56 protein-coding genes (1 of these 56 only partly in view) are annotated in these 56,395 nt (G+C 68.0%); 23 read left to right on the forward strand and 33 right to left on the reverse strand.

Going from position 1 to position 56,395, the window contains the following annotated elements; genetic code table 11:
- Positions 1 to 41: 41 nt before the first annotated feature.
- Positions 42 to 1,229: an MFS transporter gene (locus tag H7J86_RS05055; protein ID WP_267289686.1), complete on the forward strand. Its 1,188-nt coding sequence runs from the start codon at positions 42 to 44 to the stop codon at positions 1,227 to 1,229.
- A 19-nt stretch (positions 1,230 to 1,248) separates the two neighbouring features.
- Here H7J86_RS05055 and H7J86_RS05060 read toward each other — a convergent pair whose 3' ends face one another.
- The 3 genes from H7J86_RS05060 to H7J86_RS05070 form a co-directional block, all read right to left on the reverse strand.
- Entirely contained in the window at positions 1,249 to 1,536 is a 288-nt protein-coding gene (locus H7J86_RS05060) for a hypothetical protein (RefSeq protein WP_267289688.1), read from the reverse strand.
- Between the two features lie 60 nt (positions 1,537 to 1,596).
- Positions 1,597 to 1,911, reverse strand: coding sequence for a hypothetical protein (locus tag H7J86_RS05065; protein ID WP_187098919.1), 315 nt, complete (start codon positions 1,909 to 1,911; stop codon positions 1,597 to 1,599).
- Between the two features lie 424 nt (positions 1,912 to 2,335).
- Positions 2,336 to 2,953 (reverse strand): dihydrofolate reductase family protein, encoded by a 618-nt coding sequence (locus tag H7J86_RS05070; protein ID WP_267290591.1) that lies wholly within the window; start codon positions 2,951 to 2,953, stop codon positions 2,336 to 2,338.
- A gap of 185 nt (positions 2,954 to 3,138) precedes the next feature.
- On the opposite strand from H7J86_RS05070, the gene H7J86_RS05075 reads away from it, so the two are divergent.
- Together H7J86_RS05075 and ahpD are read left to right on the forward strand one after the other, a co-directional pair.
- The gene (locus tag H7J86_RS05075) at positions 3,139 to 3,726 is read left to right on the forward strand and encodes a peroxiredoxin (RefSeq protein WP_090357303.1); all 588 of its coding nucleotides are present in this window, start codon (positions 3,139 to 3,141) and stop codon (positions 3,724 to 3,726) included.
- A gap of 2 nt (positions 3,727 to 3,728) precedes the next feature.
- Positions 3,729 to 4,262, forward strand: a complete 534-nt coding sequence (ahpD, locus tag H7J86_RS05080; RefSeq protein ID WP_187098918.1) for an alkyl hydroperoxide reductase AhpD — start codon at positions 3,729 to 3,731, stop codon at positions 4,260 to 4,262.
- On the opposite strand, the gene H7J86_RS05085 is transcribed toward ahpD, so the two are convergent.
- Genes H7J86_RS05085 through serA form a run of 3 tightly spaced genes read right to left on the reverse strand, consistent with a single transcriptional unit; the run spans position 4,207 to position 7,463 of the window.
- Complete coding sequence (locus H7J86_RS05085) at positions 4,207 to 4,830, reverse strand: hypothetical protein (protein WP_187098917.1); 624 nt, start codon at positions 4,828 to 4,830, stop codon at positions 4,207 to 4,209. The genes ahpD and H7J86_RS05085 overlap by 56 nt on opposite strands.
- Positions 4,831 to 4,869: 39 nt before the next feature.
- Positions 4,870 to 5,880, reverse strand: coding sequence for a 3-isopropylmalate dehydrogenase (locus H7J86_RS05090; RefSeq protein WP_090356977.1), 1,011 nt, complete (start codon positions 5,878 to 5,880; stop codon positions 4,870 to 4,872).
- Complete coding sequence (gene serA / locus H7J86_RS05095; RefSeq protein WP_090356979.1) at positions 5,877 to 7,463, reverse strand: phosphoglycerate dehydrogenase; 1,587 nt, start codon at positions 7,461 to 7,463, stop codon at positions 5,877 to 5,879. The genes H7J86_RS05090 and serA overlap by 4 nt, the downstream gene beginning before the upstream one ends.
- 53 nt (positions 7,464 to 7,516) lie before the next feature.
- On the opposite strand from serA, the gene H7J86_RS05100 reads away from it, so the two are divergent.
- Both H7J86_RS05100 and H7J86_RS05105 read left to right on the forward strand, forming a co-directional pair.
- On the forward strand, positions 7,517 to 8,944 hold the full coding sequence (locus H7J86_RS05100; RefSeq protein WP_267289690.1) for a phytoene desaturase family protein: 1,428 nt from the start codon (positions 7,517 to 7,519) through the stop codon (positions 8,942 to 8,944).
- A gap of 31 nt (positions 8,945 to 8,975) precedes the next feature.
- Positions 8,976 to 9,401: a hypothetical protein gene (locus H7J86_RS05105; protein ID WP_267289692.1), complete on the forward strand. Its 426-nt coding sequence runs from the start codon at positions 8,976 to 8,978 to the stop codon at positions 9,399 to 9,401.
- Between the two features lie 72 nt (positions 9,402 to 9,473).
- Here H7J86_RS05105 and ilvC read toward each other — a convergent pair whose 3' ends face one another.
- From ilvC to H7J86_RS05120, 3 genes are all read right to left on the reverse strand, one after another.
- Positions 9,474 to 10,475 carry a ketol-acid reductoisomerase gene (ilvC, locus tag H7J86_RS05110; protein ID WP_267290593.1) on the reverse strand — a complete coding sequence of 334 codons (1,002 nt, stop codon included), beginning with the start codon at positions 10,473 to 10,475 and terminating at the stop codon, positions 9,474 to 9,476.
- Between the two features lie 63 nt (positions 10,476 to 10,538).
- The gene (gene ilvN / locus H7J86_RS05115) at positions 10,539 to 11,045 is read right to left on the reverse strand and encodes an acetolactate synthase small subunit (protein WP_090356986.1); all 507 of its coding nucleotides are present in this window, start codon (positions 11,043 to 11,045) and stop codon (positions 10,539 to 10,541) included.
- Positions 11,046 to 11,076: 31 nt separating this feature from the next.
- On the reverse strand, positions 11,077 to 12,927 hold the full coding sequence (locus H7J86_RS05120; RefSeq protein ID WP_090356987.1) for an acetolactate synthase large subunit: 1,851 nt from the start codon (positions 12,925 to 12,927) through the stop codon (positions 11,077 to 11,079).
- Positions 12,928 to 13,255: 328 nt separating this feature from the next.
- Between H7J86_RS05120 and H7J86_RS05125 the strand changes: the two genes are divergently transcribed.
- A complete protein-coding gene (locus H7J86_RS05125; protein ID WP_187099324.1) occupies positions 13,256 to 13,597 on the forward strand; it encodes a PH domain-containing protein in 342 nt (113 codons plus the stop codon).
- 65 nt (positions 13,598 to 13,662) lie between these two features.
- Here the strand turns inward: H7J86_RS05125 and H7J86_RS05130 are convergent, their stop codons facing one another.
- Positions 13,663 to 14,484 (reverse strand): DoxX family protein, encoded by an 822-nt coding sequence (locus H7J86_RS05130; protein WP_372517220.1) that lies wholly within the window; start codon positions 14,482 to 14,484, stop codon positions 13,663 to 13,665.
- A gap of 209 nt (positions 14,485 to 14,693) precedes the next feature.
- Here H7J86_RS05130 and H7J86_RS05135 point away from each other — a divergent pair, with 209 nt between their 5' ends.
- Positions 14,694 to 15,764: a PQQ-dependent sugar dehydrogenase gene (locus H7J86_RS05135; RefSeq protein WP_372517237.1), complete on the forward strand. Its 1,071-nt coding sequence runs from the start codon at positions 14,694 to 14,696 to the stop codon at positions 15,762 to 15,764.
- Positions 15,765 to 15,779: 15 nt separating this feature from the next.
- Here the strand turns inward: H7J86_RS05135 and gatB are convergent, their stop codons facing one another.
- The 4 genes from gatB to gatC are packed head-to-tail and all read right to left on the reverse strand — an operon-like array spanning position 15,780 to position 20,164.
- The gene (gene gatB / locus H7J86_RS05140) at positions 15,780 to 17,282 is read right to left on the reverse strand and encodes an Asp-tRNA(Asn)/Glu-tRNA(Gln) amidotransferase subunit GatB (RefSeq protein WP_090356993.1); all 1,503 of its coding nucleotides are present in this window, start codon (positions 17,280 to 17,282) and stop codon (positions 15,780 to 15,782) included.
- A gap of 24 nt (positions 17,283 to 17,306) precedes the next feature.
- Positions 17,307 to 18,338: an ATP-dependent 6-phosphofructokinase gene (locus H7J86_RS05145; protein WP_187098910.1), complete on the reverse strand. Its 1,032-nt coding sequence runs from the start codon at positions 18,336 to 18,338 to the stop codon at positions 17,307 to 17,309.
- Positions 18,339 to 18,356: 18 nt separating this feature from the next.
- On the reverse strand, positions 18,357 to 19,838 hold the full coding sequence (gatA, locus tag H7J86_RS05150) for an Asp-tRNA(Asn)/Glu-tRNA(Gln) amidotransferase subunit GatA (RefSeq protein WP_267289696.1): 1,482 nt from the start codon (positions 19,836 to 19,838) through the stop codon (positions 18,357 to 18,359).
- On the reverse strand, positions 19,835 to 20,164 hold the full coding sequence (gatC, locus tag H7J86_RS05155; protein ID WP_090356998.1) for an Asp-tRNA(Asn)/Glu-tRNA(Gln) amidotransferase subunit GatC: 330 nt from the start codon (positions 20,162 to 20,164) through the stop codon (positions 19,835 to 19,837). The genes gatA and gatC overlap by 4 nt, the downstream gene beginning before the upstream one ends.
- 117 nt (positions 20,165 to 20,281) lie before the next feature.
- Here gatC and H7J86_RS05160 point away from each other — a divergent pair, with 117 nt between their 5' ends.
- Positions 20,282 to 20,932 carry an ACT domain-containing protein gene (locus tag H7J86_RS05160; protein ID WP_090357000.1) on the forward strand — a complete coding sequence of 217 codons (651 nt, stop codon included), beginning with the start codon at positions 20,282 to 20,284 and terminating at the stop codon, positions 20,930 to 20,932.
- Here the strand turns inward: H7J86_RS05160 and ligA are convergent.
- Both ligA and H7J86_RS05170 read right to left on the reverse strand, forming a co-directional pair.
- On the reverse strand, positions 20,929 to 22,995 hold the full coding sequence (gene ligA / locus H7J86_RS05165) for an NAD-dependent DNA ligase LigA (protein WP_267289698.1): 2,067 nt from the start codon (positions 22,993 to 22,995) through the stop codon (positions 20,929 to 20,931). The genes H7J86_RS05160 and ligA overlap by 4 nt on opposite strands.
- Positions 22,996 to 23,031: 36 nt before the next feature.
- On the reverse strand, positions 23,032 to 23,637 hold the full coding sequence (locus H7J86_RS05170; protein WP_090357003.1) for a class I SAM-dependent methyltransferase: 606 nt from the start codon (positions 23,635 to 23,637) through the stop codon (positions 23,032 to 23,034).
- A 67-nt stretch (positions 23,638 to 23,704) separates the two neighbouring features.
- Here H7J86_RS05170 and H7J86_RS05175 point away from each other — a divergent pair, with 67 nt between their 5' ends.
- On the forward strand, positions 23,705 to 24,103 hold the full coding sequence (locus H7J86_RS05175; protein WP_267289700.1) for an MmcQ/YjbR family DNA-binding protein: 399 nt from the start codon (positions 23,705 to 23,707) through the stop codon (positions 24,101 to 24,103).
- A 13-nt stretch (positions 24,104 to 24,116) separates the two neighbouring features.
- Here the strand turns inward: H7J86_RS05175 and H7J86_RS05180 are convergent, their stop codons facing one another.
- The 9 genes from H7J86_RS05180 to H7J86_RS05220 all read right to left on the reverse strand — a co-directional run bounded on the left by H7J86_RS05180 (position 24,117) and on the right by H7J86_RS05220 (position 32,936).
- Entirely contained in the window at positions 24,117 to 25,028 is a 912-nt protein-coding gene (locus tag H7J86_RS05180; protein ID WP_090357006.1) for an alpha/beta fold hydrolase, read from the reverse strand.
- 62 nt (positions 25,029 to 25,090) lie between these two features.
- Positions 25,091 to 25,840 carry a hypothetical protein gene (locus H7J86_RS05185; RefSeq protein ID WP_267289702.1) on the reverse strand — a complete coding sequence of 250 codons (750 nt, stop codon included), beginning with the start codon at positions 25,838 to 25,840 and terminating at the stop codon, positions 25,091 to 25,093.
- 50 nt (positions 25,841 to 25,890) lie between these two features.
- Entirely contained in the window at positions 25,891 to 26,904 is a 1,014-nt protein-coding gene (locus H7J86_RS05190) for a uroporphyrinogen decarboxylase/cobalamine-independent methonine synthase family protein (protein ID WP_267289703.1), read from the reverse strand.
- A gap of 54 nt (positions 26,905 to 26,958) precedes the next feature.
- Positions 26,959 to 28,026 (reverse strand): tRNA 2-thiouridine(34) synthase MnmA, encoded by a 1,068-nt coding sequence (gene mnmA / locus H7J86_RS05195; protein WP_187098903.1) that lies wholly within the window; start codon positions 28,024 to 28,026, stop codon positions 26,959 to 26,961.
- The gene (locus H7J86_RS05200) at positions 28,026 to 29,210 is read right to left on the reverse strand and encodes a cysteine desulfurase family protein (RefSeq protein WP_187098902.1); all 1,185 of its coding nucleotides are present in this window, start codon (positions 29,208 to 29,210) and stop codon (positions 28,026 to 28,028) included. Before H7J86_RS05200 ends, mnmA begins: the two co-directional genes overlap by 1 nt.
- Positions 29,211 to 29,257: 47 nt before the next feature.
- Entirely contained in the window at positions 29,258 to 30,148 is an 891-nt protein-coding gene (locus H7J86_RS05205) for a lysophospholipid acyltransferase family protein (protein WP_187098901.1), read from the reverse strand.
- The gene (locus H7J86_RS05210; RefSeq protein WP_267289704.1) at positions 30,145 to 31,011 is read right to left on the reverse strand and encodes a GNAT family N-acetyltransferase; all 867 of its coding nucleotides are present in this window, start codon (positions 31,009 to 31,011) and stop codon (positions 30,145 to 30,147) included. Before H7J86_RS05210 ends, H7J86_RS05205 begins: the two co-directional genes overlap by 4 nt.
- A gap of 139 nt (positions 31,012 to 31,150) precedes the next feature.
- Complete coding sequence (locus tag H7J86_RS05215; protein ID WP_090357018.1) at positions 31,151 to 32,107, reverse strand: electron transfer flavoprotein subunit alpha/FixB family protein; 957 nt, start codon at positions 32,105 to 32,107, stop codon at positions 31,151 to 31,153.
- A gap of 37 nt (positions 32,108 to 32,144) precedes the next feature.
- Entirely contained in the window at positions 32,145 to 32,936 is a 792-nt protein-coding gene (locus H7J86_RS05220) for an electron transfer flavoprotein subunit beta/FixA family protein (RefSeq protein WP_090357020.1), read from the reverse strand.
- Positions 32,937 to 33,132: 196 nt separating this feature from the next.
- Here H7J86_RS05220 and H7J86_RS05225 point away from each other — a divergent pair, with 196 nt between their 5' ends.
- The 3 genes from H7J86_RS05225 to H7J86_RS05235 all read left to right on the forward strand — a co-directional run bounded on the left by H7J86_RS05225 (position 33,133) and on the right by H7J86_RS05235 (position 36,798).
- The gene (locus H7J86_RS05225) at positions 33,133 to 33,912 is read left to right on the forward strand and encodes a class I SAM-dependent methyltransferase (RefSeq protein ID WP_267289705.1); all 780 of its coding nucleotides are present in this window, start codon (positions 33,133 to 33,135) and stop codon (positions 33,910 to 33,912) included.
- On the forward strand, positions 33,909 to 35,453 hold the full coding sequence (locus tag H7J86_RS05230) for a 1,4-alpha-glucan branching protein domain-containing protein (RefSeq protein WP_090357024.1): 1,545 nt from the start codon (positions 33,909 to 33,911) through the stop codon (positions 35,451 to 35,453). Before H7J86_RS05225 ends, H7J86_RS05230 begins: the two co-directional genes overlap by 4 nt.
- 103 nt (positions 35,454 to 35,556) lie before the next feature.
- Positions 35,557 to 36,798: a glycosyltransferase family 4 protein gene (locus H7J86_RS05235; protein ID WP_267289706.1), complete on the forward strand. Its 1,242-nt coding sequence runs from the start codon at positions 35,557 to 35,559 to the stop codon at positions 36,796 to 36,798.
- Here H7J86_RS05235 and H7J86_RS05240 read toward each other — a convergent pair.
- The gene (locus H7J86_RS05240) at positions 36,795 to 37,625 is read right to left on the reverse strand and encodes a GntR family transcriptional regulator (protein WP_267289708.1); all 831 of its coding nucleotides are present in this window, start codon (positions 37,623 to 37,625) and stop codon (positions 36,795 to 36,797) included. The genes H7J86_RS05235 and H7J86_RS05240 overlap by 4 nt on opposite strands.
- Positions 37,626 to 37,859: 234 nt before the next feature.
- On the opposite strand from H7J86_RS05240, the gene H7J86_RS05245 reads away from it, so the two are divergent.
- The 10 genes from H7J86_RS05245 to lysA are packed head-to-tail and all read left to right on the forward strand — an operon-like array spanning position 37,860 to position 49,421.
- On the forward strand, positions 37,860 to 39,491 hold the full coding sequence (locus H7J86_RS05245) for an ABC transporter substrate-binding protein (protein WP_267289710.1): 1,632 nt from the start codon (positions 37,860 to 37,862) through the stop codon (positions 39,489 to 39,491).
- Positions 39,492 to 39,506: 15 nt separating this feature from the next.
- Positions 39,507 to 40,475, forward strand: coding sequence for an ABC transporter permease (locus H7J86_RS05250; protein ID WP_267289712.1), 969 nt, complete (start codon positions 39,507 to 39,509; stop codon positions 40,473 to 40,475).
- Positions 40,472 to 41,356, forward strand: coding sequence for an ABC transporter permease (locus H7J86_RS05255; protein ID WP_267289714.1), 885 nt, complete (start codon positions 40,472 to 40,474; stop codon positions 41,354 to 41,356). Before H7J86_RS05250 ends, H7J86_RS05255 begins: the two co-directional genes overlap by 4 nt.
- The gene (locus H7J86_RS05260; RefSeq protein ID WP_267289716.1) at positions 41,353 to 42,363 is read left to right on the forward strand and encodes an ABC transporter ATP-binding protein; all 1,011 of its coding nucleotides are present in this window, start codon (positions 41,353 to 41,355) and stop codon (positions 42,361 to 42,363) included. The genes H7J86_RS05255 and H7J86_RS05260 overlap by 4 nt, the downstream gene beginning before the upstream one ends.
- Entirely contained in the window at positions 42,360 to 43,388 is a 1,029-nt protein-coding gene (locus tag H7J86_RS05265) for an ABC transporter ATP-binding protein (RefSeq protein WP_267289718.1), read from the forward strand. Before H7J86_RS05260 ends, H7J86_RS05265 begins: the two co-directional genes overlap by 4 nt.
- On the forward strand, positions 43,372 to 44,562 hold the full coding sequence (locus H7J86_RS05270) for a M20 family metallopeptidase (protein WP_267289719.1): 1,191 nt from the start codon (positions 43,372 to 43,374) through the stop codon (positions 44,560 to 44,562). Before H7J86_RS05265 ends, H7J86_RS05270 begins: the two co-directional genes overlap by 17 nt.
- A gap of 41 nt (positions 44,563 to 44,603) precedes the next feature.
- Positions 44,604 to 45,968 (forward strand): aspartate aminotransferase family protein, encoded by a 1,365-nt coding sequence (locus H7J86_RS05275; RefSeq protein ID WP_267289721.1) that lies wholly within the window; start codon positions 44,604 to 44,606, stop codon positions 45,966 to 45,968.
- Positions 45,965 to 47,401, forward strand: a complete 1,437-nt coding sequence (locus H7J86_RS33350; protein WP_267289723.1) for a xylulokinase — start codon at positions 45,965 to 45,967, stop codon at positions 47,399 to 47,401. Before H7J86_RS05275 ends, H7J86_RS33350 begins: the two co-directional genes overlap by 4 nt.
- A gap of 2 nt (positions 47,402 to 47,403) precedes the next feature.
- Complete coding sequence (locus tag H7J86_RS05285; RefSeq protein WP_267289725.1) at positions 47,404 to 48,156, forward strand: glucosamine-6-phosphate deaminase; 753 nt, start codon at positions 47,404 to 47,406, stop codon at positions 48,154 to 48,156.
- Positions 48,153 to 49,421, forward strand: a complete 1,269-nt coding sequence (lysA, locus tag H7J86_RS05290) for a diaminopimelate decarboxylase (RefSeq protein WP_267289727.1) — start codon at positions 48,153 to 48,155, stop codon at positions 49,419 to 49,421. Before H7J86_RS05285 ends, lysA begins: the two co-directional genes overlap by 4 nt.
- Positions 49,422 to 49,440: 19 nt before the next feature.
- On the opposite strand, the gene H7J86_RS05295 is transcribed toward lysA, so the two are convergent.
- Entirely contained in the window at positions 49,441 to 50,178 is a 738-nt protein-coding gene (locus H7J86_RS05295; RefSeq protein ID WP_090357030.1) for an acyltransferase, read from the reverse strand.
- A 68-nt stretch (positions 50,179 to 50,246) separates the two neighbouring features.
- Here H7J86_RS05295 and H7J86_RS05300 point away from each other — a divergent pair, with 68 nt between their 5' ends.
- Positions 50,247 to 51,515, forward strand: coding sequence for an outer membrane protein assembly factor BamB family protein (locus tag H7J86_RS05300; protein ID WP_267290595.1), 1,269 nt, complete (start codon positions 50,247 to 50,249; stop codon positions 51,513 to 51,515).
- Between the two features lies 1 nt (position 51,516).
- On the opposite strand, the gene H7J86_RS05305 is transcribed toward H7J86_RS05300, so the two are convergent.
- The 6 genes from H7J86_RS05305 to H7J86_RS05330 all read right to left on the reverse strand — a co-directional run.
- A complete protein-coding gene (locus tag H7J86_RS05305) occupies positions 51,517 to 52,203 on the reverse strand; it encodes an esterase (RefSeq protein ID WP_090357034.1) in 687 nt (228 codons plus the stop codon).
- 61 nt (positions 52,204 to 52,264) lie between these two features.
- Positions 52,265 to 53,461, reverse strand: coding sequence for a THUMP-like domain-containing protein (locus H7J86_RS05310; RefSeq protein ID WP_267290597.1), 1,197 nt, complete (start codon positions 53,459 to 53,461; stop codon positions 52,265 to 52,267).
- Positions 53,419 to 54,450, reverse strand: coding sequence for a class I SAM-dependent methyltransferase (locus H7J86_RS05315; RefSeq protein WP_090357035.1), 1,032 nt, complete (start codon positions 54,448 to 54,450; stop codon positions 53,419 to 53,421). The genes H7J86_RS05310 and H7J86_RS05315 overlap by 43 nt, the downstream gene beginning before the upstream one ends.
- Before the next feature lie 9 nt (positions 54,451 to 54,459).
- Positions 54,460 to 55,173, reverse strand: coding sequence for an enoyl-CoA hydratase (locus H7J86_RS05320; RefSeq protein WP_267289729.1), 714 nt, complete (start codon positions 55,171 to 55,173; stop codon positions 54,460 to 54,462).
- Positions 55,170 to 56,000, reverse strand: coding sequence for an NUDIX hydrolase (locus H7J86_RS05325; protein WP_267289731.1), 831 nt, complete (start codon positions 55,998 to 56,000; stop codon positions 55,170 to 55,172). The genes H7J86_RS05320 and H7J86_RS05325 overlap by 4 nt, the downstream gene beginning before the upstream one ends.
- Positions 55,997 to 56,395: the end of an ABC transporter ATP-binding protein gene (locus tag H7J86_RS05330; protein WP_090357040.1), read on the reverse strand. Its footprint extends 441 nt past the window's final position; 399 of the gene's 840 nt are visible here — the last part of the coding sequence; its start codon lies beyond the right edge, outside the window; its stop codon occupies positions 55,997 to 55,999. Before H7J86_RS05330 ends, H7J86_RS05325 begins: the two co-directional genes overlap by 4 nt.

The raw sequence follows: 56,395 nt of genomic DNA on the forward strand, positions 1-56,395 counted from the left end.
ACTTGTTCAATATTTTGGGAAGCACATGGCACCATGGCCGCATGCCCACCACGACGATAGGCACCGTCCGTCGCTGGTCCATGTTGGTGATCGCGCTCACCGCAACCACATGCGCCAACGTCTTCATCAACGGTGCCGCGTTCCTCATCCCGACACTGCACGCCGAACGCGGTCTCGATCTCGCCCGGGCGGGCACGCTGTCGGCGATGCCCAGCCTGGGCATGGTGACGACGTTGATCCTGTGGGGGTATGTCGTCGACCGGTTCGGCGAACGACTGGTGTTGAGCCTGGGCTCGGCCCTGACCGCACTGGCGGCTTTCGCCGCGGCCTCGGTGCAGTCACTCGTCGCCGTCGGCGCGTTTCTGTTGATCGGCGGAATGGCCGCGGCCAGTAGCAATTCGGCAAGTGGCCGGCTGGTGGTCGGCTGGTTTCCGCCCGAACAACGCGGCCTGGTGATGGGCATCCGGCAGACCGCCACCCCGCTCGGCGTCGGACTGGGGGCACTGGTGATCCCGCGACTGGCCGAATCACACGGCGTAGCAACGGCATTGCTGTTCCCGGCCGTGGTGTGCGCGTTGGCGGCCGGCATGTGTCTGGTGGGGGTCATCGACCCACCCCGGCCGCCCCGCGCCGAGGCCCCCGACGAGCATCTGGCCAATCCCTATCGCGGATCGTCGATGCTCTGGCGCATCCACGCCGTGTCCGTACTCCTGGTGGTGCCGCAGTCGGTGGTCTGGACATTCACCCTGGTGTGGCTGATGACCACGCGCGGCTGGTCGGCGGCCTCGGCCGGTCTGCTGGTGACATCGGCTCAGGTGCTCGGCGCCGCGGGCCGGATCGCCGCGGGCCGGTGGTCGGATGTGGCCGGGTCGCGGCTGAAACCCATCCGCACCATCGCCGCCGGCGCGGCGGCGTCCATGGCGCTGCTCGCGGTCACCGACTGGCTGCACTCCCCTGTCAGCGTCGCACTGGTGGTGATCGCCTCGGTGATCACGGTGTCCGACAACGGGTTGGCGTTCACGGCGATCGCAGAGATCGCCGGCCCGTTCTGGAGTGGCCGCGCCCTGGGCACCCAGAACACCAGCCAGCACTTGGCATCCGCCACCGCCGCACCGTTGTTCGGCGCACTGATCGGCGTGTTCGGCTATCCGGCGGCCTTCGCCGTCTGCGCGTTGTTCCCGGTCGCGGCCATCCCGCTGGTGCCCGCTGATCCCGTAGCAATGACGTAGATCGGCTTCCCAATTCTCGTCAACCGCGAGCACCCACGAAGAAAAATATGACCAACACCGTCACGAGCCCGAACACGGCCGCCAACAGCGCGCCGCAGGCCGCGTCGGCAAACCGTGGACGGGCCAGACTCACCAGCACGCACGTACCGGCGGCCAACACGGCACCTACCGGCGCCAGAAGCCAGTAATAGACCAGTGGAGCCGGCGACATCGCCGCCAACCCCAGCACGTAACCGCCTAACAAGAACCTTGGATCAACTCGCCGAATACGCTTCGGCTCGAGTCGATTCTCACGTTCGAAGGACATAACCACCCCTTGACGTAGCCGACCTGCAAGCACTCGGTACGGCAACCCCGACTTCCGTCTTCATCTCAGCACCAGTGATTGCAAATATTGCAGGCCCAGAAACAGCCAGCCACTGACCGGGGCGACTGCCAACGCAACCGCCGGTGTGCACAAGTGCCGTATCCGGGCAAGGAATCCGGAGATCGCCAGGCAGGTCAATGAAATACCGGCCGCGACAGTGAGATACCGGCCGAACACCGCGTTCAGATGGGACTGATCACCCCGCGCCCCTACGGTCAGCGCGGCAAACAAGCCCCATCCGATCCCCCCGAGGATGGCACCGGCAAGGAGGCCCCGAACCCACACAGTTCCGGCCCGAACGTCATCCGTATTCATCGTCAAGCCTTTCTCGGGCGAGGCGTCGCACTCACTTGCCGACCGGAACACTGGGTGCGGACTCTACCGGCCCCAATGTCACGGAAGGGTAGGGCATGACCGTCGGGACAGGGATTTGGATAGCCGACGGCACGTGTGGCGCGCCACCAGGCAAAGTCACGGGTGCGGGCCCGGTAGACAGCCCCGGAATTACGGTGTCCGGAAACTCACCCATCAAGCCTGGCCCGATCGTTTGGGAAAACGGCAATCCGGCCAGCGGACCAAATACTGAAGTGTTCTGTGGCATAACATGACCCAGATCAGTGACACGTCCACGATCATCGTGGTAAATCTCCACTGCTGGGAAATCCGAGACTGTGCCACCGACGATAGGCCCATTTGGTGTCGGTTTGATCACGTACTCGCCGTTGACGTTCCGGCGTCGCTAATGGTTGTCCACCGCACTCATATCCCCCGTTGCGGGTATGCCGTCGGCCAGGCCGTAGCGCAGGAACACCGTCCCCTTGGCGCCGGCCACCGGCGGTTCGAGCAGCGTGACATTCGAGGGCACCGCACCGCCGTCGAAGATCTTCTTGCCGGAGCCGAGCAGGATCGGGTGTACCCAGAGATCGAGCCGGTCGAAGAGCTTCTCGCGCAACAGCGTCTGCACCAGATTCAGGCTGCCGACGACGCTGACGTGCTCGTGCCGGTCTCGGATCTCGCGCACCGCGCCGGCGAGATCCGGGCCGAGCTGTGTCGACCCGGGCCAGGCGAGGTTCGGCTTGCCGTGGGAGGCCACGTACTTCGGGATGCGATTGAACAGGTCGGCGAAATCGCCGTCCTGGTGCGGCCAGTAGGCCGCGAAGATGTCATAGGTCCGCCTTCCGAGCAACAAGGCGTCGGTGTCGTCGTATGCGGCAGCCACCTGTGCGCCGGTGGTGTCGTCGAGCAGCGGGGCCTGCCAGCCACCGAAGGCGAATCCCACCGGATCCTCGTCGGGGCCACCGGGCGCCTGGCCGACGAGGTCCAGGCTGGCGAAGAGTTCGATCTGAATCAGTCCCATGATGGTCAGACCCGGCGCGTCGGGAAAAGTCATCGGGGTACCGAAACAAGCATTCACACATTGCTTTTCACGCCGCGCATGTGTCGACAATCACGAGGGTAGGTGTTGTCGAGCCGCGGCGGATCGCGCAGAATCGAGTCAGCAGATATTGGAATTATTCCAGTTTGGAAGGGATGGACGTTCAAATGACGTTGCTCACGATCGGTGATCAGTTCCCGGCCTATGACCTCACCGCCGTCATCGGAGGTGACCTCTCCAAGGTCGACGCGAAGAAGCCCGAGGACTATTTCACCAAGGTCACCAGCGCCGACCACGCCGGCAAGTGGCGAATCGTGTTCTTCTGGCCCAAGGATTTCACCTTCGTCTGCCCGACCGAGATCGCGGCGTTCGGCAAGCTCAACGACGAGTTCGAAGACCGAGACGCCCAGGTGCTCGGCGTCTCGGTGGACAACGAGTTCGTGCACTTCCAGTGGCGCGCCCAGCACGAGGACCTCAAGACCCTGCCCTTCCCGATGGTCTCGGACCTCAAGCGCGAACTGGCCACCGCCACCGGTGTACTCAACTCCGAGGGTGTCGCCGACCGCGCCACCTTCATCGTCGATCCGAACAACGAGGTCCAGTTCGTCTCTGTGACAGCGGGTTCGGTCGGGCGCAATGTCGACGAGGTCCTGCGGGTTCTCGATGCTCTGCAGTCCGATGAACTGTGCGCCTGCAACTGGCGCAAGGGCGATCCCACCATCGATGCCGGCGAACTGCTGGCAGAGGCGGTCTGATCATGTCGCTCGACAACATCAAAGAGGCGCTGCCCGAATACGCCAAGGACCTCAAGCTCAACCTCGGCAGTATCGCGCGCAGCACCGAACTGTCCGAGCAGCAGCTGTGGGGCGCGCTGGTGGCGACGGCCGCAGCCTCGAAATCGCAGCGCCTGCTTCGGGAGGTCTCCGAGGACGCCTTGGACATCCTGTCCGGCGAGGCCTACCACGCCGCGCTGGGTGCCGCGGCGATCATGGGGATGAACAACGTGTTCTACCGCACGAAGGGCCAACTCGACGGGCGTTACGACGACCTGCGGGCCGGTCTGCGGATGAACATCATCGCCAATCCGGGTGTCGCCAAAGAGGATTTCGAGCTGTGGTCGCTGGCCGTCTCGGCGATCAACGGATGTGGGCACTGCCTGGCCGCGCATGAAACCGTGCTGCGTGATGCCGGCGTCGACCGCACCGTCATCTTCGAGGCGATCCGGCTGGCGTCCATCATCTCCGGTGTGGCCCAGGCGCTGTCGACGGCGGATGCGCTGTCGGCGGTCTGAGCCCACGCCGGCCCGGCAGGATCAGCAGCGCCGCAGCCAGAAAGCAGAGGGCCCCGGCGAAGGTGCCGAGGTTGGCCAGCCCGATGTCCTCGGTCGTCCCGGCCTTGGTGACGAAAGCCGCCACTGCGGACACCCCGAACGCGACGCAGCCCGCCAGGTTGATCCATTCGGCTTGCCAGTCAACCGATCTCGGCGCCCATAGGCCGACCACGATCACCCCGAGCACACCCGAGATCAGGAAGGCCAGCGACCCGGTGGCATCCGGGGCCCACACATAGCGCCGCTCGCCGTGCACCGTGTGCGCCCACACCGAGGCGCCGGTGCTGACATTGAACAGAATGGTGCCGGCGAACTGGATGGCCGAGGACCACCACGCGGTCCCGCGGTCGGAGAGCCGCAGTTGCATCCACGCGGCCGTGGTGAAGAACCACGATCCGGCGAAGCACAGGACATTCGTCGCACCGGCGCCGGCGACCGCCGTGAATCCGGGTGCCGTGCCGATCGCGAAGAAGCTGGAACCGACCGCGAACAACCAGCACTGCCGGCGCAGCGTTGCGACGTCGGCCATCAGCCGGCCTGCTCCATGACAGGGACCTTACAAAACCCGCTAGAGCAGCGCGCGAATCCGCTCGCCGACTGCTGCGGTGGACAGCTTCTCGTCCCCACGGGTGGCCAGATGCTCGGCGACGGCCTTGTCGACCCGGGCGGCGGCGGCGTCCTCGCCGACATGGGCCAGCAGCAGCGCAACACTCATGACGGCCGCGGTCGGATCGGCGATGCCCTGGCCCGCGATATCGGGTGCGCTGCCGTGCACCGGTTCGAACATCGACGGGTTGGTGCGGGTGGCGTCGATGTTGCCGCTGGCGGCCAGCCCGATGCCGCCGCATACCGCGGCCGACAGGTCGGTGATGATATCGCCGAACAGGTTGTCCGTGACGATCACGTCGAACCGGCCCGGGTCGGTGACCATGTGGATGGTGGCCGCGTCGATGTGCTGATAGGCGACCTCGACATCCGGGAACTCCGCGCCGACCTCGGCGACCACCCGCGACCACAGGCTGCCCGCGAAGGTCAGCACATTGGTCTTGTGCACCAGCGTCAGGTGCTTGCGCCGGGACTGGGCCCGCGCGAACGCGTCCCGCACCACACGCTCGACGCCGAACGCGGTGTTCACACTCACCTCGGTGGCCACCTCGTGCGGGGTACCGACACGCAGCGCGCCGCCGTTACCGGTGTAGGGCCCCTCGGTACCTTCGCGCACGACGACGAAGTCGATACCCGTCACACCGGACAGCGGGCTGGTGACACCCGGGTACAACCGGCCCGGACGCAGGTTGACGTGATGATCCAGCGCGAAACGCAGTTTGAGCAGCAGACCGCGCTCCAGCACGCCGCTGGGCACCGAAGGATCACCGATCGCACCGAGCAGGATCGCGTCGTAGCCGCGCAGTTCCTCGATCGTCTCTTCGGTGAGCAGCTCACCGGTCGCGTGGTAGCGCCGTGCGCCCAGGTCGTACTCGGTGCGCTCCACCCCCGGCAGCACCGTGTCGAGCACCTGGAGCGCCTCGGCGATGACCTCGGGACCGATACCGTCGCCGGCGATGACAGCTAGTTTCACGACAGGTCAACCACTTCCAGTGTGGTGGCGCCGACCGCCTTGGCGATTGCGGCGCGCACGTTTTCGGGGACATCGGTATCCAGGCGCAGGATGATGGTCGCGCTCTCACCGCCGGCGTCCTGGCTCAGCTGGGCGGCCAGGATGTTGACATCCGCCCCGCCGAGTTCGGTGCCGATCTTGCCGAGCGCACCGGGCTGGTCGCTGTAGTTGACGACCAGGTTGAAACCCTCGGCACGCAGGTCGAAGTTGCGGCCGTTGATCTGGACGAGTTTCTGCACCTGCTGCGGACCCGACAGCGTGCCGGCCACGTTGAGTGCGCTGCCGTCGGCGTAGACCGCACGCACGTCCACGACGCTGCGGTGGTTGGGGCTCTCGGTCGCGGTGGAGATCTCGGCGGTCACACCGCGCTCGGCGGCCAGCGCGGGGGCGTTGACGAACGTCACCTGCTCGTCGACGACGGCCGAGAACAGGCCGCGCAGTGCCGAGAGGCGAAGGATCTCGACATCCTCGGAGGCCAGCTCGCCTTGCACCTGGACGGCCAGCGACACCGGCGCGGCATCGGACAGCGAGCCGACCAGCAACCCGAGCTTGCGCACCAGATCCAGCCACGGTGCCACTTCCTCGCCGACCACACCGCCGCCGACGTTGACCGCATCGGGTACGAACTCGCCGGCCAGGGCCAGCTTCACGCTGGCCGCCACATCGGTGCCGGCCCGGTCCTGGGCCTCTTCGGTCGAGGCACCCAGGTGTGGGGTGACGACCACCTGGGGCAGTTCGAACAGCGGACTGTCGGTGCACGGTTCGGTGGCGAATACGTCGAGCCCGGCGGCGCGCACGTGACCACTGGCGATCGCGTCGGCCAGGGCCTGCTCGTCGATCAGGCCACCACGGGCGGCGTTGACGATGATCACGCCCGGCTTGGTCTTGGCCAGATTCTCCTTGCCGAGCAGACCGGCGGTTTCCTTGGTCTTGGGCAGGTGCACCGAGATGAAATCGGCGCGCGCCAGCAGATCGTCGAGTGGCAGCAGTTCGATGCCCAGCTGCGCGGCACGGGCCTGGGAGACATAGGGGTCGTACGCGGTGATGTGGGCACCGAAGGCGGCCAGCCGCTGCGCGACGAGCTGACCGATACGGCCCAGCCCCACCACACCGACGGTCTTACCGAAGATCTCGGTGCCGGAGAACTTCGACCGCTTCCAGGTGTGCTCACGCAGCGTGGCATCGGCGGCCGGGATCTGGCGCGCGGCCGAGAGCAGCAGGGCCAGCGCATGCTCGGCGGCGCTGTGGATGTTGGAGGTGGGCGCGTTGACGACCAGCACCCCGCGCGCGGTGGCGGCGTCGACGTCGACGTTGTCCAGGCCGACGCCGGCCCGGGCGACGATCTTGAGCTTGGGTGCGGCGGCCAGCACCTCGGCGTCGACGGTGGTGGCCGAACGCACCAGCAGCGCGTCGGCATCGGTGACCGCGGCCAGCAGCTTCGGGCGGTCCGGGCCGTCCACCCAACGGACCTCTACCTGGTCACCCAGGGCAGCGACGGTCGATTCGGCGAGCTTGTCGGCGATCAGTACAACGGGAAGACTCACGCGGTAAGGATAGTGGGCTGCAATATCGACGAAACACCGGGCATTCTGGTGCCATGGACGTCACCGTCGTCGGCTCCGGACCCAACGGCCTGTCCGCCGCCGTCATCCTGGCCCGGGCCGGGCTCGCGGTGCGGGTCATCGAGGCCCAGCCGACCGCCGGTGGCGGCGCGCGCACCCTGCCCGACGCCGAGTTCCCCGGTATCACCCACGATATCTGTTCGGCGGTGCATCCACTGGCGCTGGCCTCACCGTTCTTCGCCGACTACGACCTGACCGCACGCGGTGTGCGGCTGGCGGTACCCGAGATCTCCTACGCCAGTCCGCTGCCCGACCGCCCCGCGGCGATCGGGTATCGCGATATCGGCCGCACCTGCGCCGAACTCGAGCACGGGCCGTCGTGGCGGCGGTTGCTCGGACCGTTGGTCGACGACAGCGATGCCGTGGTGCGACTGATCCTCGGCAACAAGCGTTCGGTGCCACCGCTTTCCGCCGCGGCGAAGGTGGCTCCTCGCCTGCTTGCCCAGGGCAGCCGGTTGTGGAGCACGCTGCGCGGCGATGACGCCCGGGCCCTGTTCAGCGGTGTCGCCGCCCATACCATCGCCCCGATGCCGTCGCTGGTGTCCAGCGGCGCAGGCCTGATGCTGGGCACGCTCGGGCATGCGGTGGGCTGGCCGATTCCGGTCGGCGGCTCACAGGCCATCGTCGCTGCGCTGCTGGCCGACCTGCACGCCCATGGCGGCGAGCTCGTGCTCGGCGAGGAGGTGACCGCGCCGCCTGCCGGTGTGGTGCTCTACGACACCGCCCCCACCGCATTGCTGTCCCTCTACGGTGACACCCTGCCCTCCGGTTACGCCCGGGCCCTGCAGCGCTACCGGTACGGGCCGGGCGTGGCCAAGGTCGATTTCGTGCTCTCCGGTGAAATCCCTTGGCGCGACGAGCGTCTGGCGCAGGCGCCGACACTTCACCTCGGCGGCAGCCGGGAACGGATGGCGCTGGCCGAGGCGGAGATCGCCGCCGGCCGGCACGCCGACTGGCCGATGGTGCTGGCCGCGCTGCCGCATGTGGCCGACCCGGGTCGCATCGACCCGGCGGGCCGGCGCCCACTGTGGACGTATGCACATGTGCCGCATGGCTCGTCGCGCGATATGGCCGAGGCGGTGACCGGGATCTTCGAGCGGTTCGCCCCGGGCTTCCGCGATATCGTCGTCGCGACGCGCAGCGTGCCGGCATCACGCTTGGCCGACCACAACGCCAATCTGGTCGGCGGCGATATCGGGGTGGGCGGCAACAACATGATCAGCGCGCTGGCCGGCCCGACGCCGCGCCTGAATCCGTGGAGCACGCCCATCCCGAAGGCGTATCTGTGTTCCTCCGCCACCCCGCCCGGCGGCGGTGTGCACGGGATGGCCGGGTATTACGCGGCCGCCACGGTGCTCAGGCGTGAGTTCGGCATCGCGGAACTGCCGACCCTGGCCCCGTGAGCCGCCCGGACATTGTGGGTATACCCCTGCGGTGAGCACTCTCGACGATGCGCACGCCCGGCCACCGGGTGTGGATGATGCGACGGTGGCGGCGGTCGGCAAGGTGTCCGAGGCCCTCGAGTACGTGGAACGGGCGCGGGGTCACCTGTACTCGTTTCACCAGCTGATGGGTCACGCCGACCTGCTGCTCGGGCAGGCGTGCGACGACCTGCGCGAGGCCGGGCACGGCGCGGCCGCCGACCGATTGGCCGAGGATATGGTCGGCCGCAACGTCATCCGGGGCCGCTGGACATTCCAGGTGGTCGAGGAATTCGATGACGACTACTGGTCGCGCCTGCGTGCGCACGAGAAACGGGTCCGTGACGACCTCATGGACGGCAAGCGTCACGTGTACGAGGCGGAGATGAAAGAGGACCGCCGCACCAAGGGCCGCGACGGCCACGAAGCCACCCCATGAACGCCGAAAGGCCAGTTATTGCACGCTCTTTCGAGTTCGCCGTGCAATAACTGGCCGTTGGGCTGGGAGAGCCTAGGCGGTCTCGGTGATCGGCCGGTCGACCCAGCTCATCAGGTCGCGCAGCTTCTTGCCGGTGACCTCGATCGGGTGCTCGGCGTTGGCCTTGCGCAGGGCCTCGAGCTCGGTGTTGCCGTTCTCGACGTTGGCGACCAGACGCTTGACGAAGGTGCCGTCCTGGATGTCCTTGAGGATGTCCTGCATACGCTTCTTGGTGTCGGCGTCGATGACCCGCGGGCCCGACAGGTAGCCACCGAACTCGGCGGTGTCGCTCACCGAGTAGTTCATCCGGGCGATGCCGCCTTCGTAGATCAGGTCGACGATCAGCTTGAGCTCGTGCAGCACCTCGAAGTACGCCATCTCGGGGGCGTAACCGGCCTCCACCATGACCTCGAACCCGGTCTTGATGAGCTCCTCGGTGCCACCGCACAGCACGGCCTGCTCACCGAACAGGTCGGTCTCGGTCTCCTCCTTGAAGGTGGTCTTGATGACACCGGCACGCCCGCCACCGATGGCCGACGCGTAGGACAGCGCCAGCGCCTGGCCCTCACCCTTGGGGTCCTGGTCGACGGCGATCAGGGCGGGCACGCCCTTGCCGTCGACGAACTGCCGGCGCACCAGGTGGCCGGGGCCCTTGGGGGCGACCATGCCGACGGTGACGTTGGCGGGCGGCTTGATCAGACCGAAGTGGATGTTCAGGCCGTGGCCGAAGAACAGCGCGTTGCCGTCCTCCAGGTTGGGCTCGATGTCGTTCTTGAAGATCTCGGCCTGCGCGGTGTCGGGCGCCAGCAGCATGATCACGTCGGCCCACTTGGCGACCTCGGCCGGGGTGTCGACCTCCAGGCCCTGCTCCTCGACCTTGACGCGGGACTTCGAGCCCTCTTTCAGGCCGACCTTGACCTGCACACCCGAGTCACGCAGTGACAGCGAATGGGCGTGGCCCTGGCTGCCGTAGCCGATCACCGCGACCTTGCGGCCCTGGATGATCGACAGATCCGCGTCGTCGTCGTAGAACAGTTCGATTGCCACTTACTTTTCCTTCTCTTGTTTTCGGTCGTGTTGAAGCTGTGTCGATGGAAGCTATTTGGCGGTGCCGATCCCGCGCGGTCCGCGCGACAGCGAGACGATGCCGGACTGCACGATTTCCCGAATACCGTACGGCTCGAGCACCCGCAGGAAGGCCTCGAGCTTCTCCGGCGTCCCGGTGGCCTCGATGGTCAGCGACTCGGTGGACACGTCCACCACCTTGGCACGGAACAGGTTGACCGCTTCAATCACCTGGCTGCGGGTGGTCGCATCGGTGCGCACCTTGATCAGCGCGAGCTCGCGCGAGACCGACTGAGCCTCGTCCTGTTCGACGATCTTGATCACGTTGATCAGCTTGTTGAGCTGCTTGGTGACCTGTTCGAGCGGGAAGTCCTCGACCTGGACGACGATGGTCATCCGGGACAGGTGCTTCTGCTCGGTGGCGCCGACGGCCAGGGACTGGATGTTGAATCCGCGCCGGGAGAACAGCGAGGCGACGCGCGCCAGGACGCCGGGTTTGTCCTCGACGAGCACCGACAGGGTGTGGGTGGAGATGGTCATCAGATTCCTCGGTTCTTCGCGCAAGCGCTCATCACGCGTGCCCTTCTTCGGAGTCGAACAGCGGCCGGATTCCGCGGGCGGCCTGGATCTCGTCGTTGCTCGTCCCGGCGGCGACCATCGGCCACACCTGGGCGTCCTTGCCGACGACGAAGTCGATGACCACCGGCCGGTCGTTGATGGCACGGGCCTGGTTGATCACGTCTTCGACGTCTTCTTCACGCTCGCAACGCAATCCGACGCAACCCAGCGCCTCGGCCAGCTTCAGGAAATCCGGGATCCGGCGGCTGTGCGTCGACAGATCCGTCTGGCTGTACCGCTTCTCGTAGAACAGCGTCTGCCACTGCCGCACCATGCCCAGGTTGCCGTTGTTGATCAGCGCGACCTTGATCGGCGCGCCCTCGATGGCACAGGTGGCCAGTTCCTGATTGGTCATCTGGAAGCAGCCGTCGCCGTCGATGGCCCACACCTCGGCCTCGGGCCGGCCGAACTTGGCGCCCATGGCCGCCGGGACGGCGAAGCCCATGGTGCCCAGACCGCCGGAGTTCAGCCACGTCTTGGGGTTCTCGTACTTGACGAACTGGGCGGCCCACATCTGGTGCTGGCCGACACCGGCGACGTAGAGCGCGTCGGGTCCGGCGATCTGACCCAGCTTCTCGATGACGAACTCGGGGCTCAGGCTGCCGTCGCTCTGCGGGCCGTAGCTCAGCGGGTAGGTCGACTTGATGCTGGACAGGTATTCCCACCAGTTGTCCAGCTTCAGCGACGCCGCGTTGGTGCCGTCGCGGCGCAGCACCTCCAGCAGATCGGTGATGACGTTGCGGACATCGCCCACGATCGGCACGTCGGCGTGCCGGTTCTTGCCGATCTCGGCGGGGTCGATATCGGCGTGGATGACCAGGGCATCCGGGGCGAATGAGTCCAGCTTGCCGGTGACCCGGTCATCGAAGCGGGTGCCCAGTGCGATCAGCAGATCGCTCTTCTGCAGCGCGGCGACCGCGGAGACGGAGCCGTGCATGCCCGGCATACCCATGTGCTGCGGGTGGCTGTCCGGGAACGCACCGCGGGCCATCAGGGTGGTGACCACCGGGATGCCGGTCAGTTCCGCCAGATCCATCAGTTCGGCGGTCGCCTCACCGCGGATGACGCCGCCACCGACGTAGAGCACCGGTTTGCGGGCCTCGGCGATCAGCTTGGCGGCCTCGCGCACCTGGCGGCTGTGCGGCTTGGTGTTCGGCTTGTAGCCGGGCAGGTCCATCACCGGCGGCCAGGAGAAGGTGCACTGGCCCTGCAGGATGTCCTTGGGGATGTCGACGAGCACCGCGCCGGGTCGCCCCGACTGGGCGATGTGGAAGGCCTCGGCGATCACCCGCGGGATGTCGTCACCGTCGCGCACCAGGAAGTTGTGCTTGGTGATCGGCATGGTCATGCCGGTGATATCGGCCTCCTGGAAGGCGTCGGTGCCGATCAGGGCGCGACCGACCTGTCCGGTGATGGCGACCACCGGGATGGAGTCCATCTGGGCGTCGGCCAGCGGGGTGACCAGGTTGGTGGCACCGGGACCCGAGGTGGCCATCATCACACCGACCTTGCCGGTGGCGTGGGCGTAGCCGCTGGCGGCATGCCCGGCGCCCTGCTCGTGCCGCACCAGGACATGGCGCAGCTTCATCGAGTCGTACAGCGGGTCGTAGACCGGCAGGACCGCTCCGCCGGGGATACCGAATATCACCTCGACGCCGATCTCTTCCAGCGAACGCACCACCGACTGCGCGCCGGTGAGTTCAACGGGCGCAACGTGTTTCGGCTGCGTCACGGGATTGGCCGCAGCCACGGGTGAGTTTGCGCGCTGGGCGGGCTCGGGGGGCCGCGTGGTGGGAGCGCTCACGATGTCCTCTTCGTCGGGTTGGTTATCTGTCGGATCTGGTACTTGGGCAAGAAAAAACCCCCGTCAGCGGAGTCCGCTGTACGAGGGTTGGCGCGTCGATGCTGTGTGCTATGCCCGAGTGAGGGCCAGCGCGGCATCAACGCGCCAACCAAGTACTACGGAAATCTCGGACTTCTGCATAACAAGTGACGGTAGCCCGCGCACTGGTCAAAGGTCAAATTGCCCTGACCCGTCTCGGACGCCCGGATTCGCGACGCGGGCACGGTGCAAAGATGGCGTGGTGAGTTCCGCTCGTGCGCAGACCGACGTCGTCATCCGCATCTCCCCGATGGCCTATTTCGGGGTGGGCTTCTTCACCCTGGGTCTGCTCGCCCTGATCTTCGCGTGGCCGGGCTATGCCGCCGTGCTGTTGATCCTGCCGATCCTGTTGGCGGCGGCCGTCTTCCGGTACCGCACGGTGGCCGACCGCGACCACGTGCGGGTGCGCACGCTGCTGGGCAGCCGCACGGTGCGCTGGGAAGAGATCGACGGCCTGCGGTTCACCAGGAGTTCCTGGGCGCGCGCACGTCTCACCGACGGCAGTGAACTCGTCCTGCCCGCGGTGACCTTCTCGACGTTGCCGTTGCTCACCGCGGCCAGCGGTGGCCGGGTGCCCAACCCCTACGAGTGATGCCTAGGCGAGGTTGATTGGCCTGACCTTCTCAACGCGGCTCGTTCCTCGCCGCTTGATCGGCGTCAGGCGATCGGATTGGCGCCGTTGAGCAGCACCCAGAAGCCGACGCCCACACCGATCCCCAGCAGCAGCGCCAGGAACGAGCCGACGAACGGCCGACGGGCCCAGCCCCGGCCGGCATCCAGCCCGTAGCGTCCCGGACCGGTCAGCGTCAGCGCCGCCGCCACCAGCACGAGGGTGACCTGGTGCTCATGGCCCGACGGTACGACGAAGCTGACGAAACTGTGGTCGGGCGCCGCGGCGATGCCGGCCAGCAGCGCGTTGATCAGGTACGCCAGCGCGGCTGCGGCGGCCAACGGGGTGAACAGCCCGAGCACCAGCAGCACGCCCGCGCCGACCTGCGCGCCCGCGGCGACATAGGTGATCAGGCCGGCGTGCTGGTAGCCCAGCTCGTTGAGCGAACCTTCGAAACCACTCAGGCCCGCGCCGCCCCACCAACCGAACGCCTTCTGCAGTCCGTGTATGACGAGCAGCACGCCCAGCCCGGCACGCAGCAGGAACAGGCCCAGGTCGGTGGTGCCGCGCCGACCTGCCGCGCGGATGCGCTGGTCGGCGTCGTGCGGTCCGATCTCGGTCGGCACCGCCGGTGCGGCCGCGTAGGGGTTCGGCGCCGCCGGGGACACATAGGGCAGGGGTTCGGGTTCGCCGAGCAGCGAATAACCGGACTGTTCCGGTTTGGCGGAACCCTCGGTGTCGTACCGCGGGATGGCCGTAGTCTCGAAATCGCCCCCGTACGTCGACGAGGGCAAGTCGTCTTCAGGGTCGACCAGCCGGGCCGACGCCGGCCGTTGCCAGTCGGTCATGCCATGAGGTTCAGCGGTCACGGTTGCCAGGGTAAATGCAAGACACGCCGTAACTCGGTATTGGCGCGACACAAACGCGCACGTATCCACACCGATACACACTCGTGACACAGGGTTGCGACCGACACCTTCTTGGCGCGTTCGGCGCATCCATCCGTAGTCTGGCCTGCATGAGACAGGGCGGGCCTACGCTGACGGCGCTTCGAGACGCTGCGGTGCTGTGCACGGTGATGGTGGCAGCGGTCGGATGCGCCCGGTTCGACGATGCGCAGTCGCAGCCGTTCACCACCGAGCCACAGATGGAGGCCCCGCCCTCGTCGTCGCCGCCGCCTCCCCCGCCGCTGCCGGGTGCACCGTTTCCCAAGGAGTGCCCCGCCCCCGGTGTGATGCAGGGCTGCCTGGAGAGCACCAGCGGCCTCATCATGCTTCCCGACAGCCAGTCCGCGCTGGTGGCCGAACGCACGACGGGCGCCGTCAAGACCGTGTCGACCAAGGCCGAACCGAAGGTCAAGGTCGTCATCCCCGTCGACCCGTCCGGCGACGGCGGCCTGCTCGACATCGTGCTGTCGCCCACCTACTCACAGGACCGGCTGATGTACGCCTACGTCAGCACCCCGACCGACAACCGGGTCATCCGCATCGCCGACGGCGATGTGCCCAAGGCGCTGCTGACCGGAATCCCCAAGGGCGCCACCGGCAACGCGGGATCGCTGATCTTCACCAGCCCGACGACGCTGGTGGTCCAGACCGGTGACGCCGGGAACCCGGCGCTGGCCAACGACCCGGCCTCGCTGGCGGGCAAGATCCTGCGCATCGAGCAGCCCACCACCGTCGACCAGGCCCCGCCGACCACCGCCCTGTCCGGGATGGGCGCGGCCGGTTCGATGTGCACCGATCCGGCCGACGGGTCGCTCTACATCACCGATCGCACCCCGACCGGCGACCGCCTGCAGAAGATCACCAAGGACTCCAAGGTGTCCACGGTGTGGTCCTGGCCGGACCGGCCCGGGGTGGCCGGCTGCGCCGCCCTCGACGGCGCCGTCCTGGTGAATCTGGTGAACACCAAACAGACCGTCGCCGTGCGGATGGCCCCCGACACCGGGGCGGTGACCGGTGAGCCCGAGGTGGTGCGCCAGGATCAGCACGGCCACGCCTGGGGGCTCGCGGTGTCCCCGGACGGCAACGTCTGGGGCGGCACGATCAACAAGACCTCAGGTGACGCCGAGAAGCTCGACGACGTGGTGTTCCCGCTGTTCCCGTCGGGTGGTGGCTTCCCGCGCAGCAACGCCGACAAGACGTGACGACGGCGGGCTGACCTAACTACACGCGGCGATCACCAGTTCGCGCACCCGCGCGGCGTCGGCCTGGCCCTTGGTGGCCTTCATCACCGCGCCGACTATTGCGCCTGCCGCAGCCACTTTGCCGGCCCTAATCTTGTCGGCGACATCGGGATTGGCGGCCAAGGCCTCGTCGACCGCGGCCTGGATCAGTGAATCATCGCGCACCACAACGAGTCCGCGATCATTCATGACCTGCTCGGGTTCACCCTCACCGGCGAGCACGCCCTCGACCACCTGGCGGGCCAGTTTGTTCGACAACTTGCCGCCGTCGACCAGTTCGACCACCGCGGCCACCTGCTTGGGCGTGATGGCCAAATCGGATACGGCCACCCCGATCTCGTTGGCCTTCTGCACCAGGAAGTTGCCCCACCACGCACGGGCGGCCTCGCTGGAGGCGCCGTGCGCGACGGTGGCGGCCACCATATCGATGGCGCCGTTGTTCACCAGGTCGCGCATCACCTCGTCGGAGACGCCCCACTCCTGCTGAATCCGCTTGCGCGCCAACCACGGAAGCTCCGGGATGGTGGTGCGCAGCCGCTCCACCAGTTCGGCACTGGGCGCGATCGGCTCCAGGTCCGGCTCCGGGAAGTAGCGGTAGTCCTGCGCGGTCTCCTTGCTGCGCCCGGGCGTGGTGTGGCCGGACTCGTGGAAGTGCCGGGTCTCCTGGGTGACGGTGCCCCCGGCGCTCAGCACCGCGGCCTGGCGGCGCATCTCGTAGCGCACCGCCACCTCGACACTCTTGAGCGAGTTCACGTTCTTGGTCTCGGTGCGGGTACCGAATTCACTGGCGCCCTTGGGTTTCAGCGACAGGTTGGCATCGCAGCGCAGCGAACCCTGGTCCATCCGCACATCGGACACGTCCAGTGCGCGCAGCAGATCGCGCAACGCCGTGACATACGCGCGGGCGATCTCCGGTGCGCGTTCTCCGGTGCCCTCGATCGGCCGGGTGACGATCTCGATCAGCGGCACCCCGGCGCGGTTGAAATCGGCCAGCGAGGTGGTCGCCCCGGAGATCCGGCCGGTGTCGCTGCCCAGGTGGGTCAGCTTGCCGGTGTCCTCCTCCATGTGCGCACGCTCGATCTGGACCCGGAAGGTGGTGCCGTCGTCCAGCGGGACGTCCAGATACCCGTCGACGGCGATCGGTTCGTCGTACTGCGAGATCTGGTAGTTCTTCGGCTGATCCGGGTAGAAGTAGTTCTTCCGCGCGAACCGGCCCCACGGCGCGATCTCACAGTTCAGCGCCAGCCCGATCCGGATCGCCGACTCCACCGCCGACCCGTTGAGCACCGGCAGTGCGCCGGGCAGACCCAGGCACACCGGGCACACCTGCGTGTTGGGCTCGCCGCCGAACTGGTTGGCGCAACCGCAGAACATCTTCGTCGCGGTCGACAGCTCGACGTGCACCTCCATCCCCATGACGGGATCGAAAGCGGCGATGACCTCGTCGTAGTCCAGGAGTTCGGCGGTATCGACAGACATGCCGTCGATCCTAATGGGGCCAGCTCAGCCGAAGAATTCCGCGGCGTCGTCATAGCGGCTCTGCGGCACCAGCTTGAGCTGTTGCACCGCGTCCGCCAGGGCCACCCGCCCGATGTCCTGCCCGCGCAGCGACACCATCATGCCGAACTCGCCGGCATGGGCGGCGTCGGCGGCGTTGACGCCGAACCGGGTGGCCAGCACCCGGTCATAGGCCGTCGGGGTGCCGCCGCGCTGCACGTGGCCGAGCACCGTGACGCGCACCTCCTTCTTGATGCGCTTCTCCACCTCGAGGGCCAGCTGCTGGGCCACACCGGTGAATCGCTCGTGGCCGAACTCGTCGAGGCCGCCCTGCCGGAGCTGCATGGTGCCCTCGGCGGGTTTGGCGCCCTCGGCGACGACGCAGATGAAGTGCGAGGAGCCGTGCTGGAACCGCTTCTTGACCAGCCGGCACACTTCCTCGACATCGAAGGGCTGCTCGGGGATCAGGGTCATGTGCGCGCCGGTGGCCAAGCCCGCGTTCAGCGCGATCCAGCCGGCGTGCCGGCCCATCACCTCGACGAGCATGACCCGCTGGTGCGACTCCGCCGTACTGTGCAGCCGGTCGATGGCGTCCGTGGCCACCTGCAGTGCGGTGTCGTGGCCGAACGTGACGTCGGTGCAGTCGATGTCGTTGTCGATGGTCTTGGGGACCCCGACCACGGGCACGTTCTCCTCGGACAGCCAGTGCGCCGCGGTCAGTGTGCCCTCCCCGCCGATCGGGATGAGCACATCGATGCCGTTGTCCTCCAGCGTCTGCTTGATCTGGTCCAGACCGGCCCGCAGTTTGTCGGGATTGACCCGTGCGGTGCCCAGCATGGTGCCGCCCTTGCCCAGCAGCCGGTCGTTGCGGTCATCGTTGGCCAGCTGGATCCGTCGGTCCTCCAGCAGGCCGCGCCATCCGTCCAGGAAGCCGACCACCGTGGATCCGTAACGCTGGTCGCAGGTCCGCACCACCGCCCTGATCACGGCGTTCAGCCCCGGACAGTCACCACCACCAGTCAGCACGCCAATACGCATGCCGCCTATCTAACCCGTTTACAGCGCGGTCGGCAGCGATCCCCGGGCCGCCTCGTAGGCCGCACCCACCCGGTAGAGCCGGTCATCGGCCATGGCGGGGGCCATGATCTGCAGGCCGACCGGCAGGTTGTCGTCGGCCGACAATCCCGACGGCACCGACATGCCACAGTGCCCGGCCAGGTTGAGCGGCAGGGTGCACAGGTCGAACAGGTACATGGCCAGCGGGTCGTCGACCTTCTCCCCGAGGCGGAACGCCGTCGAGGGCGTGGCCGGGGTGGCCAGGACGTCGACCTTTTCGTAGGCCCGGTCCAGATCGCGGGCGATCAGCGTGCGGACCTTCTGGGCCTGGTTGTAATAGGCGTCGTAATAGCCCGCCGACAGCGCGTAGGTGCCGATCATGATGCGGCGCTTGACCTCCGGCCCGAAACCGGCGGCCCGAGTCAGCGCCATGACCTCTTCGGCGCTGTGCGTGCCGTCGTCGCCGACCCGCAGGCCGTAGCGCATGGCGTCGAAGCGCGCCAGGTTGCTCGACACCTCCGAGGGCAGGATCAGGTAGTAGGCCGCCATCGCGTGGTCGAAGTTCGGGCAGTCGACCTCGATGACCTCCGCGCCGAGAGCGGTGAGCTGCTCGACGGCGGCGTGGAAGGACGCCAGCACGCCGGCCTGATAGCCCTCGCCGCGCAGCTGCTTGACGACGCCGACCCGCACACCCTTCAGATCGCCCTGAGCGCCGGCCTTGGCGGCGCCCACCACATCGGGCACCGGGACGTTGATCGACGTGGAGTCGCGCGGGTCGTGGCCGGCGATCACCTCGTGCAGCAGCGCGGTGTCGAGCACCGTGCGGGCGCACGGCCCACCCTGGTCCAGCGATGACGCGCAGGCGATCAGCCCGTACCGGCTGACGGTCCCGTACGTCGGCTTGACGCCGACGGTCGAGGTGAGAGCGGCCGGCTGGCGGATCGAGCCACCGGTGTCGGTGCCGATGGCCAGCGGGGCCTGGAACGCCGCGAGCGCGGCGGCGCTACCGCCGCCGGAGCCGCCGGGCACCCGCTCGACATCCCACGGGTTGCGGGTGGGGCCGTACGCGGAGTTCTCGGTCGAGCTGCCCATCGCGAACTCGTCCATGTTGGTCTTGCCCAGAATCGGGATACCGGCCGCTCGCAGCTTCGCGGTGACCGTCGCGTCGAACGGGGACCGCCAGCCCTCCAGGATCTTGGATCCGGCGGTGGTCGGCGCATCGATCGTGGTGAAGACGTCTTTGAGGGCCAGGGGCACACCGGCCAGCGGCGACGGCAGCGGCTCACCCGCGGCGACCTGGCGGTCGACCTCGGCGGCCGCGGCCAGTGCCTGCTCGGCGCCGACGTGCAGGAACGCGTGATAGCGCTCATCGGTCGCGGCGATCTGGTCCAGATGCGCGGTGGTGACCTCGGTCGAGGTGACCTCCCCCGCGGCGATCTTGGCGCCCAGCGTGGCGGCGTTCTCGCGGATCAACTCGGTCATTCTTCTTCTTCCAGGATGCGAGGCACCGCGAAGCGACCGTCCTCGGCGCGCGGGGCGGCGGCAAGGGCCTGGTCCTGGGTGAGGCTCGGCACGACCTCATCCGGCCTCGTCACATTGGCGTAGCCACCCGACTCCCCTTGTCCGGGCCGCCGCGAAAGCGGATTGTCCGTGGCTTCGACGCCGGTGACGTCGACGGACTGGATCTGGCCGACGTGGGCCAGGATGGCGTCGAGCTGACCGGCGAAACTGTCCAACTCGCCATCGGTGAGGGCGAGCCGGGCCAGCCGCGCAAGGTGGGCTACCTCGTCCCGGGAGATCTGTGACACGACTGGAAAGCCTAGTCGCTGCGCTCCACCCCTTTTCATCCCCCGGTCGTCCCCTGGTCGCTGCACCCACTGCCCGCCGGTTCGCCGCGCACCTGCCGCTGTGACAAGGTGTCACGCGTGCCGTCATATCTGCTGCGGGTCCAGCTGGAGGACCGACCGGGCAGCCTCGGCTCGCTGGCCGTCGCGCTCGGTTCGGTGGGCGCCGACATCCTGTCCCTCGACGTGGTCGAGCGCGGAGCGGGCTACGCCATCGACGATCTGGTCGTCGACCTGCCGGTCGGTGCGATGCCCGATTCGCTGATCACGGCCGCCGAACACATCCAGGGTGTCTACGTCGACAGCATCCGGCCGCATACCGGGCTGCTGGAGGCGCACCGCGAACTCGAGCTCATCGACCACATCGCCGCGGCGGGCGACAAGCTGCAGATGCTCGCCGACGAGGCCCCGAAGGTGTTGCGGGTGGGCTGGTGCAGCGTCGTGCGGCTGACCGAAGGCGGGCTGGAGACCATCGTCGGCAGCCCGGGGGCACCCGAAACGCTTGCGCAGAGCGCGCCCTGGCTGCCGATCGAGCATGCCGCGGTACTCGACGGCAGCGCGCCGTGGGTGCCTCAGGTCTGGCGCGATATCGACACCACCCTGGCCGCCGCCCCGCTGGGCGATCACGGCACCGCGGTCCTGTTGGGCCGCCCGGGCGGGCCCGCCTTCCGGCCGTCGGAGGTCGCGCGGCTGGGCTACCTGGCCGGCATCGTGGCCACCATCCTGCGTTAGTCCGCCGGCGCCGGACCGTTCTCCAGCAGTGCGCGAAAGCCGTCCTCATCAAGGACCGGCACCCCGAGTTCGATGGCCTTGTCGTACTTGGACCCCGGGGCGTCCCCGGCCACCACGTAGGCCGTCTTCTTCGACACCGAGCCGGCCGCCTTGCCGCCACGCACCAGGATGGCCTCCTTGGCCTCATCGCGCGAGAACCCGGTCAGCGACCCGGTGACGACGATGGACAGGCCTTCCAGGGTCCGTTCGATGCCCGCGTCGCGTTCATCGGCCATCCGCACCCCTGCGGCGCGCCACTTGTCGACGATGGCCCGGTGCCAGTCCACGGTGAACCACTCGATCACGGCGGCGGCGATGGTCGGACCCACACCCTCGACCGCGGCGAGCTGCTCCTCGGACGCCGCCATCACCGCGTCGAGGCTGCCGAACTCACCGGCCAGCGCGCGCGCCGCCGTCGGCCCCACGTGGCGGATGGACAGCGCCACCAGCACGCGCCACAGCGGCTGGGATTTGGCCTTGCCCAGATTGGCCAGCAGCCGCTTACCGTTGGCGGACAGTTCGCCGGCCTTGGTGGTGAACAGATCGGTGCGCAACAGATCGTCGGCCGTCAGGGTGAACAGGTCGCCCTCGTCATCGATCACGCCGGCAGCCAACAGCGCCACCGCCGCTTCGTACCCGAGCCCTTCGATATCGAAGGCACCGCGGCCCGCGACGTGGAACACGCGCTCGCGCAACTGGGCCGGGCAACTGCGCGTGTTGGGGCAGCGGATGTCGGCATCGCCCTCCTTGGCCGGCGCCAGGGGGGTGCCGCACTCGGGACATGTTGTGGGCATGACGAATTCGCGTTCGGTACCGTCGCGCAGATCGACCACCGGCGCCAGCACCTCGGGGATGACGTCACCGGCCTTGCGGATCACCACGGTGTCGCCGATCAGCACGCCCTTGCGTTTCACCTCGGAGGCGTTGTGCAGGGTGGCCAGTCCGACGGTGGATCCCGCGACCTTGACCGGCTCCATGTAGGCGAACGGGGTGACCCGGCCGGTGCGGCCGACATTGACCCTGATGTCGAGCAGCTTGGTGGTGACCTCTTCGGGCGGATACTTGTAGGCCACCGCCCAGCGCGGTGCGCGCGATGTCGCACCGAGCCGGCGTTGCAACGCCACCTGGTCGACTTTGACCACCACGCCGTCGATTTCGTGTTCGACGTCATGCCGGTGCTCACCCCAGTAGGAGATCCGCTCGGCGACCGCGGCGATGCCCTGCACGCGGGTGGTGTGCGTCGAGACGGGCAGCCCCCACTGACCGAGCGCGCGGTAGGCGTCGTGCAAGGAGGCGAACGTCGTACCTTCCACGAGGCCCAGCCCGTGGCAGATCATCCGCAGGCGGCGCCGGGCGGTGACGGCCGGGTTCTTCTGGCGCAACGACCCGGCGGCGCTGTTTCGCGGGTTGGCGAACGGCGGCTTGCCCTCGGCCACCAATCCGGCATTGAGGTCCTCGAAATCGGCGAGCCGGAAGAACACCTCACCGCGCACCTCGAGGACCGCGGGCAGCGGGAACTCCTCGGAGTCGATGAGCCGTTCGGGGATGTCCTCGATGGTGCGCGCGTTGAGGGTGACGTCTTCACCGGTGCGGCCGTCACCCCGGGTGGCCGCACGCACCAGTCTGCCGTCGCGGTAGACCAGCGCCAGCGCGACACCGTCGATCTTCAGTTCGCAGAGATACTCGGTGTTCTCACCGGTCTCGGCGCTGATCCGGGCGGCCCATGCCGACAGTTCGTCGCTGTCGAACACGTTGTCCAGCGACAACATCCGTTCCAGATGGTCGGCGGAGGCGAAGTCGGTGGCGAAGCCGGCACCGCCGACCAACTGGGTCGGCGAGTCGGGGGTGCGCAACTCCGGATGCGCCTCCTCCAGGGCCTCCAGTTCGCGCAGCAGCGTGTCGAACTCGGCGTCGGAGATGATGGGCGCGTCTTTGACGTAGTACCGGAACTGATGCCCCCGCACCTCCTCGGCCAGTTCCTGCCAACGGCCGCGTACCTCAGAGTCGGAAGAGCTCACGCTCAAGAGGCTAGTCGAGCGCGCCGACACCTCTTTGCCGGCTCACAGCGGCGGCCAGAGCCGGAACCGCACCACATCGCGCCAGGTGGTGCCCTCCCAACCCTGCAACACGAAACCGTGCGGCTCGACCAGTTCACGCAGAGTCTGCGCGCTCTGCCGGTCGGGATCGGGGAAGGCCTCGACGAACACCAGCAGCCCGCCCGGGCGCAGCACCCGCGCCAGCCCACGGATGCAGATCTCCTTGTCGGGCACCTCACCGAGCACCGCCGCCAGGAACGCCACATCGAAGGTGTCCTCCGGGAACGGCAAACCGGCGCCGGCATCGCCGGAATGGAATTCGACGTTGCGGCAGCCCGCGGCGTCGACCGCGCGGCGTGCCTTGTCCAGCATCTGCGGTTGCAGATCGAACAGGTGTAGGTGTCCGTGCGGCACCCGCGTGGCGATCTCGGTGCTGTAGTAGCCCGGGCCGGGCCCGATCTCGAGGACCCGCTCGTCACCGCCGAGCATCAGCCCGTCGATGACGGTGCCGGGCCGACCGATGAACCGCCGAATCGGGTTGTTCAGGAACATCGACGCCCAGTGCGGATAAGGGAAATCGCCGACCATACGGGTGTGACGCACCACGGTGTCGAGCCACGATATGGGCATATCACCCTCCTCATCTGCATAAGTAAGGTGAGCCTAACTCAATGTCCCGCGGAATAGACTGCTTCCCGTGCCGCACCCCGTGATGTTCAGCGATGACGACTTCGGACTGGCCGAGGTCCGCGAGATCGCGCTGGGCTTTCCCACCGCGTTCGAGAAGGTCTCGTGGGGCCGGCCCGTGTTCTGCGCGCCGAAGATGTTCGCCATGTTCGGCGGCAACCTCAAGAGCACCGACGGGATGGTTGCCTATCCCTATTCACTCCTGGTCAAGGTCGACGATTCCGATCGCCGGGCACTCGAGGCGGACAGCCGGTTCTTCTTCCCGGCCTACATGGGGCCGTTCGGTTGGCTGGGCCTGGATCTGACCGCGGGCACGGTGGGCTGGGCCGAGGTCCGCGAACTCGTCGATGCCTCATTCCGGCTCGTGGCATCCAAGAAGTTGATCCGGCAGCTCGACGAAACGGCTTGAGCGACAACCTCGTTCAGGCAGATTTACCCGCGTCGGCACCCAGGGTCAGGAAGGTGCGCAACCGGTCGAGCACCAGTTCCGGGCGTTCCTCGATGATCCAGTGTCCCGCGCCGGGCACCAATTCGAGGTCGAAGTTCGAGCAGTGTTCGGGCAGCACCCGCAGCAGTTCCGGGGTCAGCACCGAATCCTCGGTGCCGTGCAGCCAGCGCACCGGCACCGTCACGTGGTAGCGGTCGTATTCGCCGCGCATCCACCGCGCCGCCTCCCGGGTCTGGAAGGTGCGGTACCACTTCGAGCCGGCCAGGGCGTACGCCGGCCGCGACATGCACGCCCGGTAGAACTCCATGTCCTCTTCCGGAGTCACGAAGTCGCCACCCACCCAGGAACCCAGCAGCCGGAAGAACCGCATCTTCGGGTCGGCGATCACGCGCGGTCCGATGACCGGCAACAGCATCGGAATCTGGTACCACATCCGCCAGATGTTGGCCAAGGCCGTGAGGTCGCGTTTGAGCCAGGGCACCGCGGTGTTGATGCCCATGAACGACACCACCTTCTCCGGATGGCGCAGCATGAAGATGGTCGCGACCGGACCGCCCCAGTCGTGGGCGACCAGGCGGACCGGACCGACACCGAGGCGGTCGACGACACCGGCCAGGTCATCGGCCAGGTCGTTCTTGAAGTAGTGATCCCCCGGCGGAGTCGAGCTCCATCCGGCCCCCCGCAGATCGGGGCACAACACCCGGTAGCCGTCGGCGGCCAGTGGCTCGATATGGCGTCGCCATTCCCACCAGTTCTGCGGGAATCCGTGCACCAGCATCACCGGCGGTCCGTCTTCGGGACCGGCTTCGGCGACGTGAATCGTCACGCCGTCGCCGAGATCGAGATAGCGGTGCTGCACGCCGGGCAGATCGGGCGGGTTCTCCATGGGTACAACCTACGGTATCCAGTACCGTCGGTAACGCATGATGCCTGTTTTGCTCGAATCCGTCAGCGAATGGCCAGGGTGGACGCCGCTTTGGCGGCGCGGGCCTGCCGGTAACCAAGTGCCGCACCGGCGAGCGGGATCAGCAGCAGCCCGGCGAGGCCGAACCACGAGGTCATCGGCTGCCCGGGCCGCGCGGAGTCCCAGCCGTGCAACGCGGACAGGTCCAGCGGCGCACTCGGCGGTGCCGGCGCGGGCGCAATGCCGAGCGGCGCGGGTACCGCCATCACCACCGGCGGCAGGGTGATCGCGACACCGGGCTGCGGCACCGAGACGACGGGGTGGCGCGCGCCGTCACCGGGGGTACGACCATCCCCGAAGGTCACTTTCGGGGCGACGAAAGCCGGTGCCGCGGGGGGCATATCCGAACCGGAGGAGGCCCGCGCCCCGGCAACGGACAGGGTCGGTGTCGCAGTCGACGACTCCGAATCGCCGGTACTCGCGGCGGTCTGCGGCGCGCGGCTCACGGTGGCGGTGTCGGTGCGACTGGTGGTCTCGCTGTCGCCGGTCGTGCTGGCGACACTGCTCTTGCGGTTGTCGGCGCCGGCCCGACCGTAACCGGAATCGCTGCGGGGCCCACGCTCACCGCCACGCTCACCGCGATGGTCGCCGCCACGGTTGCCGTGCTGGCCGCCGTGCGAACGACTCGAATCGCCCGGCGCGGCCGCCGCGACGGTCGCTGTCGGCCCGCCGACCAGTACCAAGGCGGCGAGCGCGGTGGCGCTCGCTGCTACGGCCCGCCTCGCTCGATCCACAGTCTCCCCCGCGTTCGAACCTCACCATACTGCGAACCGATGTTTGCGGGCTAGATCGCGTCGGGATCCTGATGCAGTCCGTCCGCGGCCTTCTGCGCCAGCGAAATCGCGGTCCGCGCCCAGTCCGCGGTGGCGCCGGCCAGGCCGCACGCCGGTGTGATGCCGATCCGGTCGCGCAGTACCGCGCGCGGAAACCCCAACCGGTCGGTGACCTTCGCCGCGGCGGCCGCCACCTGATCGGCTGTGGGCCGCGTGGTCGGCGCGGTGGACGGGACGACGCCCAGCAGTACCGTGCGGCCGGATTCCACGAACTCCCCGACCCCATCCAGATCGGCCGCGCCCAGCACCGCGACATCGACGGACACGGCATCGATGGCACTGTCCCGCAAGAGCTTCCACGGCAGGTCGGGAGCACAGCAATGCACGACGACGGCACCGCCGACGCGTCGGGCACATTCGTCGAGCAGCGCACCCGCCACCGGCGCGTCGACGGGATGCACCGAGGACAGGCTCGTCACCCCGGTGAGCCGGCCGGCCAACGCCGCGGGCAGCGTCGGCTCGTCAAACTGGACCACCACCTCGGCCCCGATGCGCCGGGCCACGGTGGCACGGTGCACGGCGACCCCCTCGGCCAGGGATGCGGCCAGATCGCGCACTGCGCCGGCGTCGGTGATCGCGCGGTGCCCGTTCGACAGCTCCAACTGGGCGGCCAGGGTGATCGGCCCGGGCACCTGCACCTTGACCGTGCGTCCCTGGACGCCGCGCAGTCCGGCCTTCTCCCAGGCCTCTTCCAGCGCGTCGACATCCTCGTCGAGCAGGCTCGCCGCGCGGCGCTGCACGGCGCTGCGACCAGGGGCGATGCGGTAGGCGCGCGGCGCGGTGTCGATACCGATATCGACCAGCAGAGCGCCCGCCCGACCGATCAGATCGGCGCCGATTCCGCGGCCGGGGAGTTCGGCGAGGTGCGGCAGTGCGTGCAGTTCGCCGACGATCACCTCGGCCGCCTCGCGCGCGGACGTGCCGGGCCAGGATCCGATGCCGGTCGCAGTGCCGAAAATACTCACGCGGCCAACAGTATTCGATGGCTCAACCTGCGGGGATGCGGGCCTCGCTGAGCGTCAGCGGGCGATGGTTGCGCTGCCGAGGACCTCGTCCCCGGCCGGATCGGGCCGGTAGAGCACCATCGTCTGACCGGCGGCCACACCGCGCAGCGGGGTCCGCAGGTCGGCGTGCAGCGCACCGTCGCGGACCTCGACGACGGCGTCGACCAGACCGCCATGGGCACGCACCTGCAGCACGCATTCGACCGGCCCCACGAACGCCGCGCCGGAGGTGAACACCGGCTTCTCGCCGCGCAGTGTGGAGATGTCGAGGTCGGTGGCCGGACCCACCCGCACGGTGCCGCTCGCGGCGTCGATCCCGGTGACGTAGCGGGGCGCCCCGTCGGGACCCGGCCCGGCGATGCCCAGGCCCTTGCGCTGACCGATGGTGAAACCGTGCACACCGTCATGCTCGGCAAGCACCGCGCCGCCGGCGTCGACGACGGCGCCGGGCCGGATGCCGATCTTGGCTCCGAGAAACGCCTGGGTGTCACCGGACGGGATGAAACAGATGTCGTGGCTGTCCGGCTTGTCGGCCACCGCCAGCCCACGCCGGGCAGCCTCCTCGCGGATCTGCGGCTTGGGGGTGTCCCCGATCGGGAACAGCGCGTGACGCAGCTGATCGGCGGTCAGCACAGCCAGCACGTAGGACTGATCCTTGTCGGCGTCCACCGCACGCCGGAGCCGGCCGTCGGACAGCCGGGCGTAGTGCCCGGAGGCCACCGCGTCGAAGCCCAGCGCCAGCGCCCGGGCCGACAGCGCGGAGAACTTGATCTTCTCGTTGCACCGCACGCACGGGTTCGGGGTCTCACCGCGCGCATAGGAGTCGACGAAATCGTCGATCACGTCCTCTTTGAAACGGTCGGCGAAATCCCAGACATAGAACGGAATGTCGAGGATGTCGGCGACGCGACGCGCATCCCCGGCGTCCTCCTTCGAGCAGCACCCGCGCGATCCCGTGCGCAGGGTGCCCGGCGTGCTGGACAGCGCCAGATGGACCCCGACGACGTCATGACCGGCGTCGACCATCCGGGCCGCCGCCACCGAGGAGTCCACTCCGCCGCTCATCGCGACCAGGACGCGCATCACAGCACCCCCGCACTGGCCAGCGCCGCAGCTCGCGCCCGCTGCACCGCGGCGGGCAGCGCGTCCAGGGCGGCATCGACATCGGCATCGGAACTGGTGTGTCCCAGCGACAGTCGCAGTGACCCGCGAGCGGTGGCCGGATCGGCACCCATCGCCAGCAGCACATGCGAAGGCTGGGCCACCCCGGCCGTGCACGCCGAGCCGGTCGAGCACTCGATTCCCTTGGCATCCAACAACATCAGCAGCGAATCACCCTCACAACCGCGAAACGTGAAGTGCGCGTTACCGGGCAGCCGGCCGTCCCCGAGCGCACCGTTGACATCGACATCCTCGATGGTGGCGCGCACCCCGTCGATCAGCCGGTCACGCAGCGCCCGAACGCGGGCGCTGCTGACCTCGAGACCGTCGACCGCCACCTTCGCCGCGGCCGCCATCGCGACCACACCGGCGACATCTGGTGTGCCCGAACGGACATCGCGTTCCTGTCCGCCGCCGTGCAGCAAGGGCACGCACGCGGTATCGCGGCGCAACAGCAGTGCCCCCACCCCGGTCGGTCCGCCGAACTTGTGCGCGGCGATCGACAGCGCCGACAGTCCGCTGGCCGCGAAATCGACCGGAACGTGCCCGACGGCCTGGATCGCGTCACTGTGCATCGGTATATCGAATTCTGCTGCGATACCGGCCAATTCGGCGACCGGCAGGATGGTCCCCACCTCGTTGTTGGCCCACATCGCCGTGATCAACGCGATATCGTCGTGTTCGGCGAGCACGGCGCGCAGCGCCTCGGGTGACACCGAACCGTCGGCAGTGACCGGTAGCCACGTCACCTCGGCACCTTCGTGTGCCACCAGCCATTCGACGGCGTCGAGCACGGCGTGGTGCTCCACCGGCGTCGTGACGATCCGGCGCCGGTGCGGCTCGGCCGCGCGGCGCGCCCAGTAGATGCCCTTGATCGCGAGGTTGTCGCTCTCGGTGCCGCCCGCGGTGAAGATGACCTCCGACGGCCGGGCGCCGAGCACACCGGCCAGCGCCTCGCGCGCCTCCTCCATCCGGCGCCGCGCCGCCCGACCCGCCGTGTGCAGCGAGGAGGCGTTACCGACCGTCGCAAGCACGGCTGTCATCGCCTCGATGGCAGCGGGGTGCATCGGGGTGGTGGCGGCGTGATCGAGGTAGACGGCGGTCATAGCCTGTCCAGGATAACCGCCATCCGGCGGCCGCCCGCCCGCGCAGCTCAGGCGGCCAGGATCTCCCCCGTCGCTGCGCTCGCCCCTGAAGCCTTCCCCGTCGCTGCGCTCGCCCCTGAAGCATGCCCGTGCGCACGTCGGCCCGCGTCCCCGCGCACGGCGGCCTCGCACCGGGCTTTCAGATCGCGGCGGGAGGTCCCCGGCAGCTGCAGCGATTCCACCCGCACGTGCACCACCGTGCGCCGGGCGGTGACCAGGCGCCGGATCGATGCCAGCAGCGTGTCGTCGCCGATATAGGCCGGCACCGTGGACGGGCTGCCGTCGCGGTGGTGGTAGGTCAGCCGAAGCGGCTGCACGGGTCGCGCGGCGTCCACCGCCGCTTGGAACATGGCCGGCCGGAACTCGCCGTAACCCAGTCCGCACCAGGTGGTGCCCTCCGGGAAGGCGACGACGGTCTGCCCGTTGCGCAATCGCGCGGCGACCGCGCTGACCACGGCCGGCAGCCGGCGCAGGCTCTCCCGCTCGATGGGGATGACCTTCATGATCCGGGCCAGCACACCGAGTGCGGGCCAGTCGATGAGATCGGCCCGCGCCACGAACGAGCCCGGCATCACCGCACCGATCGCGAAGATGTCCACCCAGGACACATGCCCACTGACCACCAGAACGCCGCGCAGGTTACGGATCGGCCCACCCGACACGGTGATCCGCACCCCGATACAGCGCAGCATCAGCCGGCAGTAGGCCCGCTGGATGTGGGAACGACCGGGCAACGGCACCGCCAGTAGGGGCACCGCCAGGATCAGCAGCAGGGCCGCGGTCACCCGAAACGTGGTCCGCAACCAGACCATCGGCCGAGGGCCCACCGGCGCGGAGCCGGCGTGCATGCAGCTGGCGTCGCAGGAGGCCTGCGGGAGCCACGAGTGCTGTGTGCTCATGCTCCGCCGCCCATCTCGCCGGCCTGCGACACAGATCGCAGACGCTTCAGGTACCGCACGTCGGCTTTGCGTTTGTCCAGCAGCGCCGGGAAATCACCGACGCCGAAGTCGGGGTCGTGCGCGGGTTCACCGCACACCTCGGCGCCCAGGCGCAGGTAGCCGCGCATGAGGGCGGGCACACTGACCCGGGCGGGCGGCTCGATCTCGTCGAGGCTGCGGCCATCGATGACCACCGGACGGTACGGACGCACGGTGAACTCCTCCGGCGCGCCGTGGCGGCGCAGGACGAAGTCCCGGACGCCGCGCAGCTGGCTGCCCGGCACCTCGCCGTCCACATGGGTGGGCACCGACACGCAGCCGGTGACGTAGTCGTAGCCGCAGCGGTCCAGGTAGGCCAGGATGCCGGCCCACATCAGCAGCACCACACCGCCGTTGCGGTGATCGGCGCGCACCACCGCACGCCCCATCTCCACCAGCGACGGACGCAGCGGGTCCAGCGCCCGGACGTCGAATTCGGTGGCGGTGTAGAGGCTGCCCGCCGCGATGGCGCCGGGCGGCGGCAGCATCCGATAGCAGCCGACCAGGTCGCCGGAGCCGTCCTCGCGCACCAGCAGGTGATCGCAGAACTGGTCGAAGCGGTCGGCGTCGCGGCCCTCCTCGAAGCCGGGGCTCGCCGAGGTGAGGGTGAAGCCGGGTTCGGAGGTGAACACCTCATGGCGGAGACGCTGCGCGGCGTCGATATCGTCGGCGTCGGTGGACAGCAACAGGGTGTAGCGCGGTCCGTGGGCCGCGGAGGCCCCAGAACCCCCAGCGGTCATCTGATCGGTGTCATCGGCCGGTATGAGTACAGATGCGGTGCTCATAGTCAGCACGGTCGCCCAGCCGGGTCTCGAGGCGGCATCGCAGGCGTGACGTGTCTGTGCACGCCACGTGAACACCGTGGGCACACACAAAACTGCCCCGAAACCGAGGTTTCGGGGCAGTTTCGAGAGTGTTGACGAACTAGCCCTTACGAGCCTTGACCGCCTCGGTGAGCTGCGGGGTCACCTTGAACAGGTCGCCGACGATGCCGAGATCGGTGATCTCGAAGATCGGTGCCTCTTCGTCCTTGTTGACCGCGATGATCGTCTTGGACGTCTGCATACCGGCCCGGTGCTGGATGGCACCGGAGATGCCGAGCGCGATGTACAGCTGCGGCGACACGGTCTTACCGGTCTGACCGACCTGGAACTGACCCGGGTAGTAGCCCGAGTCCACCGCGGCGCGCGAGGCACCGACGGCGGCGCCGAGCGAATCGGCGAGATCCTCGACGACCTTGAAGTTCTCCTCGCTACCGACACCGCGGCCACCGGCGACCACGACACTGGCCTCGGTGAGCTCCGGACGGTCGCCACCGACGACCGGCTCGCGAGACGTGATCTTCGTCGCATTCTCGGCCTGGGCCGGGACCTCGACGTTGACGACCTCGCCGGCACCGTCGGCCGGGGCGGCCTCGACGGCACCCGGACGGATGGTGATCACCGGGAGTTCACCGGTGGCCTGGGCCTCCACGGTGTACGCGCCACCGAAGATGCTGTGCACGCCGACGCCACCGTCTTTGAGTTCGACGATGTCGACGAGCAGACCCGACCCCAGACGCGCGGCCAGCCGGCCGGCGACCTCTTTGCCCTCGGCGGTGGCGGCGATGACCACACCGGCCGGCGCGGCCGACTCGGCCAGCGCGGCCAGCACGTCGACCTTCGGGGTGACCAGGAAGTTGTCCACATCGGCCGACTCGGCGACGTAGATCTTGGCGGCACCGGCGGCCTTCAGGCCGTCGGTCAGGCCGGCGGCGATGCCGGGACCGGCCACCACGACGGCAGACGGCTCGCCCAGCACACGGGCGGCGGTGATGAGTTCGGTGCTGACCTTCTTCAGCGCACCATCGGCGTGCTCAACGAGCACAAGTACTTCAGCCATGAATATGTCCTTAAGTGTGTGTCTGAGGGGTCAGCTGCTAGATCAACTTCTGGGCGACCAGGTACTCGGCGATCTTGGTGCCGCCTTCGCCTTCGTCGGTGATCTTCTCGCCCGCGGTCTTCGGCGGCTTCGGGGTGGACGACAGCACCTTGGTGCCGGCGTTGGCCACGCCCACCTCGTCGGCCTCGACACCGATCTCGGCCAGCGTCAGGACGGTGACTTCCTTCTTCTTCGCGGCCATGATGCCCTTGAAGGACGGGAAGCGCGGCTCGTTGATCTTCTCGTTCACGCTGACCACGGCCGGCAGCGTCGCTTCGAGGCCGAAGACGCCCTCGTCGGTCTCGCGCTCGGCGGTGACCTTGCCGCCCTCGACGTTCAGCTTGCGCACGTGGGTCAGCTGCGGCAGGCCGAGGTACTCGGCGATGACCGCGGGAACCGCGCCGCCGACGCCGTCGGTGGCCTCGTTGCCGGCGATGACCAGCTCGGTGCCCTCGATGGTGCCCAGCGCGCGGGCCAGGGCCCACCCGGTCTGGACGACATCGGAACCGTGCAGACCGTCGTCCTTGAGGTGAACCGCCTTGTCGGCACCCATGGACAGGGCCTTGCGGATGGCTTCGGTAGCACGCTCGGGACCAGCGGTGAGCACGGTCACGGTGCTGTCGCCGCCCTCGCGTTCCTTGATCAGCAGCGCTTCCTCGACGGCGCGCTCATTGATCTCGTCGAGAACGGCGTCGGCCGCTTCCCGGTCGAGAGTGAAGTCGCCGTCGGTGAGCTTGCGCTCCGACCAGGTGTCAGGGACCTGCTTGATCAGGACCACGATGTTCGTCATGACTGTGGTTCGTCCTCCTCGATGAGGCCGGCAGCCGGCCTGGGCATATCACGTAATGCGTAACGGCCACCAGGTTACTGCTCGGTAACTTTGACGGCGCGCAAGGACACCATAACTGGTCAATCCACTCATTCAGACCCCACAGTCGCCGGGCATCCGTTCGCGAACACGTCATCACGGGTTAGCCTGCCTTCCAATGAGCACATTCGGTTCGGTCGACAACCCGGGCGCGCAGCCGTCACTGCCGCTGACCGGTGAACGCACCATCCCCGGCCTCGCCGAGGAGAATTACTGGTTCCGCCGGCACGAGGTCGTCTACCAGCGCCTCGCCGGGCGCTGCGCCGGTCTCGACGTTCTGGAGGCCGGCCCCGGGGAGGGGTACGGCGCCGACCTCATCGCCGGTGTCGCCCGCCAGGTCATCGGGGTGGACTACGACGAATCCGCGGTGGCGCACATCCGCGCCCGCTACCCGCACGTGCAGATGCACCTGGGGAATCTCGCCAACCTGCCCCTGGCCGACGCCTCCGTGGACGTGGTGGTGAACTTCCAGGTCATCGAGCATCTCTGGGATCAGGGCCAGTTCGTGGCCGAGTGTCTCCGGGTGCTGCGGCCCGGCGGTGTGCTGCTGATGTCCACGCCGAACCGGATCACCTTCTCCCCCGGACGGGATACGCCGCTCAACCCGTTCCACACCCGCGAGCTCAATGCCGACGAGCTGACCGAGCTGCTCACCGAGGGCGGCTTCGCGATGGAGGCCATGCTCGGGGTCTTCCACGGGGCGGGCCTCTCGGCCATCGACGCCCGGCACGGCGGATCGATCATCGACGCGCAGATCGCCCGCGCGGTCGCCGACGCACCGTGGTCCGACGAGCTGCTGGCCGATGTCGCCGCGGTGCGCTGCGACGATTTCGATCTGACCGACGCGCGCCCCATCGATGACAGCCTGGACCTGGTGGCGATCGCGACTAGGCCATGAGTGGGGAGCAGACCCCGGGGCTGTTCACCCTGGTCCTGCACACCCACCTACCGTGGCTGGCCCATCACGGCCGCTGGCCGGTCGGTGAGGAGTGGCTCTACCAGTCGTGGGCGGCGGCGTATCTGCCGCTGATGCGGGTGCTGCGCACGCTGGCCGCCGAAGGGCGCGGACATCTGGTCAGCCTCGGCATGACCCCGGTGGTCACCGCCCAACTGGACGACCCGTACTGCCTGACCGGGATGCACCACTGGCTGGCCAACTGGCAGCTGCGCGCCCTGGAGGCCACCACCGTCGCCTCGGGCAGCGCCTTCGCGGCCCCAGAAGCCATGCGCCAGTTCGGTATTCATGAGTTCGAAGCGGCCGGGCGCGCCCTCGACGAATTCACCTCACTGTGGGCCCACGGTGCCAGCCCACTGCTGCGTCAGCTCATCGACGCCGGCACCATCGAACTGCTCGGCGGGCCGCTGGCCCACCCGTTCCAGCCCCTGCTGAATCCGCGGCTGCGCGAGTTCGCGCTGCGCGAGGGCCTGGCCGACGCCCAGTACCGGTTCGCGCACACCCCGACCGGCATCTGGGCCCCCGAGTGCGCCTATGCGCCGGGGATGGAAACCGGTTATGCCGCAGCCGGTGTCAGTCATTTCATGGTCGACGGCCCGTCCCTGCACGGTGACACGGCGGTGGGCCGTCCGGTCGGCTCGTCGAATGTCGTCGCCTTCGGCCGCGATCTGCAGGTCAGTTACCGGGTGTGGTCACCGAAATCCGGCTACCCGGGGCACGCCGCCTACCGCGACTTCCACACGTACGACCACCTGACCGGCCTCAAGCCGGCACGGGTCACCGGCCGCAACGTGCCTTCCGCCGAGAAAGCCCCCTACGACCCGCAGCGCGCCGATCGCGCGGTGGACGCGCATGTCGCCGATTTCGTGGAGGTGGTGCGGCGCAGGCTGATCGATGAGGCCGATCGCACCGGGCGCCCGGCGCATGTGGTGGCGGCCTTCGATACCGAACTGTTCGGCCACTGGTGGCATGAGGGCCCGCTGTGGCTGGAGCGACTGCTGCGGGCACTGCCCGAGGCCGGCATCCGGGTCGGCACGCTGTCCGACGCCATCGCGGACGGATTCGTCGGCGCACCGGTCGAATTGCCGCCCAGCTCTTGGGGTTCCGGCAAGAACTGGCAAGTCTGGAACGGCGAGAAGGTGGCCGACCTGGTGCGCCTCAACGCCGAGGTGGCCGACACCGCACTGGCCGCGGTGGACAAGGCGCTGGACCAGACCGACGCACCGCACACCCGCGACCGGGTGGCCGACCAGATCCTGCGCGAAACCCTGCTCACCGTGTCCAGCGACTGGCCGTTCATGGTGAGCAAGGACTCGGCGGCCGAATACGCCCGCTACCGGGCCCATCTGCACGCACACGCCACCCGCGAGATCGCGGGGGCGCTGGCGTCGGGCCGCCGTGATCAGGCCCAGCGCCTGGCCGATGACTGGAACCGCGCCGACGGACTCTTCGGCGCGCTCGACGCCAGGAGGTTGCCGCGATGAGCCCCCTGCCCCCCTTGCCCGCGAGCGTGCGTGTTTGCACGCCAACACGCCGTGAACACCGTGCATTTTGCGCACGCTCACCACTGGCCGAAGGTGCGCTGGCATGAAGATCCTGATGGTGTCCTGGGAGTACCCGCCCGTGGTGGTCGGCGGACTCGGCCGGCACGTGCACCACCTCGCCACCGCCCTGGCCGAAGCCGGCCATGAGGTCGTCGTGCTGTGCCGACGGCCCACCGGTACCGATCCGAGTACACATCCGTCCACCGACGAGGTGTCCGAGGGCGTGCGCGTGGTCGCCGCCGCGGAGGACCCGCACGAGTTCGATTTCGGCACCGACATGATGGCCTGGGTACTGGCCATGGGTCACTCCATGACCCGCGCCGGGCTGGCCTTCGGCACTCGGGGCGAACACGCCTGGTATCCCGATGTCGTGCACGCCCATGATTGGCTGGTTGCCCACCCCGCCATCGCCTTGGCCGAATTCTTCGATGTGCCTTTGGTTTCCACCATCCATGCGACCGAAGCAGGCCGTCACTCCGGCTGGGTGTCGGGCGCGATCAGCCGGCAGGTGCATGCGGCCGAGTCCTGGCTGGTGCGCGAATCCGATTCGCTGATCACCTGTTCGGCGTCCATGGGCGACGAGATCGTCGAGCTGTTCGGTCCCGGATTGGCCGAAACGCATGTCATCCGCAACGGGATCGATTCGGCCGCATGGCCGTTCGCGCGGCGCACCGCTCACGACGGCCCGGCCCGGTTGCTGTTCCTGGGACGGCTGGAATACGAGAAGGGTGTGCAGGACGCGATCGCCGCACTCCCCCGGATCCGGCGCACGCACCCCGGCACCAGGCTGGTCGTCGCCGGCGATGGCACCCAGCGGGACTGGCTCGGCGAGCAGGCCCGCAAACACAAGGTGCTCAAGGCGGTCGACTTCGTCGGACGCCTGGACCACGCCGAACTGGTGCAGCTGCTGCACACCGTTGACGCGGCCGTATTACCCAGCCACTACGAACCATTCGGCATCGTGGCGCTGGAAGCCGCCGCCACCGGGACGCCGTTGGTCACCTCCAATGTGGGTGGACTCGGCGAGGCCGTCATCGACGGTGAGACCGGGGTGTCCTTCCCGCCACACGACGTCGCCGCTCTGGCGGCAGCGGTGCGCACCGTGCTCGACGATCCGGCCGCCGCACAGCGGCGCGCCGTCGCCGCGCGGGAGCGACTCAACCACGACTTCGACTGGCACACCGTCGCGGCCGAGACCGCTCAGGTGTATTTGGCCGCCAAACGCGGTGAACGCGAACCGCTTCCGCGCCGGCCGATCGTCGAGCACGCGCTGCCGGATCGCTAGGGAGCACCCAGGGGCGCGACCGACCAGTTGCACAGTTCCGATGGCCCGAGAATTCGGTGCCGGGTCTGTCCGGCCGTGTAGAAGGTGAACTTTGTTGCGCGATAACACTGTTCGAAACAGTCGAAGGCCTGTCCGGACGCATCGAAGCTGACACCGCGAATGCGCACCATCGGCTCACCAGGCTCGAGCTCCAATTGTTCGGCCTCCCAGCCGCTGGGACTGTCGACCTCGAACGCCTGCTCGGTGTACTCATCGGTGAACCCATACCGTTCCTGCAGAAAGCGGTACAGCGACTGGCCGCCGGCCAACCAGTCCCGGTCGATCGCGGGCACCCTGCTCAACGGCAGCACAGCCCGTTCGAGGATCCGGTCGGCGATCGTCCCGACGCCGATGTCGCGCCGACGCCAGATCTCCCATACCGGCTGACCGGCATCCACGCCCAGCGCGGCGGCGATCGTCGCACTGGGAAGCCCGACCGATATGGCGATCAGCGAAGTGGACATCGCCGGCGCTCGCCCCTGATTGTCGGTCAGGGTCTGTAGCAACTCCCCCGGCCGGGTCGGATCGGCGGCGATACGGGGCTCGGCGACGAAGGTCCCCAGCCCCTGGTGCCGCTTGATCCGGCCGGCCCGCTCCAGCTCATCGAGGGCCCGGCGCACCGAGATGGTGCTGACATCGGCGATATCCGCGAGTTCTGTGGTGGACGGCAGACGATCGCCGGGACGGAGATCCCGCTCCGCCATGATGGTCAGCACCAACTCCTGAACCTGCTGGTATCGCAGCTTCCGATCTCCCCCAGTCGGGCCGGCCTTTCGTGGTGTCGCCATCCGCCCCCCATCCTGATCGCGCGCGCGTCACTGTGCTGCTCAGAGCATACTAACTATGCACCATCGTTATCAGCGCTCAGATATGCGGTTTTCGTGGCGATTCTTTCCCAAGAAGATGAGATGTCGATGAAACACTCACGAAATCGCCCGATCACATTGATACTCAAAATACTGTGTATACACAGTTGCCTCTGCGCCTGGAGCAGACGAAGGAGAACTCGAGCGATGCACGCTATGGATCGACGCAAGTTCCTGCGGACCTCGGCGGTGGTGGCGGCCGCGCTGGGAGGCGCCGCCGCATTGGCCGGTTGCGCCCCGCAAACCGCCACCCGCACCGTGCTCCGCGTCGGATCCACCACCGACATCGATTCGCTCAACCCGTTCACTGCCGACTCGACCCAGTCCGATGACGTCCTTCAACTGGTCTACGACAAGCTGATGACCTACGACGCGCAGCTGAATATCGTCCCGTCGCTGGCCACCGACGTGCAGAAGACCGACGGTGACCGCACCTTCACCTACACACTGCGCTCCGGCGCCACCTGGCACGACGGCAAGGATTTCACCGCCGACGACGTCGTGTTCACCTTCCTGATGGTGCGGGACAACGACTACGGGACCTACGGCGCCTACCTCAAGAACCTCGTCGACGTGACCAAGGTGAGCGGCACCCAGGTGCGGCTCACCTACTCCGAGCCACAAGTCCTGGAGCCGGGCATCATCGTGCCGATCGCCCCCAAACATGTGTGGGAGGGCGTTCCCAAAGACGACCTGCCGAAGTTCGCCAACGAAAAGCCGGTCGGCACCGGACCGTTCACCTATGTGTCATGGAACAAGGGCAGCGTGGCGACCGTTGCCCGCAACGACGCCTGGTGGGGTCCCAAACCCGCAGCCGAAAAGGTGACCTGGACCAAGTACGGCAGCGACGATATCGTCACACAAGCGCTGCGCACCGGCGATGTCGACATCGTCGCCGAGGTGCCCCCGACCATCTACGCCGGCTTGAAAGACGCCTCGAACGTCAAAAGCACGGAGATGGAGGCATTCTCATTCCACATGATCGGGTTCAACTGTTCGGCCGCACCGGGATCGAAAGGCAACCCGTTGCTGCGCGACCAAACCATCCGGCAAGCACTGTCGTGTGCGGTCAGTCGTCGACAACTCGTTGAACTCGCCCTGTCGGGGTACGGCGAGCCGGGCACCGACCTGTTACCGCCCGCATTCGGCGATTTCCACTACAGCCCAGGCACCGAGGCCGTACTGGACAACAACCCGGACAAGGCACGCAAGCTGCTGGACGAGGCGGGATACACCGATCGCAACGGCGACGGTATCCGCGAATCCAAAAATGGTGCGCCCCTAGAGTTTCGCATCCTGTCGATAGCCGATACGGCCGTGGACGTCAAAGCGGCCGAACTGTTCACCACCGCCGCCAAGGCGATCGGAATCCGGCTCCAGCCATCGACCACCGATGCCGACAGCATGGGGGCCACGGTGTACAACACCGACGCCCCCGACTGGGACATCATGGTGTGGGGCTGGGACTCCGGACTGTACGACCCCTCGTATCTACTCGGCCTTGCCACCACCGACCAGATCGGCGGTAACAACGACACGTTCTGGACCGACCCGCGCTATGACGATCTCTATGCCCGGCAGAACACCACGACGGACCGACCCGCCCGGGTCAAGCTCGTCCAGGAGATGCAGGCCATCCACTACGCGGCGTGTCCGTACATCGTGATGTGGTACCAGAAGAAGCTCACCGGGACCCGGACCGACACCTGGACCGGATGGGAACCGATGAAGGGCGGCATGGTGTTGAACTTCTCCAGGGCCAATTACCTCGACGTGAAACCCGCCTGAGGTAGCCACGACGCGATGGTGCGTTATCTCGCAACGAAATTCGTCTACCTCTTCCTCACTCTCGGAGCTGTGCTGACGACCAACTTCCTCATCTTCCATTTGATGCCCGGTGACCCGGTGACCCACATCGCCCGGGGCCAGCACCTCGATGCCGCTGCGGTAGCCCGCCTGCGTACGTACTACGGGCTGGACCGACCGCTGATCGATCAGTTCGCCACCTACGTGTCGCACCTGCTGCACGGTGACTTCGGATACTCCTTCTCGTATTCAGCCCCCGTCGGCCCGATCGTGGCCGACGCACTGGTGAACACCGTGATCCTGGTGACGGTGTCGACGGTGCTGGTGATCGCGCTCGGTGTGTTGATCGGTGTGTTCGCCGCATCCCGTCGAGGCAGCCGAGCCGACCGTGGGCTTGTCGTGGGGTCACTGGTGTTCTGGAGCCTGCCCACGTTCTGGATCGGCATGTTGCTCATCTTCGTGTTCGCGGTCGCACTGAACTGGCTGCCCATCGCCGGCATGTACACCGCCGATGCGATCTATCCCACCTTTGTGACCCGGATCTCGGACCTGGCAAGGCATTTGGTCCTTCCGACCACCGCGATGGTGCTGGTGGACATCGCCCAATTCGTACTGATCACCCGCAGTTCACTGGTGAGCACGCTGTCGGAGGATTTCATGACCACCGCCCGAGCCAAGGGGTTGCATCCGCGGCGGGTCCTGTGGCGGCACGGTGTGCGCAATGCCCTACTACCGGTCGTGACCGCGACCACCCTGTACGCCAGCGCCACGGTCGGCGGCACGATCCAGGTCGAGACGGTGTTTTCCTGGCCGGGGATGGGGCAGCTGATCTATCTGTCCGTGGTGCGCCGCGACTACCCGGTGATGGAGGCATGCTTCCTGATCTTCGCCGTTGTCGTGGTGCTGGCCAACTTCGGCAGCGATGTCCTCTATCGCGCATTGGACCCGAGAGTGCGGCTGACATGACCGAGAAGAAACCCCCGACCACCGGATCCGGCTGGCGCCACCTACCGGCGCGACTGTGGCACGACGCGCTCGGTCGCATCGGCCTGGTGCTGGCCGCCATGGTGATCGTCGTCGCCATCGTCGGTCCCGTGCTGGTCCCGTATGACCGTGCTGCGGTCGCGCAGTCCCGCACCGGAATCCTGCAGGCCCCCAGCACCACCCATCTCTTGGGCACCGATGAGCTGGGTCGCGACGTCCTGCGCCAGGTGCTCGCGGGCGCTCCGATCTCGCTGCAGATCGGCGTGATCGCCACCCTGGTCACCGTTCTCATCGGGACCATCGTCGGAATACTCGCCGGGTGGTTCACCGGTGTCGTCGATGCCCTCTTGATGCGGATCACCGACTTCTTCCTGGTGCTACCGAACCTGCCGCTGATGATCGCCCTCGGCGCCATGGTGGGGCAAAGCCTTCCGATGATCGTGCTGGTCATCGCCGTCACCAGCTGGCCCACGACGGCCCGCATCGTCCGCTCACAGACGCTCGAGCTACGGGAACGCGAAGTGGTGGCCCGGGCCCGCACGGTGGGACTGTCGTCCTCGGGCGTGCTGTGGAAGTTGATCCTGCCCGGTGTACTGGCCTTGGTGATCGCCAATGCCGTCCTGGTGATCGCCGGATCCATCCTTGCCGAGGCGACGTTGTCATTCCTGGGGCTCGGCGACCCGTCGCGCACATCATGGGGCCAGATCCTGCACAACGCCTTCGTCTCCGGCGCGGTCGGTAACGGGTACTGGTGGTATTTCCTGCCACCCGGTATCGGCATCGTCGCCGTCGTGCTGGCCTTCTCACTGATCGGGCAGGCCCTCGAACACATCCTCAACCCGAAACTGGCGGCGACCTCATGAACCTGCTCCAGATCCGAAACCTGTCGGTCACCTACCGGTCCGATAGCGGTGATGTGCGTGCCGTCGATGGCGTCGACCTCGACATCGACTCCGGGGAGGTGGTCGGTCTCGCCGGTGAATCCGGCTGCGGCAAAAGTACCTTGGCACTCGCGGTCACCCGGCTGCTACCGCCGAGCGTCCATGTCAGCGCCGACCGTATGGTCCTCGGCGACACCGATGTGCTGACCGCTGACGACGAGCACTTGCGCAATATGCGCTGGAGCCGGCTGTCGATGGTGTTCCAGGGCGCGATGAACGGCTTCAACCCGGTCATGCCGATAGGTGCGCAGATCGGCGAGGCCATCCGCACCCATCGGCCCGGCGTCGGGAGGCGCCAGATCAAGGCGCGCGTCGCAGACCTGCTCGGCCAAGTGGGCATCACGCCAGGCCGCGCCGCCGATTATCCGCATCAGTTCTCCGGCGGCATGAAGCAGCGGGCCATGATCGCCATGGCGCTGGCCTGCGAGCCCGACCTGGTGATCGCAGACGAACCCACCACCGCGCTCGATGTCATGACCCAAGCGCAGATCCTGGCTCTCATCCGGCGGCTGGCCGACGAACTCGACCTGGCGATGCTGGTGATCTCCCACGATCTGATGGTGCTGGGCGAGCTGTGCGACCGGGCCGCAGTGATGTACGCCGGGCGCATCGTCGAAAGCGGTCGAGCCGAACGCATGTTCAGCGATACCGGTTCGGAGGGCCCGGCCCACCCGTACACCCGAAAGTTGTTGGACTGCTTTCCCCGAGCGGGAACGGGTACCACCACGATCAACGGAATTCCCGGCAGTCCGCCTGATCTCGTCCATCCACCGGATGGATGCCGGTTCCACGATCGGTGCGAGGTGGCGCTGCCCGAGTGCGCCACCGAAGACCCGGGATTGCGCCTGGTGAACGGTGACACCGCGCACCTCACCGCCTGCCATCGGATACCGGCTCACGGAGGGCTCACGTTGGGGGTGGCCCGATGACCGAACAACGAGCCGTCGCCGAGATCTCGGACCTGCACGTGCATTTCCCTGTCCGGCACGGTCGCAAACGGATGCTCGCCCGCGCCGTCGACGGCGTGAGCCTCACCATCCACAAGGGCGAGATCCTGGCGCTTGTCGGCGAGTCGGGCTGCGGTAAGACCACTATCGCGCGGACGGTCATGCGGTTACAGGATGCGACCTCAGGATCGATCGCGATCGGAGGGGTCGACATCACCCATCTGGGGGGCCGGCAGTTGCGCACCATGCGCCGTGACTTCCAGATGATCTTCCAGGACCCGTTCGAGAGCCTGCCCACCAACGCCACCGCGCTCGACCTGGTCACGGAGGGGGTGGCCATCCACCATCGCCACCTGAACAGTGCCGATCGCCGCGTTGCGGCGGTCGCAGCCCTTGCCTCGTGCGGTCTGCCCGAGGCGATTTCGGGGCGGCGGATGTTCGAACTCTCCGGTGGCCAACGACAGCGGGTGGCCATCGCCGCGGCGGTGGCCGTCGAGCCGCGACTGCTCATCGCCGACGAGCCGGTATCCATGCTCGATGTGTCGCTGCGCGCCGGGATCTTGCGGGTGCTACTGGATCTGCGCGAGCGCCTCGGTATCGCCACGTTGTTCATCACCCACGACCTCGCATTGGCCGGCGTCTTCGCGGATCGGGTGGCGGTGCTCTATCTGGGTCGTGTCGTCGAAGAAGGGGTGGCGGCACAGGTCATCGACCACCCAGCGCACCCCTATACGCGGGCACTGGTCGACGTGATGCCCAAGCCCGGCAGTCGCCACCGTGCCCGCGCGCTGCTCACCGGCGAGCCGCCCAACCCCACCACCCGATTCGCCGGCTGTCGCTTCGCGCCGCGTTGTCCGCTGTTTGCGGCACTCGGCGCTCCGCAGCGCTGCACCACCGAGCCTCCGGCATTGCGTTCGATCAGTGCCGAACACACCGTGGCGTGCCACTTCTGGGACACCACAGTTCATCCAACCCGAAGGAGAAGTTCAGATGACCGTCAGCCGTGAAGAGACGATCGCACTGCTCGACAGTCTGGTCCGGATCGACTCGGTGACACCGTGGCTCATCCCCGGTGGCGCCGGCGAGGGCGAGGTCGCGCGATTCATGCAGGACTGGCTCACCGCCGCCGGGCTGGAGGTCACCCTCGAAGAGGTCGAACCCGGCCGGCCCAATGTGCTGGCCTGGCTGCGCGGCAGCGCTCCCGGACCGACGATCTGCCTGACCGCGCACAGCGATACCGTCGGCTACGCCTCCTGGTCCGACCGCGCCCTCACACCGGTCATCGACGGTGACCGAATGATCGGCGTAGGCGTGGCCGATGACAAGGGAGGGTGCGCGGCCGCCATGCTCGCCGCCGCCGACCTCGTGCGCTCGGGTGTACCGCTGGCCGGCAACGTCCTGGTGGCATTGGCGATCGACGAGGAGGGAATCAGTATCGGCACCGAACATCTCGTCGCGCACCACGCCGACGAGATCGACCTGGCGATCGAGCTGGAACCCGACAGCTCACACCAGATCTTCGGGGAACACCAGGGCTTCGGCTGGATCGACATCGTGGTGTTCGGCAAGCCGGCGCACGGGTCTGCCCCGGACAAGGGGGTGGATGCCATCGTGCACATGGCCGAGGTCATCACCCGGCTGCACCAGCTCGACGAGACCCGCTGGAAGCCCAATCCCGACCCGCGCAACGGCCGCACGGTGTTTCACACCGGAACCATCCACGGCGGAACCGATTACGCCACCTACCCCGCCGAAGTGGTGCTGGGTATCGAAATCGGCACGCAACCCGGCGAAACACTGGCCGACCGGGTGTCCGAGATCGAAGCCATCTTCGCCGAGATCGCCGAGTCCGAGCCGCAATTCCGGGGTGAGGTCAGGGTGCGGCTGGACCGCGATCCGTTCACCGGCGCCGGCAACGACGCACTGCTGACCGCACTCGCCGACGCCACCGAAGCAGTCAACGGGACCCGGGCACAGATTTCGGGGCTCAACGCCTGGACCGACGCGGCGCTGCTGCAGAGCGCGGGCATCCCCACCGTCTTGTTCGGCCCGGAAGGCGGGAACTATCACGCCGCCGAGGAGTGGGTCTCGATCCCGGATGTCGTTGCCACCGCCGAGATCCTGCGCCGCACGGTGGTGACCCTGCTCGGTGCGCCGGTGCCCGCCACACCTCATCCCTGATGCCCGTCTACCGCCCCATCCCACAGAATCAAGGAATACCAATGTCATTCGACGAGGCGTTCGCTTCGCGTACGCCGAACACCCGTGCCCTGTTCGAGCGGGCCAAACTGACCATTCCTGGCGGGGCCGGGTCGACGGCCCGGTTGCCACGCAACGGATGGAATCCCTACCCGATCTTCATGGCCGAGGGCACCGGCTCACGTCTGGTCGATGTCGACGGGAATACCTATATCGACTATCTGCTGGGACTCGGACCGATGATCCTCGGCCATCGCCATCCCGTGGTGACCACGGCGGTACAGCAGGCGATCGCGGATCTGGGCACCTGCTTCGGGCTGCCCTACGAACTGGAGATCACCGCCGCCGAGAAGGTCGTCGCCGCGGTACCGGGAATCGAACAGGTGCGATTCACGAACTCCGGTTCCGAGGCGGTCGGCACAGCCGTCCGATTGGCGCGGGCCACCACCGGTCGGCGGTTGGTCGTCCGGTTCGAAGGGCATTACCACGGCTGGCAGGACACCGTGTACTGGTCGAATCACGTCGACATCGATCTGGCGGGTCCGGCCGATCACCCGAGGCCGGTGGCCATGGGACCGGGAGTGCCCGCCGAGCTGGAGAGCACCCTGGAGGTGTTGACGTGGAACGATCCGGAGAGTTTCGTCGAGTTGATGGACCGTCGCGGTCACGAGGTGGCAGCCGTGCTCACCGAGCCGGCAGTGTTCAACACCGGCTGCATCCTGCCTGAACCCGGCTATCTCGAGCTGCTGCGCAGCGAGACTCGCAAACACGGCGCGCTGCTCATCTTCGATGAGGTGATCACCGGTTTCCGCTTCGCCCGCGGCGGGGCCCAGGAGTGGTTCGGCGTGCTGCCGGATCTGACGACGCTGGCCAAAGGTCTCGGTGGGGGGTTCCCGGTCGCGGCCGTCGGCGGTACCACCGAAGCCATGGCGCTCGTCGCGTCCGGGCAGTATTCGCACTCGGGCACCTACAACGCCAACGTCGTACAGTGCGCTGCGGTGTCGGCCACCATGGATGTGCTCGCCGAACCGGGACTCTATGAACGGCAGCGCGCGCTCGGGTACCGGCTGGCCGAAGGGCTCTCGTCGCTGGCGACCGAACGAGGTCTGGATGCCTACGTCGAGGGGCTGGGCACTGTCTTCCAGCTCTGGTTCGCCGATGGTCCCATCCGCAACTGGCGAGACGCGGCGGCCCAGGCCGACGAGGCGTTGTTCACCCGGTGGTATCAAGAGATGGTGGTGCGCGGAGTGTTGTTCCACCCGTTGCAGTTCGAGAATCTGTTCGTCTCGCTGGTACACGACGACCGTGATATCGACGAGACGCTGAACGCCGCCGCCGACGCGTTGTCCGTGGTGGCAGCCGGCCGGCAGCCCGCGCGCACGCCGTGACCGTCGACCGTGCGTACCTCGGCGTCGACCTGGGCACGTCCGCGCTGAAGGTGGTGGCTGTCGGACCCGACGGGGCCGTGCGTGCCACCGCGCGGCGCGGCTACCCCACCCACCATCCCGAACCTCTCGCCGCAGAGCAGAATCCACAGGATTGGTGGGACGCGCTGGAAGCTGCGCTGGGCGAGGTCGCCGAAGCCGTGGCACCGTCGCGATGGGCCGGCATCGGGTTGTCGGCGATGTTGCCGACGCTGGTGGCTCTCGACGGTGCCGGTCACCCGACCGGGCCGGCAGTCACCTGGGAGGACGGCCGAGCCGAACCCGATGCCGCGCGGTTGCGGGACGCACTCGGCGACGACCACCTCTACCAGGTGACCGGCCAGCGGGTGGACGGCCGGTATCTGATCCCCATGCACCGGCGTCTGGAACGGCTCGGCCGCGGCGGAGTTCTGGCAGCCGCGGCCAAGGACGTGTTGTTCGCCCGCCTCACCGGTGAGCTGCTGACCGATCCGAGCACCGCCGCCGGTACCGGGGTGTTCAACCTCGACGACGGTGCGTGGGATGCCGAAATGGTTGCGGTGTCGGCTGTTCCGGGGCTACCCGCGGTGGCGCCGGCGTCGACCTCGGCACCACTGTCATCGGACTGGCGATCGGCATTCGGGCTGAGCGGTACGGTGCCGGTGGTGCTCGGCGCCGCCGATTCCGTGCTGGGTGCGCTCGGCATCGGCGCCGACCGCCACGGTGATGTCGCCGTGATCGCCGGGACCAGTGCAGTCGTCATGGGCATCTGTGACACCGCGGTCCGCGATCCCCAGCACCGGTATCTGGTCACCCCGCTGGCCGGCCCGGGCTGGGGTCTGGAGATGGACATCCTCGCCGTCGGCGCCGCCTTCGGTGGTATCGCCCGCTTGGTCGGCCTGCCGGGGCCCACCGAGTTGCTGACCGCAGCGGCCGACGTCCCACACCACTGTGCACCGACCTTCCTGCCCTACCTCACCCCGGGCGAACAAGGCGCACTGTGGGATCCGGATCTGACCGGGACCCTGCACGGGCTGGATCTGTCCATGCACGCCGGCCATGTGGGGCGGGCCCTGCTCACCGGTGTGGTGGTCGAGCTGCGCCGTGCCGTCGCGATAGCGGAAGCAGCCACCGAACGACGGGGCCCGGTACTGCTGGGCGGCGGCGCGGCCGCACATCCGCTGTTGTGGCAGGACCTCGCCGACGCCACCGGGCGCGAGGTGCTCGTCGACCGTGTCAGCCGCGACCATTCGGCGATCGGTGCGGCCCTGTTCGCGGCGAACAGCCTGGGCCATGAGATCGTCCACCGACCACAGTTTCACCGGATGACACCGCGAGGTGCGCAGGCCGACTGGTGGGCGGCGACCGCCGACCGGCACGACGCGCTGCGGATGGCCCTCGGGAAGGTCGGCCCGTGACGATGTCTGCATCCTTGCGGCTGCTGGTGGTCGATACGGATCAGTTCGGTGCCGCGGCCGCCGACGCGGTTCTGCGCCGGCTGCCCGCTCATCGCCCGCGACTCGGCGTCGCCACCGGCGACACCCCGATCCCGCTGTATCGTGAGTTGGCCCGTCGGCACGAGTGCGGACAAATCGACTTGCACACAGCGCTTCTCATCGCGCTCGACGAGTACGTCGGGCTCGGCCCCGACGATCCGGACAGCTACGCAACCTATGTCCGCACACGGGTGGCCGCGCCGCTGGGGATCGGGACGGAGAACATCGTGATAGCCGACGGACTGGCCCCCGACCCCGACACCGAAGCGGCGAACCTCGACGCACGGATCGAGGCGCTCGGCGGTGTGGACGTGCAGATCGCCGGGATCGGCAGCAATGGACACCTGGCCTTCAACGAACCCGGCTCGGCATGGGAGTCGGGTACCCGAGTCGTGCACCTGTCGGAGCGGACCCGCCAGGACAATGCCCGCTTCTTCGGCACTGTGGCCGATGTCCCGCACCGGGCGATCACCCAGGGGCTGGGCACCATCTCGCGGGCCCGGTCCATCGTCGTGCTGGCCGCAGGTACGGCCAAGTCGGCGGCCCTGACAGCCGCTGTTTCCGGTCCGATCGACCCGCACGTACCGGCTTCGATGCTGCAGCGGCACCCCGCCGTGACCGTGATCGCCGACCGGGCCGCGGCCGCCGGCCTTTCACCCCGAGGAGAACACCGGTGAACGAAACCAGCACGGCACCAGAGATTCTCCAGCTCTTTCCGGCCGACACCCAGCTCGATGAGGACGGCATGATCATGGTGGGAGGCTGCCGGCTCGGCGATATCGCCGCCGAATTCGGGACGCCGACCATGGTGGTGGACGAATCCGCGCTGCGCCGGCGAGCCCGCGACTATCTGCAGGAGTTCCGCAGCCGCTGGCCCCGATCAGATGTGGCGTTCGCATCGAAGTCGTTTCCCTGCACCGCAATTCAGCGACTGATGACCGAGGAAGGGTTGCACCTGGACGTCGCGGGAGGCGGTGAGATCGTCACCGCCGTCGCGGCGGGAGCAGATCCGTCCCGGATGGTGCTGCACGGCAACGCCAAGACCGACGAGGAACTCGAGTTGGCCATCGGCCACGGAGTCGGCTTGGTGGTGGTCGATAATTTCGACGATATCGACCGGTTGGAGCGCCTCGTGCCGCCCGGGCGAGTGCAAGCCTGCCTGGTCCGGGTGATACCCGGGGTCACCGCGGATACCCACGCCTCGGTCGCCACGGGCCACAGCGGCTCCAAGTTCGGCTTGTCCCCCGGCGATGCCCGCACCGCCATCAGAAGGATTGAACGCAGCGCTGTGCTGCGTTGCGACGGACTCCACACTCACGTCGGGTCCCAGCTGCTCAACGTCGACCAGCTGGCGGCCGCCGTCGCACCGCTGGCCGCGCTCGGCACCTTCGATGTCTACGACCTGGGTGGTGGGCTGGGCGTGCGCTACACCTACGACGAAGCCCCGCCCACCGTGGGCGAGTACGCCGAGGCGATGGTGGCCGCGGCCCGGGCATTGCTCCCCCCGGGTAGTCGCATCATCGTCGAACCCGGTCGCAGCATGGTGGCGGCGGCGGCGTGCACGCTGTACCGCGTGGTCACCGTCAAACACGGCGTCGTGACGCACGTGGCCGTCGACGGTGGGATGGGCGACAACCTCGAGGTGTCGCTCTACCGGCAGCGGTTCGAAGCCACCATCGTCGACCGGGTCGGTGGGGGCGCGCCGGTCAGCCTGGTCGGGCGGCACTGCGAATCGGGCGACCAGCTCATCGACGGCGTGCCACTGGCACGGCCCGCGGTGGGAGATCTGCTGGCGGTGCCGGTGACCGGGGCCTATTGCTACACGATGTCCAACCAGTACAACGGGGCCCGGCGCATCCCGGTGGTCTTCGTCACCGGCGGCACCGCCCGGCTGGTGGTCCGTCGCGATACCTGGACGGACTTGCTCGCCCGCGATATGTGAGGGCCGCCTTCCGGCATCGTCAGCGGGCGGCTTTCTTGCGCTCGATATCGGCCAGCGCCTCGGCCAGCGCGGCACGGTCGGCGGCCGACGCGTCCCAGGCCACTTTGCGGTTCTTGACCACCTTGGCGGGCGCACCCACCGCGATGGAGAAGTCCGGGATATCACCCTTGACCACCGCGTGCGCACCGAGTACGCAGCCCCGGCCGATCGATGTCCCACGCAGGATGGTCACCTTCGCGGCGACCCAGGTGTCCGGTCCGATCCGCAAGGGGCTCTTGATGATGCCCTGGTCTTTGATCGGAAGCTCCAGGCTGTCCATCTTGTGGTCGAAATCGCAGACGTAGCACCAGTCGGCCATCAGCACGGAGTCGCCCAGTTCGATGTCGAGATAGGTGTTGATGACGTTGTCGCGGCCGAGCACCACCTTGTCGCCGATGCGCAGCGACCCCTCATGACACCGGATGGTGTTCTTGTCCCCGATGTGCACCCACCGGCCGATCTCCATCGTGGCGAGTTCCGGGGTCGCTTGAATCTCCACACCCTTGCCCAGGAACACCATGCCGCGGGTGATGATGTGCGGGTTGGCCAGCTTGAACTTCAGCAGCCGGAAGTACCGCACCAGGTACCACGGGGTGTAGGCCTTGTTCTTCAGCACCCAGCGCAGCGAGTCGGCGGTCAGAAATCGCGCCTGACGCGGATCACGCAGCCGCGAACCGCGCCACCTCTTGTGAAGGGGGGCGCCCCACATCGTCGTCATGGCCGGTCAGCCTATCCGAGGGTGGCACAGACTAGTCTCGGACCTCGATGCCTGCTTCCACGACGACGATGCGCCGGCTGGCCGCCATGCTGGGGATCACGGTACTGACCGCGACTGCCTGCGGAAACACCGACACCTGGGTGGAGGCTCATGCCGCGCAGGGCTGGTCGGCCCAGTACGCCGACGCCGCCAACAGCAGCTACACCCCGGTCGACGGTGCGAACGCCCTCACCTTGGAGTGGAGCCGATCGGTCAAGGGCCGACTCGGCGCCCAGGTGGCGCTCGGCGCGGGCGGTTACCTGGCCGCCAACGCACAGACCGCCGACGGCTGCTCGCTGATGCTGTGGGAGAGCGACAACAACGGCCGCCAGCGGTGGTGCACCCGGCTGTGGCAGGGCGGTGGGATGTCCAGCCCGCTGATCGATGGATTCGACAACCTTTACATCGGCCAGCCCGGCGGCATCATGTCCTTCCCCCCGACGCAGTGGATCCGCTGGCGGCAGCCGGTCATCGGGATGCCGACCACCCCGCGACTGCTCGACCCCGGCCAACTGCTGGTGATCACCCACCTGGGTCAGGTGCTGGTCTTCGACGCGCACCGCGGCACCGTGATCGGCACGCCCCTGGACCTGGTGGAGGGTGTCGACCCCACCGATGCACAACGGGGCCTGCAGGACTGCCCGCAGGGCCGCAGCGGCTGCCCGGTGGCGACGGCGCCCGCGTTCTCGGCAGGCACCGACATCGTGGTGACCACCCTGTGGGAACCGAACGCGGCCGCCCCGATTCTGGTGGGACTGCGCTACCGGCCGGATCGCACGCCCATGCTGACCCGGGAATGGACGAGCACTGCGGTCGGTGGCGGCCCGATCGCCGCCCCGGTGCTCTCGGCCGACGGCAGCACCGTCTACGTCAACGGCCGCGACCGCCGGCTGTGGGCGGTGAACACCGCCGACGGTAAGCCGAAATGGTCGGTGCCACTGGACTATCAGCCGCAGACACCGCCGTCGGTGTCACCGCAGGGTGTCATCGTGTCCGGCGGCGGGCCGGGCGCCGCACTCGTCGGCGTCACCCCCGACGGCAAGATCGCCTGGTCGCACTCGGACGTCGAACCACTGTCCACCTCGAGCCAGGCCGGCGAGCACGTGGCCTACACCGTCACCCGGGACGGGGCGAACGGCCAGGCATTGCTGGCCTTCGACCCCGCCGACGGACACACCCTCAACCGTTATCCCCTGCCGGAGGCCACCGGCTGGCCGGTCGGGGTATCGGTAGGCCACGACCGCCGCGTGGTCACGGCGACCAGCGACGGTCAGGTGTACGGATTCGCGCCTGCCTGAATCAGGCGATCATCGCGTCGATCGGGCCGCGCGGTACCGAGACCTGAACGGCTCCGGCGGCTTCGGGCAGCAACTCGCCCTGGCTGAAGAAGAAGATGATGGCGCCATCGGTGATCGCGAAGTTCTGGTAGTTCGCGGGGTCCAGACCCGCCGTCGGTGACACCGGGTCGGACAGTCCGGACTGCTTGGCCAGCTCGGCCGCGACGATCGGGAAGATCACCGGAAGGGGCTGGGTGTCCGGCCGGAACAGGGTCTCGAACGTGATCGGCTTGCGGTAGGCCTGATCCCAGTTGAATGCCTTGTAGAATGTCTGCGGGTGCGCGCCGCCGACGTTCTGGTATGTGGTGAAGACCACCGTCTGTGTCCCGCGCGGGGGCACCGCCGAGCTGTACTGGGTTGTGGTGGTGTCCAACTCGTAGGGCATACCGCGCGAGTCGGGTGTCTTGGCCACATTGATGAACCCGTCCCTGGTCTGCTTCACGTAGTCGAAGACGGCGTTCGGGTTCGGGAAGTCGGTCGGGAAGGAGATGTTGAGCGTGTAGGCCGGATCGTTGGCCGCGATGACGCAGGTCGCCCCGGCGCCGGCCGTACCACCCACGTCCGAGCATTTCGGTGGGGCGGCGGCAGCCACCCCCGTGCTGGCGGACCCCAGCAGCACAAGAGATACAGCCAGCGTGAGAACGCGCATCGGGTGAATCCTCCGGGGCCAGGGCGGCATCGGCGCCGCCGCCGCTAGGGTACCTGTGGCGCTATCGTGACGGCCGACAAATGAACGCCACCGCGTGACTGTGCGCCCCGGTACCGAGCCGGGTGATCACCACGCTGAGCTGCGCGGCACCCCGCGGTTTGAGACGCCGCCGCAAGGCATCCGGGTCCACGTCCACACCGCGCACCAGGATCTCCACCGCGCCGGCGTCGCGCGCGGCGAGTTCGCGGCGCAGCAGCTTCACGTCGAAGCTGATTTGCGCGAGCACCTCGAAACCCCGCACGCCGTTCGGCAGTTCGTCCCCGGACAGGTAGGCGATATCGGGGTCGAGCTGCCAGAGCCCGTGCCGCGTCCCGTACTGGCGCACCAGTCCGGCCCGCACCACGGCCCCGTCGGGGTCGACGATCCACCGGCCCGCGGGGGCCACCCGGCATTCGTCGGGATCGGTGTCGGTGACCTCCTCGCCACGATCGAGCAGGGTGGCCCGCCGTCCGGCCGTCGCCAGGCCCGGCGACCACAAGCAGGCTTCCCGGACGCTGCCGCCCAGTGAGGACACCTCGATCTCGCCGTGGAAGCCGAGCTCACCGAGCCGGCCGAAATCGATTCCCGGCGCGCATTTCACCACCAGGTCGCGATCGCGGTACGCATCGAGCAGCAGGTCCAGCGCCGGGGTGTAATCGCGCGGATCGAACCGCCGCCGTCCCGCACTACGCCGGGCCGGGTCGGCCACCACGACGGTGTCGCGGGTGACCGGCACCAGCGCATCGGCACGGCACAGGTCCACTCCCCCAACATTGTTGCGGGCCATGGCAAGTCGCACCGGGTCGAGATCGCTGCCCAGGACCAGCGCGGCGGTGTCCCGCAGCGCGGCCAGCTCCGCGCCGACAGAGCAGGTGACATCGTGCACGCGCGCCCCGGCCAGCCGCCGGGCACGGTGGCGGGCCACCGGTTCGGCGGTGCACTGCTGCAATGCGTCATCGGTGAACAACCATCCCGATGGGTCGCCGAACTTGGCCGCGGCGCGCCGGCGCAAGAGCACAGTCTCCACCAGCGCGGCAGTTCGTTCACCGAAACGTGTTCGCGCGGAGGCGATATCAGCGACCCGCGAGGAGTCGGTCAGTCGATAGCCACCGACCTCCACCAATGCCGCCCGGCCTGCGTCGCTGCGCAGGTAGGCGACATCGTCGACGGTCCAGGCTACGACGGCTTGACCCCGGTGACCATGACGTTGTAGAACCAGCCCTTCGGCACCACCCGGCGCAACACGTTGGCGTCCACCCAGCTCAGCGACGTCCAGCTGTTGAACGCGAATTTGGCCCAGCCCCAACCCAATCGCCCCGGAGGCACCGACGCCTCAAAGGTGCGGATCGGCCAGCCGAGCATCGCGGCGGTGAATTCCTCGCTGGCGGTGGCGACCTGAACGGCGCCGGCGTTGGTGGCCATCCGTTCCAGATCCGACGGCTCGAACGTGTGCAGGTCCACCACGGCCTCCAGCGCTGCGGCGCGCGACGACTCGTCGAGCTCGGCTTGCGGGCGACGCCAGCCCTCCAGACCCGGCAGCTTGGTGATGTTGGTGGACAGATGCCACGTCAGGGTGGACAGGTTGCGCGCGTAGACATTGCCCTTGCTCGTCGGTTCCCCGGCGAAGACGAACCGGCCACCCGGCTTGAGCACCCGGACCACCTCACGCAGGGACAGCTCCACATCGGGGATGTGGTGCAGCACGGCGTGGCCGACCACCAGGTCGAAGGTGTTGTCCTCGTACGGGATGCCCTCGGCGTCGGCGACCTTACCGTCGATGTCCAGGCCCAGGCCCTGGCCGTTGCGGGTGGCAACCTTGACCATGCCCGGGGACAGGTCGGTCACCGATCCGCGCCGGGCCACCCCGGCCTGGATCAGGTTCAGCAGGAAGAAGCCCGTGCCGCAGCCCAGCTCCAGGGCCCGGTCGTAGGGCAGCTCACGCTGAACCTCGTCGGGGACGATGGCGTCGAACCGGCCCCGGGCGTAGTCGATGCAGCGCTGGTCATACGAGATGGACCACTTGTCGTCGTAGGTCTCGGCTTCCCAGTCGTGGTACAGCACCTGCGCCAGCTTGGTGTCCTTCAGCGCAGCCTCGACCTGTTCGGCCGTGGCGTGCGGATTGGGGGCCGGAGCCGCTCCGGCGGCGACATCGGGCTTGAGGTCGGCGGCGACATCAGTCTCGGCGGGCGTGTGGTCCGTGCTCGTCATATGGGCAGCCTAACTGCCGGCCACCGTTCCGAAGACGTCGACGTAGTGCCGCACCCCGTCATCAGGGCCATCGACCGCCGCACCAGCGCCATCGATCATCGCCTTGGCGCCCGCGAGCACATGTGCGGGTGCCTCCAGAAATCGGCGCGCCCGAACCAGCGCCGCGTCGTAGACGCCGTCCGGTGCCACCATCTCGTCGATCAGCCCGAGGTCCAGTGCCTCCTCGGCGCCGACGAACCGGCCGCTGAACACCAGGTCCTTGGTGTGGCTGACCCCGATCGCGCGGACCAGGCCGGCCGTCCCGGCAGCGGGGAGCAATCCGGCCAGCACCTCGGTGGCACCGAATTTCACGTTGTCGCCCGACACCCGCCAATCGGCGGCCAGCGCCAGGGCCAGCCCTGCGCCCAGCGCGTACCCCGTCACGGCGGCGATCGTCGGCTTCGGGATGCCGGCCACCGCGGCGATCGCGGCGCGGCAGGCGGCGGTGACGCTCTCGGCGTCACTGGGATGCAGTCTGCGCAGTTCGGGGACGTCGTCGCCGGTGCAGAACACCTCGTGGCCGCCGAACAGGATCACCGCGGCGACGCCCGGATCGCCGCCGAGATCCGCCGCCGCCTCGCCGATCTCCCGGTACATCTGCCTGGTCAGCGCGTTGCCCGGCGGGCGGGACAGCACCAGGGTGCCGATCCCGTCATTCACCGCGGTGGTGACGAACTCCCTCACGACGGCGTCACGTCGGAATTGGCATACCCGTCCGGTGCCCGCCGGTTGCGGGCCTCGTTGTACCGCTCGCTGTTGAAGAACTCGATCTCCCAGTTGCCGTCGGTCACCACCAGGTGCGGGGAGACCGGCACGATCTGGCGGTGCACCGCGAGCACCTCGGCGACGTCGTGGCCGGCCAGTGAGTCCAGCTGCGTCCAAGTGGGCGGCAACAGGAACGTGCGGCCCTCGGCGAAGTCGTCGAGCGCAGATTCCGGGGTGGCCCAGTAGGCACGGTCGGTCTCGGTGTTGTCACCGTCGGCGCGCTGGCCCTCCGGCAGGGCGCCGACGAAGAAGTAGGTGTCATAGCGCCGGGTGCGTTCCTCTTTGGGCGTCACCCAGTTGGCCCACGGCCGCAGCAGATCGGTGCGCAGCACCAGCTTCTCGGACTGCAGGAACTCACCGAAGGACAGTGTCTTGGCGTCGAGCTCCTTGCGTGCCTCGCGGTATACCGAGGCATCGGCCACGATGCTGTCCGGATCGGCGGCGGGCCCGGCGAACAGCACCCCGGACTCCTCGAACGTCTCGCGGGCCGCCGAGCAGACCAGCGCCAGCGCCAGGTCGGTGTCCACGCCGAGGCGCTGCGCCCACCACGCGGGATCCGGACCGTGCCACGCGATATCGGCGCTGCGGTCACGGTCGTCGACGCCGCCGCCCGGGAACACCGTGGTCCCGGCGACGAACTGCATGTTCATATGCCTGCGCATCAGGAACACGTTGATACCGCCCGGAGTGTCCCGGACCAGCATCACCGTGGCGGCCGGCCGGGCCGGTAGGGGTTCTTCGGTCATGCACGCCTCCTGTGTGCCGCGCGGCTGCGCACGCGCCGCGCGAAATAGCGTCCCTCGACCACTTCCAGCGCGATCGACTGCCCGAAGGCGGTGGACAGGTTCTCCGAGGTCAGCACATCGGTCAGCAGGCCGGAGGCGACGACGGCACCCTCGGACAGCAGCAGGCAGTGGCTGAAGCCGGGCGGGATCTCCTCGACGTGATGGGTGACCAGCACGATGGCCGGGGCGTCCGGGTCGGCGGCCAGGTCGGCCAGCCGGGATACCAGTTCCTCGCGGCCGCCCAGGTCCAGACCGGCGGCGGGTTCGTCGAGCAGCAGCAGTTCCGGATCGGTCATCAGCGACCGTGCGATCAGCACGCGCTTGCGCTCACCCTCGGACAGCGTGCCGTAGGTGCG

It is taken from the genome of Mycobacterium hackensackense, assembly GCF_025822555.1.
Taxonomy (GTDB): Bacteria; Actinomycetota; Actinomycetes; order Mycobacteriales; family Mycobacteriaceae; genus Mycobacterium; species Mycobacterium fluoranthenivorans.

Excerpts from the sequence above, each read along its gene's own strand:
- H7J86_RS05055 (WP_267289686.1), top strand. The coding sequence starts at position 42 with ATGCCCACCACGACGATAGGCACCGTCCGTCGCTGGTCCATGTTGGTG.
- H7J86_RS05060 (WP_267289688.1), bottom strand. The coding sequence starts at position 1,536 with ATGTCCTTCGAACGTGAGAATCGACTCGAGCCGAAGCGTATTCGGCGA.
- H7J86_RS05065 (WP_187098919.1), bottom strand. The coding sequence starts at position 1,911 with ATGAATACGGATGACGTTCGGGCCGGAACTGTGTGGGTTCGGGGCCTC.
- H7J86_RS05070 (WP_267290591.1), bottom strand. The coding sequence starts at position 2,953 with ATGGGACTGATTCAGATCGAACTCTTCGCCAGCCTGGACCTCGTCGGC.
- H7J86_RS05075 (WP_090357303.1), top strand. The coding sequence starts at position 3,139 with ATGACGTTGCTCACGATCGGTGATCAGTTCCCGGCCTATGACCTCACC.
- ahpD (WP_187098918.1), top strand. The coding sequence starts at position 3,729 with ATGTCGCTCGACAACATCAAAGAGGCGCTGCCCGAATACGCCAAGGAC.
- H7J86_RS05085 (WP_187098917.1), bottom strand. The coding sequence starts at position 4,830 with ATGGCCGACGTCGCAACGCTGCGCCGGCAGTGCTGGTTGTTCGCGGTC.
- H7J86_RS05100 (WP_267289690.1), top strand. The coding sequence starts at position 7,517 with ATGGACGTCACCGTCGTCGGCTCCGGACCCAACGGCCTGTCCGCCGCC.
- ilvN (WP_090356986.1), bottom strand. The coding sequence starts at position 11,045 with ATGACCATCTCCACCCACACCCTGTCGGTGCTCGTCGAGGACAAACCC.
- H7J86_RS05125 (WP_187099324.1), top strand. The coding sequence starts at position 13,256 with ATGGCCTATTTCGGGGTGGGCTTCTTCACCCTGGGTCTGCTCGCCCTG.
- H7J86_RS05135 (WP_372517237.1), top strand. The coding sequence starts at position 14,694 with ATGGTGGCAGCGGTCGGATGCGCCCGGTTCGACGATGCGCAGTCGCAG.
- gatB (WP_090356993.1), bottom strand. The coding sequence starts at position 17,282 with ATGTCTGTCGATACCGCCGAACTCCTGGACTACGACGAGGTCATCGCC.
- H7J86_RS05145 (WP_187098910.1), bottom strand. The coding sequence starts at position 18,338 with ATGCGTATTGGCGTGCTGACTGGTGGTGGTGACTGTCCGGGGCTGAAC.
- gatA (WP_267289696.1), bottom strand. The coding sequence starts at position 19,838 with ATGACCGAGTTGATCCGCGAGAACGCCGCCACGCTGGGCGCCAAGATC.
- H7J86_RS05170 (WP_090357003.1), bottom strand. The coding sequence starts at position 23,637 with ATGCCCATATCGTGGCTCGACACCGTGGTGCGTCACACCCGTATGGTC.
- H7J86_RS05180 (WP_090357006.1), bottom strand. The coding sequence starts at position 25,028 with ATGGAGAACCCGCCCGATCTGCCCGGCGTGCAGCACCGCTATCTCGAT.
- mnmA (WP_187098903.1), bottom strand. The coding sequence starts at position 28,026 with ATGCGCGTCCTGGTCGCGATGAGCGGCGGAGTGGACTCCTCGGTGGCG.
- H7J86_RS05200 (WP_187098902.1), bottom strand. The coding sequence starts at position 29,210 with ATGACCGCCGTCTACCTCGATCACGCCGCCACCACCCCGATGCACCCC.
- H7J86_RS05205 (WP_187098901.1), bottom strand. The coding sequence starts at position 30,148 with ATGAGCACACAGCACTCGTGGCTCCCGCAGGCCTCCTGCGACGCCAGC.
- H7J86_RS05210 (WP_267289704.1), bottom strand. The coding sequence starts at position 31,011 with ATGAGCACCGCATCTGTACTCATACCGGCCGATGACACCGATCAGATG.
- H7J86_RS05215 (WP_090357018.1), bottom strand. The coding sequence starts at position 32,107 with ATGGCTGAAGTACTTGTGCTCGTTGAGCACGCCGATGGTGCGCTGAAG.
- H7J86_RS05220 (WP_090357020.1), bottom strand. The coding sequence starts at position 32,936 with ATGACGAACATCGTGGTCCTGATCAAGCAGGTCCCTGACACCTGGTCG.
- H7J86_RS05225 (WP_267289705.1), top strand. The coding sequence starts at position 33,133 with ATGAGCACATTCGGTTCGGTCGACAACCCGGGCGCGCAGCCGTCACTG.
- H7J86_RS05230 (WP_090357024.1), top strand. The coding sequence starts at position 33,909 with ATGAGTGGGGAGCAGACCCCGGGGCTGTTCACCCTGGTCCTGCACACC.
- H7J86_RS05235 (WP_267289706.1), top strand. The coding sequence starts at position 35,557 with ATGAAGATCCTGATGGTGTCCTGGGAGTACCCGCCCGTGGTGGTCGGC.
- H7J86_RS05240 (WP_267289708.1), bottom strand. The coding sequence starts at position 37,625 with ATGGCGACACCACGAAAGGCCGGCCCGACTGGGGGAGATCGGAAGCTG.
- H7J86_RS05245 (WP_267289710.1), top strand. The coding sequence starts at position 37,860 with ATGGATCGACGCAAGTTCCTGCGGACCTCGGCGGTGGTGGCGGCCGCG.
- H7J86_RS05250 (WP_267289712.1), top strand. The coding sequence starts at position 39,507 with ATGGTGCGTTATCTCGCAACGAAATTCGTCTACCTCTTCCTCACTCTC.
- H7J86_RS05255 (WP_267289714.1), top strand. The coding sequence starts at position 40,472 with ATGACCGAGAAGAAACCCCCGACCACCGGATCCGGCTGGCGCCACCTA.
- H7J86_RS05260 (WP_267289716.1), top strand. The coding sequence starts at position 41,353 with ATGAACCTGCTCCAGATCCGAAACCTGTCGGTCACCTACCGGTCCGAT.
- H7J86_RS05265 (WP_267289718.1), top strand. The coding sequence starts at position 42,360 with ATGACCGAACAACGAGCCGTCGCCGAGATCTCGGACCTGCACGTGCAT.
- H7J86_RS05270 (WP_267289719.1), top strand. The coding sequence starts at position 43,372 with ATGACCGTCAGCCGTGAAGAGACGATCGCACTGCTCGACAGTCTGGTC.
- H7J86_RS05275 (WP_267289721.1), top strand. The coding sequence starts at position 44,604 with ATGTCATTCGACGAGGCGTTCGCTTCGCGTACGCCGAACACCCGTGCC.
- H7J86_RS05285 (WP_267289725.1), top strand. The coding sequence starts at position 47,404 with ATGTCTGCATCCTTGCGGCTGCTGGTGGTCGATACGGATCAGTTCGGT.
- H7J86_RS05295 (WP_090357030.1), bottom strand. The coding sequence starts at position 50,178 with ATGACGACGATGTGGGGCGCCCCCCTTCACAAGAGGTGGCGCGGTTCG.
- H7J86_RS05300 (WP_267290595.1), top strand. The coding sequence starts at position 50,247 with ATGCGCCGGCTGGCCGCCATGCTGGGGATCACGGTACTGACCGCGACT.
- H7J86_RS05305 (WP_090357034.1), bottom strand. The coding sequence starts at position 52,203 with ATGCGCGTTCTCACGCTGGCTGTATCTCTTGTGCTGCTGGGGTCCGCC.
- H7J86_RS05315 (WP_090357035.1), bottom strand. The coding sequence starts at position 54,450 with ATGACGAGCACGGACCACACGCCCGCCGAGACTGATGTCGCCGCCGAC.
- H7J86_RS05325 (WP_267289731.1), bottom strand. The coding sequence starts at position 56,000 with ATGACCGAAGAACCCCTACCGGCCCGGCCGGCCGCCACGGTGATGCTG.